Annotated in this window: 54 protein-coding genes and 1 tRNA gene (2 of these 55 only partly in view); 33 read left to right on the top strand and 22 right to left on the bottom strand. The window is 65.2% G+C overall.

The window, feature by feature from the left end; all coding sequences use genetic code 11:
• Positions 1–139: the 5' portion of a small multi-drug export protein gene (locus CV102_RS21565; RefSeq protein WP_148860091.1), read on the bottom strand. 362 nt of this gene lie to the left of the window's left edge; only the first 139 of its 501 coding nucleotides appear in the window; the start codon lies at positions 137–139; its stop codon lies beyond the left edge, outside the window.
• 139 nt (positions 140–278) lie between these two features.
• On the opposite strand from CV102_RS21565, the gene CV102_RS21560 reads away from it, so the two are divergent.
• Positions 279–1,058, top strand: a complete 780-nt coding sequence (locus CV102_RS21560) for an HAD-IIA family hydrolase (RefSeq protein ID WP_148860090.1) — start codon at positions 279–281, stop codon at positions 1,056–1,058.
• Between the two features lie 144 nt (positions 1,059–1,202).
• A complete protein-coding gene (locus CV102_RS21555) occupies positions 1,203–2,117 on the top strand; it encodes a DMT family transporter (RefSeq protein WP_148860089.1) in 915 nt (304 codons plus the stop codon).
• A gap of 61 nt (positions 2,118–2,178) precedes the next feature.
• On the opposite strand, the gene CV102_RS21550 is transcribed toward CV102_RS21555, so the two are convergent.
• Positions 2,179–2,511, bottom strand: a complete 333-nt coding sequence (locus CV102_RS21550) for a DUF7344 domain-containing protein (protein WP_148860088.1) — start codon at positions 2,509–2,511, stop codon at positions 2,179–2,181.
• A 75-nt stretch (positions 2,512–2,586) separates the two neighbouring features.
• Positions 2,587–3,033: an acyl-CoA thioesterase gene (locus CV102_RS21545; protein ID WP_148860087.1), complete on the bottom strand. Its 447-nt coding sequence runs from the start codon at positions 3,031–3,033 to the stop codon at positions 2,587–2,589.
• A gap of 117 nt (positions 3,034–3,150) precedes the next feature.
• On the opposite strand from CV102_RS21545, the gene CV102_RS21540 reads away from it, so the two are divergent.
• From CV102_RS21540 to purM, 3 genes are read left to right on the top strand one after another with little or no spacing between them, the layout of a single operon-like run.
• A complete protein-coding gene (locus CV102_RS21540) occupies positions 3,151–4,923 on the top strand; it encodes a TraB/GumN family protein (protein WP_148860086.1) in 1,773 nt (590 codons plus the stop codon).
• Entirely contained in the window at positions 4,920–5,549 is a 630-nt protein-coding gene (locus CV102_RS21535; protein ID WP_148860085.1) for a metalloprotease, read from the top strand. Before CV102_RS21540 ends, CV102_RS21535 begins: the two co-directional genes overlap by 4 nt.
• Positions 5,550–5,603: 54 nt before the next feature.
• Positions 5,604–6,587, top strand: a complete 984-nt coding sequence (purM, locus tag CV102_RS21530) for a phosphoribosylformylglycinamidine cyclo-ligase (RefSeq protein WP_148860084.1) — start codon at positions 5,604–5,606, stop codon at positions 6,585–6,587.
• Positions 6,588–6,615: 28 nt separating this feature from the next.
• Here the strand turns inward: purM and CV102_RS21525 are convergent, their stop codons facing one another.
• Positions 6,616–7,152 (bottom strand): macro domain-containing protein, encoded by a 537-nt coding sequence (locus CV102_RS21525; RefSeq protein WP_148860083.1) that lies wholly within the window; start codon positions 7,150–7,152, stop codon positions 6,616–6,618.
• Between the two features lie 171 nt (positions 7,153–7,323).
• Here CV102_RS21525 and CV102_RS26220 point away from each other — a divergent pair, with 171 nt between their 5' ends.
• Entirely contained in the window at positions 7,324–7,491 is a 168-nt protein-coding gene (locus CV102_RS26220) for a hypothetical protein (protein ID WP_187433069.1), read from the top strand.
• 107 nt (positions 7,492–7,598) lie between these two features.
• On the opposite strand, the gene dpsA is transcribed toward CV102_RS26220, so the two are convergent.
• Positions 7,599–8,144, bottom strand: coding sequence for a DNA starvation/stationary phase protection protein DpsA (gene dpsA / locus CV102_RS21520; protein ID WP_148860082.1), 546 nt, complete (start codon positions 8,142–8,144; stop codon positions 7,599–7,601).
• A gap of 245 nt (positions 8,145–8,389) precedes the next feature.
• Here dpsA and CV102_RS21515 point away from each other — a divergent pair, with 245 nt between their 5' ends.
• The 9 genes from CV102_RS21515 to CV102_RS21475 all read left to right on the top strand — a co-directional run bounded on the left by CV102_RS21515 (position 8,390) and on the right by CV102_RS21475 (position 18,231).
• Positions 8,390–9,511 (top strand): YhjD/YihY/BrkB family envelope integrity protein, encoded by a 1,122-nt coding sequence (locus CV102_RS21515; protein WP_148860081.1) that lies wholly within the window; start codon positions 8,390–8,392, stop codon positions 9,509–9,511.
• A gap of 50 nt (positions 9,512–9,561) precedes the next feature.
• Positions 9,562–9,972, top strand: a complete 411-nt coding sequence (locus CV102_RS21510) for a hypothetical protein (protein WP_148860080.1) — start codon at positions 9,562–9,564, stop codon at positions 9,970–9,972.
• 145 nt (positions 9,973–10,117) lie between these two features.
• On the top strand, positions 10,118–10,594 hold the full coding sequence (locus CV102_RS21505; protein ID WP_148860079.1) for a YbaK/EbsC family protein: 477 nt from the start codon (positions 10,118–10,120) through the stop codon (positions 10,592–10,594).
• 208 nt (positions 10,595–10,802) lie between these two features.
• Entirely contained in the window at positions 10,803–11,519 is a 717-nt protein-coding gene (locus CV102_RS21500; protein WP_148860078.1) for a hypothetical protein, read from the top strand.
• 202 nt (positions 11,520–11,721) lie between these two features.
• Positions 11,722–13,110 carry a metal ABC transporter solute-binding protein, Zn/Mn family gene (locus tag CV102_RS21495; protein ID WP_148860077.1) on the top strand — a complete coding sequence of 463 codons (1,389 nt, stop codon included), beginning with the start codon at positions 11,722–11,724 and terminating at the stop codon, positions 13,108–13,110.
• 80 nt (positions 13,111–13,190) lie between these two features.
• Positions 13,191–13,931, top strand: coding sequence for a metal ABC transporter ATP-binding protein (locus CV102_RS21490; protein ID WP_148860076.1), 741 nt, complete (start codon positions 13,191–13,193; stop codon positions 13,929–13,931).
• A complete protein-coding gene (locus CV102_RS21485; RefSeq protein WP_148860075.1) occupies positions 13,931–14,947 on the top strand; it encodes a metal ABC transporter permease in 1,017 nt (338 codons plus the stop codon). The genes CV102_RS21490 and CV102_RS21485 overlap by 1 nt, the downstream gene beginning before the upstream one ends.
• 78 nt (positions 14,948–15,025) lie before the next feature.
• Entirely contained in the window at positions 15,026–17,122 is a 2,097-nt protein-coding gene (locus CV102_RS21480) for an acetate--CoA ligase family protein (RefSeq protein ID WP_148860074.1), read from the top strand.
• Positions 17,119–18,231, top strand: a complete 1,113-nt coding sequence (locus CV102_RS21475) for a phosphotransacetylase family protein (RefSeq protein ID WP_148860073.1) — start codon at positions 17,119–17,121, stop codon at positions 18,229–18,231. Before CV102_RS21480 ends, CV102_RS21475 begins: the two co-directional genes overlap by 4 nt.
• A gap of 520 nt (positions 18,232–18,751) precedes the next feature.
• Here CV102_RS21475 and CV102_RS27085 read toward each other — a convergent pair.
• Positions 18,752–18,874 carry a hypothetical protein gene (locus CV102_RS27085; protein WP_267903139.1) on the bottom strand — a complete coding sequence of 41 codons (123 nt, stop codon included), beginning with the start codon at positions 18,872–18,874 and terminating at the stop codon, positions 18,752–18,754.
• Between the two features lie 261 nt (positions 18,875–19,135).
• On the opposite strand from CV102_RS27085, the gene CV102_RS21470 reads away from it, so the two are divergent.
• Positions 19,136–19,432, top strand: coding sequence for a PRC-barrel domain-containing protein (locus CV102_RS21470; protein ID WP_148860072.1), 297 nt, complete (start codon positions 19,136–19,138; stop codon positions 19,430–19,432).
• Here CV102_RS21470 and CV102_RS21465 read toward each other — a convergent pair whose 3' ends face one another.
• Positions 19,433–20,884 (bottom strand): DHH family phosphoesterase, encoded by a 1,452-nt coding sequence (locus tag CV102_RS21465; protein WP_148860071.1) that lies wholly within the window; start codon positions 20,882–20,884, stop codon positions 19,433–19,435.
• Between the two features lie 159 nt (positions 20,885–21,043).
• Here CV102_RS21465 and CV102_RS21460 point away from each other — a divergent pair.
• From CV102_RS21460 to CV102_RS21445, 4 genes are all read left to right on the top strand, one after another.
• A tRNA-Lys gene (locus CV102_RS21460) sits at positions 21,044–21,117 on the top strand.
• A gap of 599 nt (positions 21,118–21,716) precedes the next feature.
• Complete coding sequence (locus CV102_RS21455; RefSeq protein WP_148860070.1) at positions 21,717–22,385, top strand: helix-turn-helix domain-containing protein; 669 nt, start codon at positions 21,717–21,719, stop codon at positions 22,383–22,385.
• A gap of 117 nt (positions 22,386–22,502) precedes the next feature.
• Entirely contained in the window at positions 22,503–23,270 is a 768-nt protein-coding gene (locus CV102_RS21450; RefSeq protein ID WP_148860069.1) for an enoyl-CoA hydratase/isomerase family protein, read from the top strand.
• Positions 23,271–23,382: 112 nt separating this feature from the next.
• Positions 23,383–24,213 (top strand): PRC-barrel domain containing protein, encoded by an 831-nt coding sequence (locus tag CV102_RS21445; protein ID WP_148860068.1) that lies wholly within the window; start codon positions 23,383–23,385, stop codon positions 24,211–24,213.
• A gap of 197 nt (positions 24,214–24,410) precedes the next feature.
• On the opposite strand, the gene CV102_RS21440 is transcribed toward CV102_RS21445, so the two are convergent.
• From CV102_RS21440 to pyrB, 4 genes are all read right to left on the bottom strand, one after another.
• Positions 24,411–24,842 (bottom strand): universal stress protein, encoded by a 432-nt coding sequence (locus CV102_RS21440; protein ID WP_148860067.1) that lies wholly within the window; start codon positions 24,840–24,842, stop codon positions 24,411–24,413.
• Positions 24,843–25,009: 167 nt separating this feature from the next.
• Positions 25,010–25,849, bottom strand: coding sequence for a hypothetical protein (locus CV102_RS21435; RefSeq protein WP_148860066.1), 840 nt, complete (start codon positions 25,847–25,849; stop codon positions 25,010–25,012).
• 256 nt (positions 25,850–26,105) lie between these two features.
• Complete coding sequence (pyrI, locus tag CV102_RS21430) at positions 26,106–26,573, bottom strand: aspartate carbamoyltransferase regulatory subunit (protein WP_148860065.1); 468 nt, start codon at positions 26,571–26,573, stop codon at positions 26,106–26,108.
• Positions 26,566–27,501, bottom strand: a complete 936-nt coding sequence (gene pyrB, locus CV102_RS21425) for an aspartate carbamoyltransferase (protein WP_148860064.1) — start codon at positions 27,499–27,501, stop codon at positions 26,566–26,568. Before pyrB ends, pyrI begins: the two co-directional genes overlap by 8 nt.
• 153 nt (positions 27,502–27,654) lie before the next feature.
• Here pyrB and CV102_RS21420 point away from each other — a divergent pair, with 153 nt between their 5' ends.
• Positions 27,655–28,281: an RAD55 family ATPase gene (locus tag CV102_RS21420; protein ID WP_148860063.1), complete on the top strand. Its 627-nt coding sequence runs from the start codon at positions 27,655–27,657 to the stop codon at positions 28,279–28,281.
• A 407-nt stretch (positions 28,282–28,688) separates the two neighbouring features.
• Here CV102_RS21420 and CV102_RS21415 read toward each other — a convergent pair whose 3' ends face one another.
• A complete protein-coding gene (locus CV102_RS21415) occupies positions 28,689–29,651 on the bottom strand; it encodes an FKBP-type peptidyl-prolyl cis-trans isomerase (protein WP_148860062.1) in 963 nt (320 codons plus the stop codon).
• 88 nt (positions 29,652–29,739) lie between these two features.
• Between CV102_RS21415 and cyaB the strand changes: the two genes are divergently transcribed.
• The 8 genes from cyaB (at position 29,740) to CV102_RS21375 (ending at position 37,965) form a co-directional block, all read left to right on the top strand.
• A complete protein-coding gene (gene cyaB / locus CV102_RS21410; RefSeq protein WP_148860061.1) occupies positions 29,740–30,294 on the top strand; it encodes a class IV adenylate cyclase in 555 nt (184 codons plus the stop codon).
• 141 nt (positions 30,295–30,435) lie between these two features.
• Positions 30,436–31,695: a methionine adenosyltransferase gene (locus tag CV102_RS21405; RefSeq protein ID WP_148860060.1), complete on the top strand. Its 1,260-nt coding sequence runs from the start codon at positions 30,436–30,438 to the stop codon at positions 31,693–31,695.
• A 150-nt stretch (positions 31,696–31,845) separates the two neighbouring features.
• On the top strand, positions 31,846–33,150 hold the full coding sequence (locus CV102_RS21400; protein WP_148860059.1) for an MFS transporter: 1,305 nt from the start codon (positions 31,846–31,848) through the stop codon (positions 33,148–33,150).
• 84 nt (positions 33,151–33,234) lie between these two features.
• Positions 33,235–34,125: a dihydrodipicolinate synthase family protein gene (locus CV102_RS21395; protein WP_148860058.1), complete on the top strand. Its 891-nt coding sequence runs from the start codon at positions 33,235–33,237 to the stop codon at positions 34,123–34,125.
• A 67-nt stretch (positions 34,126–34,192) separates the two neighbouring features.
• Complete coding sequence (locus CV102_RS21390) at positions 34,193–35,371, top strand: tRNA sulfurtransferase (protein WP_148860057.1); 1,179 nt, start codon at positions 34,193–34,195, stop codon at positions 35,369–35,371.
• Positions 35,372–35,527: 156 nt separating this feature from the next.
• Positions 35,528–36,769, top strand: a complete 1,242-nt coding sequence (locus CV102_RS21385; protein WP_233710770.1) for an LVIVD repeat-containing protein — start codon at positions 35,528–35,530, stop codon at positions 36,767–36,769.
• A gap of 174 nt (positions 36,770–36,943) precedes the next feature.
• Positions 36,944–37,381, top strand: a complete 438-nt coding sequence (locus CV102_RS21380; RefSeq protein ID WP_148860055.1) for a universal stress protein — start codon at positions 36,944–36,946, stop codon at positions 37,379–37,381.
• Between the two features lie 56 nt (positions 37,382–37,437).
• Entirely contained in the window at positions 37,438–37,965 is a 528-nt protein-coding gene (locus CV102_RS21375) for a DUF5804 family protein (protein WP_148860054.1), read from the top strand.
• A 61-nt stretch (positions 37,966–38,026) separates the two neighbouring features.
• Here the strand turns inward: CV102_RS21375 and CV102_RS21370 are convergent, their stop codons facing one another.
• From CV102_RS21370 to CV102_RS21360, 3 genes are all read right to left on the bottom strand, one after another.
• Positions 38,027–38,767: a hypothetical protein gene (locus CV102_RS21370; RefSeq protein ID WP_187433067.1), complete on the bottom strand. Its 741-nt coding sequence runs from the start codon at positions 38,765–38,767 to the stop codon at positions 38,027–38,029.
• Between the two features lie 77 nt (positions 38,768–38,844).
• A complete protein-coding gene (locus CV102_RS21365) occupies positions 38,845–39,825 on the bottom strand; it encodes a PLP-dependent cysteine synthase family protein (RefSeq protein WP_148860053.1) in 981 nt (326 codons plus the stop codon).
• Between the two features lie 98 nt (positions 39,826–39,923).
• Positions 39,924–40,982, bottom strand: a complete 1,059-nt coding sequence (locus CV102_RS21360) for a Leu/Phe/Val dehydrogenase (RefSeq protein WP_148860052.1) — start codon at positions 40,980–40,982, stop codon at positions 39,924–39,926.
• A 121-nt stretch (positions 40,983–41,103) separates the two neighbouring features.
• Between CV102_RS21360 and CV102_RS21355 the strand changes: the two genes are divergently transcribed.
• Both CV102_RS21355 and CV102_RS21350 read left to right on the top strand, forming a co-directional pair.
• The gene (locus CV102_RS21355) at positions 41,104–41,433 is read left to right on the top strand and encodes a VOC family protein (RefSeq protein WP_148860051.1); all 330 of its coding nucleotides are present in this window, start codon (positions 41,104–41,106) and stop codon (positions 41,431–41,433) included.
• Positions 41,434–41,502: 69 nt separating this feature from the next.
• Complete coding sequence (locus tag CV102_RS21350; RefSeq protein ID WP_148860050.1) at positions 41,503–41,886, top strand: thioredoxin domain-containing protein; 384 nt, start codon at positions 41,503–41,505, stop codon at positions 41,884–41,886.
• A 6-nt stretch (positions 41,887–41,892) separates the two neighbouring features.
• Here the strand turns inward: CV102_RS21350 and CV102_RS21345 are convergent, their stop codons facing one another.
• The 5 genes from CV102_RS21345 to thyA all read right to left on the bottom strand — a co-directional run bounded on the left by CV102_RS21345 (position 41,893) and on the right by thyA (position 49,692).
• Complete coding sequence (locus CV102_RS21345; RefSeq protein ID WP_148860049.1) at positions 41,893–44,094, bottom strand: thioredoxin domain-containing protein; 2,202 nt, start codon at positions 44,092–44,094, stop codon at positions 41,893–41,895.
• 119 nt (positions 44,095–44,213) lie between these two features.
• The gene (gene acnA / locus CV102_RS21340) at positions 44,214–47,078 is read right to left on the bottom strand and encodes an aconitate hydratase AcnA (protein WP_148860048.1); all 2,865 of its coding nucleotides are present in this window, start codon (positions 47,076–47,078) and stop codon (positions 44,214–44,216) included.
• A 203-nt stretch (positions 47,079–47,281) separates the two neighbouring features.
• Entirely contained in the window at positions 47,282–48,130 is an 849-nt protein-coding gene (locus CV102_RS21335; RefSeq protein ID WP_148860047.1) for a fructosamine kinase family protein, read from the bottom strand.
• A gap of 7 nt (positions 48,131–48,137) precedes the next feature.
• The gene (locus CV102_RS21330; protein WP_148860046.1) at positions 48,138–48,674 is read right to left on the bottom strand and encodes a dihydrofolate reductase; all 537 of its coding nucleotides are present in this window, start codon (positions 48,672–48,674) and stop codon (positions 48,138–48,140) included.
• A 1-nt stretch (position 48,675) separates the two neighbouring features.
• Complete coding sequence (gene thyA / locus CV102_RS21325) at positions 48,676–49,692, bottom strand: thymidylate synthase (RefSeq protein WP_148860045.1); 1,017 nt, start codon at positions 49,690–49,692, stop codon at positions 48,676–48,678.
• A 110-nt stretch (positions 49,693–49,802) separates the two neighbouring features.
• Between thyA and CV102_RS21320 the strand changes: the two genes are divergently transcribed.
• Positions 49,803–51,368, top strand: coding sequence for a ribonuclease H-like domain-containing protein (locus tag CV102_RS21320; protein ID WP_148860044.1), 1,566 nt, complete (start codon positions 49,803–49,805; stop codon positions 51,366–51,368).
• A 2-nt stretch (positions 51,369–51,370) separates the two neighbouring features.
• Complete coding sequence (locus CV102_RS21315) at positions 51,371–54,076, top strand: DEAD/DEAH box helicase (RefSeq protein ID WP_148860043.1); 2,706 nt, start codon at positions 51,371–51,373, stop codon at positions 54,074–54,076.
• A 24-nt stretch (positions 54,077–54,100) separates the two neighbouring features.
• Here the strand turns inward: CV102_RS21315 and CV102_RS21310 are convergent, their stop codons facing one another.
• On the bottom strand, positions 54,101–56,149 hold the full coding sequence (locus CV102_RS21310; RefSeq protein ID WP_148860042.1) for a prolyl oligopeptidase family serine peptidase: 2,049 nt from the start codon (positions 56,147–56,149) through the stop codon (positions 54,101–54,103).
• 77 nt (positions 56,150–56,226) lie between these two features.
• Positions 56,227–56,592, bottom strand: the 3' portion of a protein-coding gene (locus tag CV102_RS21305) for a hypothetical protein (RefSeq protein ID WP_148860041.1). It continues 450 nt past the right edge of the window; the window shows 366 of its 816 coding nt (coding positions 451–816); its start codon lies beyond the right edge, outside the window; the stop codon is at positions 56,227–56,229.

The raw sequence follows: 56,592 nt of genomic DNA, 5'->3' as shown, positions 1-56,592 counted from the left end.
GACCGATCGCGACCGGCACGACGACGAGAATCTCGATCACCGGGATCGCCGCGAAGAGAAAGACGAGGGCGTACTGGAGGAGACCGGTCGCTTCCTCGAGGGCGGCCCCGACGTCGACGAGTAGTGGAACGAGCGTCATCTATCTCGGTCGTCTCCCGTCGATCGTACGAGACATTTCGGCCAAATACCTGCCGCTTTCCGTTCTCGGTCGTGCGGTTCGACCGCTCGCGGTCCCGGGATCCGAACACTCAACCGGGCTCCGAACGTACTCCCGCGGGATGACGGAGTACGAGGCGGCGATTCTCGACGTCGATGGGACGATCGTCCGGGGCGAGGAACTCCTGCCCGACGTGACCGACGGACTGGCGGCGCTCGAGGCGGCCGGCTGTTCGCGACTGCTCTTCTCGAACAATCCGACACGGGGCAGCAGCTACTACCGGAGCAAACTCGAGCCACACGGGATCGAGATCGATCCGGCGGCCGTCCTCACGTCGGCGACGGTGTCGGCGGAGTACCTCGCGTCGACCCATCCCAACGAGCGTGTCTACCTCGTCGGCGACGACCGCCTCGAGTCGATCCTCGAGGAGGCGATGGTCGACCTGACGGACGACCCCGACGCCGCCGACGTGGTGCTCGGTTCGTTCGACAGCGACTTTTCGTACGGCACGCTGTGGGAATCCCTGCAGGCGCTCGAGGACGGCGCCTCGTTCTACGGCACCGACCCCGACGTGACGATTCCGGTCGACGACGGGCTGATCCCGGGGTCGGGAGCGATCCTCGCCGCGATGGAGGCCGTCGCCGGTCGCGAACCCGACGCGATCCTCGGCAAGCCCTCGAGCGTCGCGGCGACGGCGGCGATGGACTACCTCGGCTCCGACCCGGAACGGACGCTCGTCGTCGGCGACCGCCTCGACACCGATATCGAACTCGGGAACCGGGCGGGGATGACGACTGCCGTCGTCCTCACCGGGGTTACGGACCAGGCAGATATCGAGTCGGCGGCTGTCCAACCGGATCACGTCCTCGAGTCGCTCGCCGACGTCGAGACGCTGCTGTAGTCGACTCTGGCCGATCTCCTGTAGTCGATTCAGGCGTTCCCAGCCGAGCGTGTTCAGACGTTCCCAGCCGAACGTATTCAGACGTTCCCAGCCGAACGTGCCGGAATCGCTAACTCCTTACAACGATCGTGCATATCGCGCCGTGTGACCCGCCTTCTCGATGCGTCGCTCTTCCTGCTGCTCGCCGTGCTGTGGGGGCTCTCGTTTCCGGCGATCAGCGTCGGGCTCGACTATCTTCCGCCGATCCTGTTCGCCGCGTTTCGGTACGACACCGCCGCAATCTTGCTCCTCGGCTACGCCGTCGTCCGAACCGACGACTGGTGGCCGCGCGGCTGGAACAACGTCGCGGCCATCGCGGGTGGTGGGCTGTTCCTCGTCGCCGGGAACGGTCTGCTGTTCGTCGGCCAGCAGACCGTTCCGAGCGGCGTCGCCTCGATCATCCAGGGACTGGTACCGATCTTTACCGCGCTGTGGGCGCTCGCGCTGCTCGGCGAGCGCCTCTCCGGGGTCGGCGCCGCCGGGGTGGCCGTCGGCTTTCTCGGAATCGGGTTCGTCGTCCAGCCGGATCCGAACAATCTCCTGGCGGGCGACACGCTTGCTCGGCTGATCATCGTCGGACAGGTCGCAAGCGTCGCCCTCGGTGGGGTCCTCGTCCAGCGGGCCGGACCGGATCTCGAGCGAGTCTCGCTGACCGGCTGGTCGATGCTCGTCGGTGCCCTCGTCCTGCACGCCGTCAGCCTCTGGCTCGGGGAGATTCCCGGAACGGAGGCGACTGCTCCGGCGGCGATCGGCGCGATCGTCTACCTCGGCGTGTTCTCGACCGCGATCGCGTTCGTGATCTACTTCACCATTCTCGAGGAGAACGGCGCGTTCGAGGCGGCGCTCGTCGCGTACCTGGTTCCGGTCGTCGCGACGCTCGTTGGCGTCCTCGTGCTCGGAGAGTCGATCAGCGGACTGGCGATCGTCGGCTTCGGGCTGGTCGCGCTCGGATTCGCGCTCCTGAAACGTCGCGCAATCGCGACCATGATCGGATCGTCGATCGTAAGCAGTCGATCGTGAGCAGCCCGAAACTCGAACGTCGCTTCGAACGCGGGTGCACTCGAGGGGACCTGCGGGATCGCTACTGGTCCGGTTTCTCGATCAACCGGGCGACCGTGACGAGGGCGTCGAACTCCTGTGGCGAGCCCTGGATCTGGATGAGTCCCTGGTCCGGATCGTACTGGATGAACTCAGCTTCGGACGAACGCGGCAGGTGAACGTGTTTCAACTCGACCATGATCTCTTCGAACGTCTCCAGAGAGTCGTGACGGCTGGCCGGATCGTCCTCCCACTCCTCGATCGCCTCGACGAGTTCTCTGACCGAGACCGGACCGTCCCGGTCGTAGAGATAGTAGAGGGCGTACCGGCGTCGCTCGTCTCGAAGCAGTTCGAAGACTGTGTCCAGCGCGACCATGTCGGGTACTAGTCCAGTACCAATTTAGCTGTTCTTGCCAGTTTGCGACGGGGACTCGTTCCGTCCCGTTCGTGGTCAGGAGTCCCCGTTTTCACCCTCGAGAGCCACCTGCCGAAGGCGATCGCCCTCCTCGCTGTCTACAGTCAGGTCCGGGACCGTCGTCGGCCGGTTCTCGTCGTCGATCGCGACGTAGACGAAGTAGGACTCGGTCGTCTGCTCGCGCTCCCGGGTCCGCAGGTCCTCGCGCTCGGTGATCAGCCGGACCTTGATGCTCGAGCGACCCGCGTCGTAGACGTACGCGGTGATGAACGCCGTGTCGCCGACCGGGATCGGTCGCTCGAAGTCCATCCGATTGACCTGGGCGGTGACACAGGTCTCTCCGGAAAACCGCATCGCGGACATCGCACCGATCTCGTCCATCCACTTCATCACGTTTCCTCCGTGGGCAACCTCGAGCATGTTCGCGTGGTTCGGTTGCACCATCTCCCGATTCTCGACCAGCGTCTCCATCAGATCGGTCATCGACGAGGGGTTGCTGACGCCCGTAATTAGGTTTGCCGGGTGGGCAGATCGGTGTGGGTGTGCGTACCGTTCTCTTCTTCGATACTGGTAAAAGTCGTCGCCGAGTTGACTCCCGTAATGAGTGATGCAGGCGACGCCGACGTCCCGGAGCCGCCCGATCCCGGTTCGGAAGGACGGGGCTCCGTCGACGTACTGGGGACGGCACACGTCTCACAGGCGAGCGTCGACGACGTACACGAAACCGTCGACGAAGCGGATCCGGACATCGTTGCCGTCGAACTCGACGAAAGCCGGTACCGCCAGATGCAGGGCGGTGCTCCCGACGACATCGAAGCGAAGGACCTCCTCTCAGGAAACACCGTCTTTCAGTTTCTGGCCTACTGGATGCTCTCGTACGTCCAGTCCAGGCTCGGCAACCGGTTCGACATCGAACCGGGCGCAGATATGCGGGCCGCGATCGATGCCGCCGAACGAAACGGCAGCGGGGTCGCCCTGGTCGACCGGGACATCCAGATAACGATCCAGCGATTCTGGCGTCGACTCTCGTTCACCGAGAAGCTGAAGATGGTCGGCGGCCTCGCGCTCGGTGTCACCGATCCGCGGACGATCGGGCTGACGTTCGGAGCAACGCTCGGAGTGGCGATCGGACTCATCTTTGCAGCCTTCCTGGCGCCGCTGCTCGGCCTCGGCGAACTGCTGGCACTCGGCGTCACCGACCCCGCGACGTTGCAGTACGTCGGCGGCGTCGGCGTCGGCATCGTCGGCGGGTTGCTCCTCGGACTGCTCTTTTTGCCTTCGATCGAGTCGGCGAACCGGTACACCGGCGGCGTCGCCAGCGGCTTCTCGATCCGGCTGCTTGCGGGCGCCGTCATCGGCGTCACCGCCTGTCTCGCGCTAGTCGCGACGAACACGTTCGTCGGCCCCTTCTCGGCGGCCACCTTCGAGAGCGCGGGCGGCTACGTCCTCCGGGGGACCGTCGGCGCCCTCGCGGGACTCGGCGTCGGCGTCGCCGCCGGGGCCGTCCTCGGGCTCGTTCTCGAGGCGCTCGGCGGCGACGTCGAGGAGATCGACGAGATCGACATCGAGGAGATGACCGACGGCGACGTCGTCGCGGCGATGATGGAGGAGTTTCGCCGATTCAGTCCACGGGGTGCCAACGCCCTGATCGACGAGCGCGACGCCTACATCGCACACAAGCTCCACGGGCTTCGAGAGCAGGGCTACTACGTGGTCGCCGTCGTCGGAGCCGGACACAAAGCCGGCATCGAACGCTACCTCCGGAATCCCAGCGAGCTCCCCCCGATGGAGTCACTGACCGGGACGGCGTCGGGGCGGCGCTTCTCGCCGCTGAAGATCGTCGGCTATCTGGCGACGGTCGGCTTCCTCGGGTTCTTTTTCCTGCTGATCATGGCCGGTGTTCAGAACACCTTCCTGCTCCAGCTGTTCCTCGCATGGTTCCTGTTCAACGGGATCTTCGCGTTCACGCTGGCTCGGCTGGCCGGCGCGCGCTGGACCAGCGCGGGCGTCGGCGGTTCGGTCGCCTGGCTCACCAGCATCAACCCGCTGCTGGCACCCGGCTGGTTCGCCGGCTACGTCGAACTCAAACACCGGCCGGTCAACGTCCGGGACATCCAGACGCTGAACAACATCATCGGCGACGCCGACCGCCCGATGAGCGAGGCACTCGAGGACATGTTCGACGTCCCGCTGTTCCGGCTGATCATGATCGTCGCGCTGACCAACGTCGGGAGCATGATCGCGACCGTGCTGTTCCCGCTCGTCGTCTTGCCCTGGCTGGCACCCGAGATCGGCGGCGTCGACGCGCTGATGAACGAACTGATCCGCGGCGCCGAGAACAGTCTCGAGCTGATTCGGGGGCTGATAACGTGAGCTACCGAACCGACCGAACCTCGGAACTCTCCTTCAGCGACAAGGAGCTGTTCGACCTCGCGGTGGCGTGGGTTACCCTGAGCGTGGCCTTCGCGCTGTTGTTGGCGCCGATTCACGTCGTGGACGTCGGCGTCGGCTGGTTCGTCACGATGATCGGGCTGAGCTTCGTCACCGTCGGTGTCGCCTTCCTGTTGCACGAACTCGCCCACAAGGTCGTCGCGATCGAGCACGGCCAGACCGCGGAGTTCCGGGCGGACTACCAGATGCTGTTCCTGGCGATCATGAGCGCGCTGATCGGGTTTCTCTTCGCGGCTCCCGGCGCCGTCTACCACCGCGGCCGGATCACCAAGCGCGAGAACGGCCTGATCGCGATCGCGGGACCGGTGACCAACCACCTGCTCGCGCTGCTGTTCTTCCCGCTGATGCTCTTCCCGGGCATCCTGGGACTCGTCGGCCATCTCGGGGTTCTCATCAACCTCTTCCTGGCCGCGTTCAACATGATTCCCTTCGGCCCGCTCGACGGGAAGTCCGTCCTCGAGTGGAACAAACTCGTCTTCGCCGCCGTCTTCGGGCTGAGTCTGGTGTTGCTGGTGGGCTTTTACCTCGTGTTCGGGTTCCCGTTCTGAGGCCTCGTGGTCCGGACCGGTGATCTTTTGCTCACCCCGGGAAGTCGTTCAGACATGACTGATCCAGCTGACGGCGAGCGACTCACCTACGCCGACACCGGCGTCGACATCGAGGCCAGCGAGGACGCGACGGCGGCGTTGCTCGAGGCCTTCGGAAGCGATCTGACCACCGAGTACGCCGGCCTCCTCGACATCGGCGACCGCTACCTCGCGCTCGCGACCGACGGCGTCGGCACCAAACTGCTGGTCGCCGAGGCCATCGAGGACTTCTCGACGATCGGGATCGACTGCATCGCGATGAACGTCAACGACCTCGTCGCGGCGGGGGTCGAACCCGTCGCCTTCGTCGACTACCTCGCGGTCGACGAGCCCGACGACGACCTCACGAACGAGATCGGCGAGGGGCTGGCCGTCGGCCTCGAGGAAGCCGACCTCACGCTGCTCGGCGGCGAGACGGCGGTCATGCCCGAGGTCGTCTCCGGCTTCGACCTCGCGGGCACCTGCGCCGGCCTCGCGGGGAAAGACGAGATCCTCGAGGGCGAGGCCGCCGTCGGTGACGCGCTCGTCGGGTTCCCCTCGAACGGGATCCACTCGAACGGGCTGACGCTCGCCCGCGAGGCGGCGACCCGAGAACACGACTACACGGACCCGTTCCCGCACGACGACGATCGGTCGATCGGTGAGGAACTGCTGCGGCCGACCCGGATCTACACGGACCTGCTCGAACCGATGCGCACACACGATGTCCGTGCGGCGGCACACGTCACCGGCGGCGGGTGGACGAACCTGACGCGGATGGGTGAACGCCGGTACGTCGTCGACGATCCGCTGCCGGCCCAGCCGGTCTTCGAGTTCGTCCAGGAGGAGGGGAACGTCACCGACGAGGAGATGCACCGGACGTTCAACATGGGAACCGGCTTCGTCGTCGCGCTCCCCGAGGAGCAGGCCGAGTCGCTCGTCGCCGAGACGGACGGCCAGCTCATCGGCCGCGTCGAGGATGGCGACGCCGTCGAGATTCGCGGCCTCTCGCTGTCCTGATCACGGACGCGTTCTGTCGCAGTCGCTCTTACTGGTCCGCCCCGGTCTCCCCCTGCTCCGATTCGGTCGCCTTTCCGGTCACCGAGCGGATCGTGTCGTACTCGTCGTCGCTGTAGGCGATGAACCGGACCTCCTCGAGGTGGTCGGACTCGTACTCCTCGATCTCCTCACCGATGATCGCGGCGCCGTCCTCGAGGTCGAAGCCGGCGACGCCGCAGCCGAGCGCCGGCATCACGACCGACCGACACTGCAGGTCGTCGGCTTTCTCGAGGGCGTTTCGCGTCGCATCGCGGATGCTTTCCTCGGTTGCCTGGCCGTCTCCGTAGTGGGGCATCGCGGCGGCGTGGATGACGTGGTCGGCGTTCAGGTCGTAGGCGTCGGTCACGGCGGCCGTTCCGAGGTCGATCGGCCCCTTCTCGGTGGCCTCTTCGTTGATCTCTTCACCCGCTCGTTCTCGAAGCGCGCCAGCGACGCCGGAGCCCATCTCGAGGCTCGTACCGGCGGCGTTGACGAGTGCGTCGGCGGACTGTTCGGCGATATCTCCCTGGACAACGTCGAACTCCATGCGCGCGGCTACGACGGTGACGAGTTTGAAACTATACCCAGCAAACGAACGAGGGGGTGTGACAGGCCGAATCACGGCACTCTCGCGAACTCTGAACCGTCCGGAACGAGGTTCCCACCGTCTTAGGCCAACCAAAACCTTTTTAGATTTAGGCGGACCTAATCCAACTCGATGGACGTACCCGCCCGACGGCAGGACGCCGACCTCGAGGATTCGGTCGAGGAACCGGACGCGATCGTAAGCAGCCACGAGCCCCGCCCAGGAAAATTCGTTTTTACTGAACGGAACAACACCGACGGCTGGATCGCGACGGACTTCGCCGTCGACCTCGAGCCGTAGCACCCGGTCTCTCCCCTTCGAAACGGATCGACTGAGAGGTGTCTTTCTGCCAGTCGGCGTTAGGAAAAATACCGAATCGTCGACGCGGGTCCGTCGCTGTCCGACTCTTACTTCGTCGCCTCTTCGAGCACGAGGGTGTCGTCCTCGAGGTAGTGCTCGAAGTGGTGGGCGTCTTCCTCGGTGGTGACGAGGATCTCGCGCAGGATCTCGGCGGTTGCGTAGTCGCCGAGGTTATCGGCGAGTTCGATGCTGTCGCGCAGCGACGAGATGATCTCGCCGTACATCTCGAGGTCGTTTTGCATCATCGTCCGGATGTCGTAGACGTCCTCGCCCTCGAACTCGACGGTCGCGCGCTCCTGCTGGTTCGCGGGTCCGGAGACGGGAACGCCACCGAGTGCCTGGGCGCGCTCGGCGATGATGTCTGCAGCTTCCTCGACGTTCTCGTAGGCCTCCTCGAAGAACTCGTGGAGCGGCAGGAACTCCGCACCCTCGACGACCCAGTGGTGTTTCTTGAGCTGGTGGTACAGCACGTACGCGTTCGATAGCTCGGTGTTCAGTGCGTCGACGATCTGCTCGGCCTTGTCCTGTTCGAGGCGCAGTTCGTTCTCCTCGACGGCGTCGGCCGATTGGCGAACGGTCTTCTGGGTGCTCATCGTATACTTGGATACAGGCGCCTGACTCTTAAAGGTTTTCCCTGACAAAACAATCTTTGCGAAATAGAAAAAACATCTTCTGGATCAGGGGCTGAATATTCGGTGTTCTGGGACGCAGTCCGGAGTGGCCACCGTTCGCCACGCCCCTCTGGGTCCGCTCGAGTCGACGAAGCGCTTCGCGCTCCGTCGACCGGACCGCCGGTGCAACCCGTTGACCTATGGGCCTCGGCGTTGCGTTCTTTTCTATGAGTGCCGACGTCAACGGAACCGTCCCGTTCGCAAAATCGGTCGTGGCTGGCGTTCAGGAAAAAAACGTCCCGTTTATGGCCGCGAGCATCGCGTATCACGCGTTCATCTCTCTGATTCCGCTTCTCGTCCTCGTCTTCTTTCTCGTCTCGCTCACTGGTGACGAACAGTTCGCCGCCAACGTCGCCGGGATGACGGAGGGCTTCCTGCCCGAGAGCGGACAGCTCCTGCTCGAGGAGGCCATCGGAGACTCGCCGGCGACCGCCGGAGCCTCGATCATCGGCTTCGTGACGCTCGTCTGGGGATCGCTGAAGATCTTCCGCGGGATCGACACCGCCTTCTCGGAGATCTACGACTCGGCCGAGGAGAGCACCCTGCTCGTCCAGTTGCGGGACGCGTTCATCGTTATCGCCGCGATCGGAGTCGCGCTCGTTGCTGCGGTGGGTGCGACCGTCGCGTTCGCACTGCTCCCCGACGTCCCGTTCCTCGGGCTGGTGAATCCGATCTTGCTCGTCGGCGCGCTCTCGATCGCGTTCCTCCCCATGTACTACTACTTCCCGAACGTGGGCGTCTCCGTTCGAGAGATCCTCCCGGGGGTCGTCGTCGCCGCGGTCGGCTGGGCGGCGCTCCAGTCGCTCTTTCAGGTGTACGTTTCGTTCGCAGCCGACTCGGAGTCCGCGGGGGCGATCGGCGCGATCCTGCTGTTGCTCACCTGGCTGTACTTCGGCGGGCTCATCCTGCTCGTCGGCGCCGTCGTCAACGCGACTCGCTCGGGCCGACTCTCTCCCGGCGAGGAAGATCTCGGCGAGATCAGGGTTCGTGAACGTAGACTCGCCCGCACCCAGCAAACGAACGAGGGACTGCGCGAGCAGACGGAGCGACTCCGTCGGGAGCGGAACATGCTTCGACAGGACCTCGAGGCACAGCGCAAACGACGCTACCGTCTCGAGGACCGGGTCGACGAACTCGAAGCGACGACGCGGACGCTCGAGGCGGAGAACGAACGCCTGCAAGACGAACTCGAGGTCCGTGACGAACCCGAGTGGAAGCAGGCGGTCCACGAGATCGCCTCGCGGGTCGATACGCTCCGGATCGGGACGATCGAGGACCGACGTCGATGACGTCGGTGGAAGTCGGGAAAGCTTAGTGGATACCCGTTCCAGTTCGCGTCGTGTCCCATCCAGTTCGGGCGGCACGCCGCCGTATTCAGCACGAGTGGCGGCCGCTCGTCGCGGGTGTCAACGACTGTGCCGACAAGGTCGCCGAGCCCTGGGATACGTCCCGAACGACGAATCCCGACCGCGTCGTCGTTCCACTGCGAGCGGCACTCGGATCGAACGGCCTGCTCGAGCAGTTGCCGCATCTCCTCGCCGACGCGGTCGACGCCGCCGGATCTGAACTCCCGGCACGGCCCGTCCCCGCGCCCCCGTACGTCATCGTGACGAGTCGCGGACCCGTTCTTCGGGCCACGATCGACCCCGGACGGCTCGTGATCCGACTCGACACGTTCGAGGTCGTCCGCGATCCGGTCCCCGCCTACCGTCGGCTCGACGGGGTCGCCGTCGACATCGCCCTCGAGTGATCGATGGGTCCGGCGCTCGGCCTCCCGACGGTGTTCCGGTGCGTTTCTGAGGGATTTCGACCGGTGCGGTTGTCGAATCTCGCACTCCGAACGCAACCGAACAACGCCCGACGGCTTTTTGTCCTCCGGATCTGAGAACTCGGATATGCATCCGCGTGCAGCGACGTTCGCCGAACGGGCCCGCGAGGAGTACGACTTCGATCCGGACGTCGAGGAGTTCTCCGACGGGACGAAAACTGCGGCGGACGCCGCCGACGCCGTCGGCTGCGACGTCGCCCAGATCGCCAGCTCACTGGTCTTCGAGGTCGACGGCTCGCTCGTCGTCTCGGTCACCAGCGGTGCGAACCGAGTCAGCGAACCCGCCCTGGGTGCCGTCTTCGACGTGCCGGCCGCCGAGGTGACCATGGCTTCACCCGAACGGATCAAGGAGGCGCTCGGCTGGTCGATCGGCGGCGTGCCGCCGTTCTGTCACGAGGAGTCGGTTCCCGTCGTCGTCGACGAGACGCTGCTCGAGTTCGACACCGTCTGGGCGGCCGCGGGAACGCCGGAAGCGGTCTTTCCGATCGATCCCGAGACGTTGCGACGGTACGCCGACGCGGAGCCGGCGTCCGTCGCAGAGTGAGAATCTGTTTCCGAACGGCCACCGGCGTGGAGGCCCCTTCTTACGAGCCGAGGGTACCCTCGAGTATCGGATCACCTCGTCGAAACGACCCGTCGCGCCATCGAGCCGTTTCGGGCCAGCAATCGGTCCGTCTCAGTCGACGCGCGGTGGTTAATAAAATCGTCAACTTCATTACTAACCACTCGCACTTTACGGATGGTATCTAACAATGACGGCTAATTCCACCCGTTCGACCCGCCGAAAGCTGCTCGCAGCGTCCGGTTCCCTCGCGGCACTCGGTATCGCCGGTTGTCTCGGCGAGGACGGTGACGACGAGGCTGGCGGTGACGACGGTCACGACGATGACCACGACGATGACCACGCTCATGATGACGACCACGACGACGATGACCACGGTCACGACGACGAGCACATGGACGTCGAAACGTTCGAACTGCTCGACCGTGACGCGGACGAACTGCTAGCGTACGTCCACGACGATCACTGGGACCACGGTCCGCTGTACGTTCCGCTCGAAGATTCCCTCTCGGTCGAGGTTCACGCGGAGGATGCCGACGGCGAAGAGATCGTCTTCGGCGAGGACGAAGAGTACCAGCTCGAGGCGACCGTCGTCGAGGGCGCCGAGGAGAACGTCGAGATCGAATCGCACGGCGACCACCTCGATCTGACCGGCGAATCGGCGGGTATCACCGAGATCATCGTCCAGATCTGGCACGACGATCACTCGGACTGGGACTCGCCCGAACTCGAGACCGAAGTCGTCGAAGAGTACGACGAGGAAGAGAACCACGCTGACGACGATCACGACCACGGTCACGATGACGACCATCACGACGATGATCACCACGATGACGACCATCACGATGATGACCATCACGACGATGATCACCACGACGACGACGATCATCACGACGACGACCACTGAAAACGCGGTCGTCTCCGTCAAGCTGCCGTGATCCCTTCTCGCTTCGCTTTCTGCCGTGGCGGTATCGTTTCTCGCCCGTGCTGATACCGACGATTCGTTTTCGCCCTCCGAGTTGCTATCACGCCGCCGGTGAGTGCCACGAGTTATTAACTCGACCATTTTAGATAATAACTCTTTTATCCGCACGCTCGTACTCTCCTGTATGACTCATTCACGCCGTGCAGTTCTGCGGTCCGGTGCAGGGGCGCTCGCGCTGGGTGCCCTCGCCGGCTGTCTGAGCGAACCCGACGGTGACAGCGGTGGGGGAGAGGACGGTTACGCTTCGTTCTTCGCACTCGCCGACTGGTCAACCCACGTCGTCGGCGACGAGATGGAGATCGAGAACCCGATCGAAACCGGAGAGATGGGCCACGGGTGGGAGCCGCCGGTCGATCTCCAGCGCGAGATTGCGGAGTCACAAGTGTTCATTTATCTCGACAGCCCCGAGTTCGCCTGGGCACAGGACGTCGCCGCCGACCTCGAGGCCGAGGACGTTGCGCTGATCGACGCTCTCGAGGGACTCGAGAGCCAACTCCTGCCGGTGGACCGCGGCGGCGACGACGACCGCGAACCCGAGGACGAGTACGACGACGACCCCGCGGAGGTCCAGGTTGCGGAGTTCGAAATTTACGACCGCCGGACGGGCGAAGAGGTCGGCTACTGGCACGGCAGTCACTGGCACGGCGGCGTTCCCGACGTCGTCCTCGACCAGCACGTCGCGATCGAGGGCGTCTTCGAGGACGAACAGGGCCGCGTGCTGCCGCTCGGCGAGGACGAACCGTTCCGGCTCGAGGCCCGGATCGCCGACGGTGCGGATCCGGACGTCCTCGAGATCGAACCGCAGGGCGACCACGTCGAGTTACACGGGGCCGAAACCGGACGGACGATGATCATTTTCGAACTCGTCGTCGACGACGAGACCGTCTGGGATACGAGCGAGGACAACGCCTCCGTCGCAGTCGTCGAGGAGTCCGAGGAGGACGAATCGGCGGAGTTTGCGGATCCCCACGTCTGGGTCGATCCGGTCCTCGCCCAGGAGATGGTCGAGACGATCGCAACCGGACTCGGCGAACTCGATCCGGACAACGCAGAGCTGTACGAAGAGAACGCGGCCGAGTACACCGAACGGATGGCCGAGGTCGACCAGCAGTTCGAGGAACTCGCCGAGAACGCGACTCGAGAGGTCGCCGTCATAGCGGGCCACGACTCGTTCCAGTACATCGAGGAGCGCTACGGCTTCGAGCTTCACACGCCGGTCGGCGTCTCCCCCGACGCGGTCGAATCGAGCGAGGACATTTCCGAACTGATCGGCGTCGTCGAGGAACACGACATCGACACGATCCTCTACGATCCGTTCGAGACGCAGAACCCGGACGACGACGTTCCGCAGATGGTCGACGTGCTCCTCGACGAAACCGACGCGACCGACTCCGCACCGATCACGGCGGCTGAGGGGACGACCCAGGAGTGGAACGAACAGGGCTACGGCTGGATCGAACAGATGGAGGAAATCAACGTACCATCGTTCTCGCAGGCACTCGGTGCCGAATGAGCGTGGAAGATTCGGACGCATCCGGCCGCCGAAATGGAAGACATAAGAATATCCGCGTTCGAGACGTGGGTGAAGCTACTGTGACCCCGATCGTCGACATCCAGAATGTGACGTTCGCGTACGGCGAGACCGTCGCCGTTCGAGACGTCTCGCTGACGATCGAGGAAGGCGACTTTCTCGGACTGGTCGGCCCGAACGGATCCGGAAAGACGACCCTGCTGCACCTGATGCTCGGCTTGCACGAACCCGATAGCGGAACGATCGAGCTGTTCGGCCAGCCGGTCGAGGAGTTCGACCAGGGAAGCCGCATCGGCTACGTCTCTCAGAAGGCCACGAGCCGCGGCGGAACGATGCCGGTCACCGTCCGCGAGGCCGTCACGATGGGACGGTTCGCCCACGCCGGCCACTCGCGGCTAACGGACACCGACGCCGAAATCGTCGACGACGCCATGGAGACCGTCGGCATTACCAATCTCGCCGATCGACGGGTCAACCAGCTCTCGGGCGGACAGCGACAGCGGGCGTACATCGCCCGAGCCCTCGCGTCCGAGGCGGATCTGTTGGCGCTCGACGAGCCGACCGTCGGCGTCGACGCCGAGTCCCGCGACGCGTTTTATCGATTGCTGGATTCGCTGAACGACGCCGGAATCACGATCGTCCTGATCGAACACGACATCGGCGTCGTCACCGATCGCGCGGATCGGATCACCTGCATCAACCAGGAAGTGTACCACCACGGAGATACGGAATCGTTCGTCGAAAGCGACGCCCTAGAGCAGGCGTACGGATCGACCGGCCAGGTCGTCCACCACCACCACTGATGCACCACGGCACCAGACGCAGCCTCGAGCGAGTCGGGATCGCACTCACGGGACTGTTGGCGGTCGTGATGATCGGCTTTCTCGCACTCGAGTGGCTCCAGGAGTACCCCTACGCGGGGATGCTCTACGACCAGTTCATGGTCGTTGGGATGTGGCTCGACCACCTCCTCGGAACGAGCGTCTTCAGCTACTCGTTTATGCTGCGCTCGATCGCGACGGGCGTGCTCATCGGGATCGCCGCACCGCTGGTCGGCACCTATCTCGTCCACCGAGAGATGGCGCTGATCGGCGAAACGCTGGCCCACACCGCCTTCGCGGGCGTCGCCATCGGCCTGCTGTTCAGCGCGACGACCGAGTGGGACGGCTCGCTGCTGATCGCCGCCCTCGTCGTCGGCGTGATCGGCGCCTTGCTCGTCCAGTTTTTGGCCGAGCGAACCAACACGTACGGCGACGTCCCGATCGCGATCATGCTCACCGGCAGCTTCGCCGTCGGGACGCTCATCATCAGCTACGGCCGCGGCGGGTTCTCGGGCGTCAGCATCGAGGACTACCTGTTCGGTAGCGCCGCCGTAATCCCTGCTGAAGGCGCGCGGATGGTCGCAGTTCTCACCGTCGTCGTCGTCGGCGTCGTCGCGCTGACGTACAAGCAGTTGCTGTTCATCACGTTCGACGAGCAGGCCGCTCGCGTCGCTCGGCTCAACGTGACCTGGTACAATACGCTGTTGATCGTGATGACGGCCGTCGTCGTCGTCGGCGCGATGCAGATCCTCGGCGTGATCCTCGTCGCCGCGATGTTGGTGATCCCTGTCGCGGCCGCCTCGGAGGTCGCACACGGCTTTCGGGAGACGCTCTCGCTCTCGATCCTGTTCGGCCAGGCGTCGATCCTCGGTGGCTTCGCGTTCGCGATCTCGCAGGGGCTGCCGCCCGGCGGCTCGATCGTCGTCGTGGCGATCGGGATCTACCTGCTGGCGCTTCTCTTCTCCAGCCGATCCGGAACCGCGATTTCGATGCACTAGCTCGCGGCGTGTAGGTCCATTCCCGGGCTGCGGGAGCACGCTATACGTTTAACCCTCTCCTCTGCTAACTTTCGGTCGATGGGACGGTTATCTGACCTCTTTGCACCCGAGACCGTCGCCGTGGTCGGCGCCACCGATCGCGAGGGAGCCGTCGGTCGGGCAATCCTCGAGAACCTGCAAGGCGATTTCGCAGGCGAGGTGATTCCGATCAACCCTAACCGCGACGAGGTCCTCGGACTCGAGTGTTATCAGGACGTGAAGAGCGCGCCGCCGATCGATCTCGCATTGATCGTCGTCCCGCCCAGCGTCGTGATCGACGCGATCGAGGACGTCGCCAGGGCGGGAACCGACGACGTCGTCGTCATCACCGCCGGCTTCTCCGAGACGGGCGGCGAGGGAGCCGAGCGCGAGCGACGGCTCCGCGAGATCGCCGCGGAGTACGATCTCAACGTCGTCGGCCCGAACAGCCTGGGCGTGATGTCGACCCCGGTCGAGATGAACGCCACGTTCGGGCCCGAAAACGCCCTCGAGGGATCGATCTCCTTCATGAGTCAGTCGGGCGCGTTCATCACGGCCGTCCTCGACTGGGCCAACGAGCAGGGGATCGGCTTCCAGGACGTCGTCTCGCTCGGAAACAAGACCGTCCTTGACGAAACGGATTTCGTCCGCGAGTGGGGCGACGATCCGGAGACGGACGTCATCATCGGCTACCTCGAGGACATCGACGACGGTCAGGGGTTCTTGCAAGCGGCCCGCGACGTGACCGACGACACGCCGATCGTCCTCGTCAAGTCCGGGCGTACCGACGCCGGTGCGCAGGCTGCGTCCTCGCACACTGGTGCGATCGCCGGCAGCGAACGGGCCTACGAGGCGGGTCTCGAGCAAGCGGGCGTGATCCGCGCCACGTCGGTCCAGCAGTTGTTCGACTACGCGCGGGCCCTCTCGGGACTGCCCGAACCCGACACCGACGGCGTCGCCGTCGTAACCAATGCCGGCGGTCCCGGCGTGTTGACCACCGACGCAGTCGGCGACTCGACGCTCGAGATGGCGAACTTCACCGACGAGACGATCGACGAACTCGCGGCGGCGATGCCCGACGAGGCAAACGTCTACAACCCGATCGACGCCATCGGCGACGCCGACGTCGAGCGCTTCCGCGAGGCGCTCGACATCGCACTCGACGACCCGAACGTTGGCAGCGCGGTCGTCGTCAGCGCCCCAACGGCGGTGCTCAAATACGACAAACTCGCCGAGGTGGTGATCGAGAAACGCGAGGAGTACGAGAAACCCGTCGTCACCTGCCTGATGGGCGGCGACCGCGCGCGGGCCGCCGAGGAGGTCCTGCGGGAGTTCGGCATCCCGAACTACTTCGACCCCTCCCGTGCCGTCGCGGGGCTGGGCGCGCTGGCCCAATACCGCGACGTGCGCGAACGGACGATCGACGAGCCGACCGAGTTCGACGTCGACCGCGAGCGCGCCCGCGAAATTTTATCGCGCGCCCGTAACCGCGACGACAACCGCCTCGGCGTCGAGTCGATGGACTTACTCGAGGCTTACGGGATCCCGACGCCGACCGGCGAGATCGTCGACGATCCCGATCGGGCCCGCGACGTCGCCGAATCGATCGAGGGCGACGTCGTGATGAAGATCGTCAGCCCCGACATCAGCCACAAGAGCGACATCGGCGGCGTCAAAGTCGGCGTTTCCGACGAGGACGTGTACGACGCCTACGAGGACGTCGTCGCGCGAGCGCGCAACTACCAGCCCGACGCGACGATCCTCGGCGTCCAGGTCCAGGAGATGCTCGACATAGACGAGTCGACGGAGACGATCGTCGGCATGAACCGCGACCCACAGTTCGGCCCGCTGCTCCTGTTCGGCCTCGGCGGCATCTTCGTCGAGATCCTCGAGGACACCTCGGTTCGGGTCGCACCCCTCGGCGAGGGAGAGGCCCGCGAGATGGTCGACGAGATCAAGGCGGCGCCGCTGCTGCGCGGTGCCCGCGGTCGCGAACCGGCTGACGTGGAGGCCGTCGTCGAGACGATCCAGCGGCTCTCACAGCTGGTGACGGACTTCCCGTCGATCCTCGAACTCGACGTGAACCCGCTCGTCGCCGGCCCGGACGGCGTACAGGCAATCGACCTCAGACTCACCGTCGACACGGAGGAACTATGACTGACACCGACACCGACACGGAGATCGAATCGACCGACAAGACCGCGACCGACGCCGACACCCTCCTCGTCAGTTCGCTCGAGGAGAGCACCGGCAAGACGGCGATCACGCTGGCGCTCGCGCGCCTCGCCCGGGAGGGCGGCGACAGCGTCGGCTACATGAAACCGAAGGGGACCCGCCTCCAGAGCAACGTCGGGAAGACCTTAGACGAGGATCCGATGCTCGCTCGCGAACTGCTCGACCTCGAGGCCGAGATGCACGACCTCGAGCCGGTCGTCTACTCACCGACGTTCATCGAGCAGGCGATTCGCGGCCGCGAGGATTCGGACGAGCTCAGTGCGCGCGTCCGGGAGGCGTTCGAGGAACTCGCGGCCGATCACGACCGGATGTTCCTCGAGGGCGGAGGCCGGTACGACGTGGGCGGCATCGTCGACCTCACCGACGCCGACCTCGCGACCCTGCTCGACGCGCGCGTGCTGCTGGTCGCCCCCTACGAGGTTCCCGGCGACGTCGACGACGTGCTCGCGGCCGCCGAAACATTCGGCGACCGGCTGGCCGGCGTCATCTTCAACGACGTCCCCGACGCGGCGTACGATCAACTCGAGACGGACGTCGTCCCATTCCTCGAGGGTCGAGACATCCCGGTCCACGGCGTGCTCCCGAGCGAGCGGACGCTCTCGGGCGTGACGGTCGCCGATCTGGCGGACGAACTGGGCGCGTCGATGCTCGTCGAGGAGGGCGCCGACGCCTACGTCGAACGATTCACCGTCGGCGCGATGGGTGCCGACAGCGCGCTGCGACACTTCCGTCGCACGAAAGACGCCGCGGTCATCACCGGCGGCGACCGGGCCGAGATCCACACCGCCGCGCTCGAGGCGCCGGGCGTCCGCTGTCTCATCCTTACGGGCGGCCACCGGCCGTCCGGCGCAATCGTGGGACAGGCCACCGAGAAGGACGTCCCGATCCTCTCGGTACAGACGGACACGCTGACGACGGTCGAGCGCGCGGAAGACGTCGTCCGAAGTGGGCGCACTCGGGACGCGGAGGCGGTCGACCGAATGGAGGCGTTGCTCGCCGATCACGCGGCTGTCGATGCGATACTGAAGTAAGGACGTCGACAGCCGTTCGTCGATGTCGACCTGTCTTCCCTGGAAAACGCGGTCTCGAGAGGATGGGCAGCCCTCGTCGATTTTCGTGGCACGCAGTCGGACCGAAAACGTGCTCGAGAGGAGTGATCCGGGCACACCACTCCTCCCGAAACCTGCCGGATGTCAGAGGCACCCCGGCAGTTCACCTATCGATGGCCACTACTATACTCTCATTCCCCGAACGAACACTCATCTGCTGCCTAATTATATTTAAATCTTTTTGTGATTTATATAGACGATGATAATCGGTCCGATCTGCCGAGTCCCCTCACCGATCGATCCTTTCGTCCAGTTTGGTTGCCGGGGCACTCGCACTCGAGGAGTTCGATAAACTTGCGGCTCGTCTTCCCGCCACTGCCAGTGCGAGTCAACTTTTCGCGCCGATAGCGCCGAACGTATCGCTCGATTCACGGTTTCTGGAGGGGTGTGAGGTCGTACTTACATCCGCGAGCGACCCCCTCGGTTCGACACGGCACGGTACTCACGCGAAGCGGATCGAGCCGAACGTGCGCTCGAGAAACTGCTCGCGACCGTCGACGCTCACCGTGCGGTCGTCCCAGACGTTCGACACCGTGTCATCGACGCGTACCGTGACGCGATCCACGACGGATCTCGGTCGCCGTCGTCCCGCCGAGTGCCGCCGTCGAGACATTGCTCGCAGATCGCCGGCAGTCGACCGTCGTTGCGCTCGAGTGGATGAGAGAGCGACTCGAGGCGATCTGGGCGCGCTCGGTAGCCGTCTTTCGATAGAGAGCCGGTGTGAGCAGTTACACGCCAGAGAACCAATCATATATGAAGATAGTCTCGAATTCGTGTAGATCGCGTCTGACCAAGAATTAAGAGTCACCCACACATGACTGCTGGTATGGACGACACACACCAGGAAATTACTTCTCTCGTCGGTCGCGAGGTGTACTCGAACAACGGCGTTTTCGTTGGCGAAGTCGAAGACCTCCAGTTGAACGTCGACAGCGAGACGATTCAGGGACTCGCGCTCGGCAACCTGAACTCCGAACTGTTCAGCGAAGAGGCCAAGATCGGACAGGGCGTCATCGTGCCCTACCGCTGGGTCCGATCCGTCGGCGACGTAATCCTCGTCAACGACGTCATCGAGCGCGTTCGCGAACCGGACGAAGAAGAGGAAGACGAGATCGTCGCCTGATCAGTTCCCGTTCGATCCTTCGCTGCCGTCGACGCCCATCGCGTCGAACAGCGTTCGCTTGACCGCCTCTTCGGTGAGCTCGAGCAGCGTGTCGCGGGTATCCTCCGAGATCTCGATTCCGGTGAAGATCCCCAGCGGAATCTCCGCACTGGCCTGCGTCGAGTGGCCCGCAGTCTCGCCGATCTCGCCGTAGGCGTCGGCTAACACCTTCCCGATGTTGATACGGATGTCCTTCGAGCGGCCCGCGAGGAAGATCGTCTCGTCGGCGATTCCGAAGACGGCGGTCGTCGTCACGCCCTCGAGATCGAGGAGGTGACTCGCGGCCTGGGTGAGCGCCTCTCGGTCCCGGACGAAGCCGGCGTTCGAGACGAGGTGACTCCCCTGGACGTCCCGATTGGTGATCGCCTCCGCGAGGACGTCTAGCGTCTCGGGCGACATCGACGGCGACTCGACCTGCTCCAAGGTGTCGTGGTTCGCGAAGGGGTAGAGATAGGCTGCGGCAGTGAGGTCGGCGGGAGTCGTGTCGCGTTTGAAATCGAGGGTCTCCGCGCGGATCCCGTAGAGGAGTGCCGTGGCGACCTCCTCGGAAACGTTCATGTCGAACTCCTGGATGTACTTCGTCATGATCGTCGACGTCGAGGACATGTTCGGTCGGATGTCGACGAAGTCAGGATCGTGGATCTCCTCGGCCTCGTGGTGGTCGATGATGATGTCGACCGTGAGATTCATTTCGGCGGACGTCGCGTGATCGACGAGCGCGACGGTGTCGTACACCGAGTGGTCCTCGATCTCGTCCCACTGGACGAGGTCGATACCCAGGAGGTTGACGAACGCGCGGTTCTCCTGGTGGCCGACGTCGCCCAGGTAGATGATGTCCGACTCGATGTCGAGGTGGTCGGCGATCGCCTGCAGCGCGGCCGCGCTGGCGATCGAGTCCGGATCGGGACTGTCCTGGGTCAGGATGCCCAGCCGCGAGTCCGTCTCCTCGACCAGCTGGGAGAGTTTCCCGGCGTTGTACTCGAGTTCGCCGGACTCGAGGGCGCGAAGTGCTGACTCCGCGATGACGGAGGACGGATTGATGACGATATCCGTGCCGAGTCCGGAGAGTTCGTCACCGGAGACCGGATCGCTCGCACGCGCGACGAGGAACTGGCTCTCGTCGTTCCTGGAACGGATGTGCTCGACCGCCTTCTTGTTCGCCTCGACGTCGGAGGCGAGGATCAAGACGACGTCGCGCTCGGCGACGAGGTCGGCGGCCTCGGGTTCGCGGATGTCGGCGGTTCGAGCGTCTAAGTCCTGATCGCGCAGGGATTCGACGCGGCTCTCATCGCGGTCGATAATGACGACGTCCTTCCCCTGCTCGACGAGTTCCTCGGCGACGGCGTACCCCACGCTCCCGCAGCCGAGAATCGCGTAATCCGAGATGGACGAGATCGTAACCCCCGTACTCATGTGACAGTGTGGTCGAACCGACCGTACTTAACGGTCCCGAACATTGGCACATTAGGTCAATGAACGTAGGAGACACGGCTGCGGGCGGTTTGACGACCATTCACACGACGCCTGCTAAGGGAAACGTATATTTGTCCACACCCGAAAGTCGCAGGTACAGGGCCGGTAGCTCAGTCCGGCAGAGCGTCTGACTCTTAATCAGACGGTCGCGTGTTCAAATCGCGCCCGGCCCGCTTTTGCGACGAACATTTTCGTGTGGAGCAAAGCGGCTATAACGATTCGAAGTAGACGAGTCACAGCCAACGAGGAATCTTCGATCCCTCGAGCAGTCGCACAGAGCGTCGACGACCGCGCCGTAAGCGAAGCGAACGAGCAGGAACATCCCGGCTATAGTACCAACTGAAACGATTCACCCACTGATCGCACTGTCCGCGGTTCTCGCTTGCGCCGCTTCCCCCGAACCGCGCTCCCGTCGTGCGATCGGGTGTGCACTGACGTTCAGTGGCTACTATCGTTCACAATCTCACTCAGTCCGCTTTTCGACGACGAGCAGGGCGAGAACTACGATCGGAAACAGACGGGTCATAGTACGTGAGGTCTCTTCGAGCCCTCGAGCGACGAACCGACCGAGACTGGACGCGATCGAAAACCCGGTCTACTGTCCCGTAAGGCACTCTCTACCACGAATTTGATCGATCATAACCAAATCACTTCAGTTCTTCATAGGTGAAGAGAATGAAATATCTGTAGAAATTGAGAGTCACTATCGCGGTTGCAAATCACTTTGGAAGTGGGGTTATTGCGTTTCCTACTGTACCCGTAAGTGAGAACTATGACATCGATCGCGGACCTTGAAATCCCGGGCGACGGAACCGGACTGGCGGAGTTGTTCGAAGCAGTTCCATCGCTTACGTGCGAGATGGAGCGTGTTATCGCCTCGAGCGGCCACGGTCTCTGGCTTTCCGGCCCATCCCGGGCCGAGATCGAGGAGGCGCTGTCGGATGCCTCCGCAGTCGAAGAATACTCGCTGATCAGCAGCGACGAGGATCGCTGGCTGTTCGACATCGAGTTCGATCCGGAGACGGTCGACGTCTTCGAACTCGTCCTCGAGGAGGGTGGAACCGTCCTGAGCGCGTCGGCCTCGGACGGCTCCTGGCTGCTGAGCGTTCGCGTTCTCGATCGTGAGGACGTCAGTTCGCTCTACGACGAGCTCATGGATCGCGACATCACGCCGACGATCGTCCGCCTGTTCGACGTCGCGGACGAGTCCCACTCTCAGTGTGGACTCACCCAGCGCCAGTACGAGACGCTGGTCGCGGCGATCGACCACGGCTACTTCGAGATCCCGCGCGAGGTCTCGATGCAGGAACTCTCCGAGGAACTCGGCATCTCCCACCAGGCGCTCTCGGAGCGCCTCCGCCGGGCCTACCGCGCGCTGGTCACCTCCGAACTCAACGTGGCCGAGGAGGAGACGACTGCTCCACCGGTCCCATCCGACTAACGTCCGCCCTCAGTCCGCTATCGGTCAGCTCACTGTTTTCGCAGTCGTCGATACAAGGAGCGATTCGGCAGTCGCGAACCAAGTACCATTATTAGCCGTGAACGATGTGCTCAAGCTATGCACATCGACAGCGAGGACGACGTCCTCGAGATCAGGTTCGATCGTCCAGGTGTACTCAACGCGATCACTCGAGAGATCGCCACGGAACTGGCCGAGACGGTCGAGAACGCCGACCCAGAGGAATACCACGCCATCACGATCACCGGCGAGGGAGACGCCTTCAGCGCCGGCGGTGACATCGAAGCGATGACCGAAGAGCCCGCCGCCCCGCGAAAGTCCTACGACGAAGTCACCGAGACGTTCGGCCGTGTCGTCGAGGCGATGCTCGAGTGTCCCGTCCCGATCGTCGCGAGAGTAAACGGCGACGCCGTCGGTGCGGGGCTGGCGATCGTCGCCCTCTCAGACATCGCCTACGCGGCCGAGGACGCGACGTTCTCCTGTGCGTTCGTCAGAGTCGGACTCATCCCGGACACCGGCGGGACGTTCATGCTGCCCCACATCATCGGCCTGCGAGCGGCGAAGAAACTCGCGTTCACCGGGGAGTTCTTCGACGCCGACCGGGCGGCCGACCTGGATCTGGTCAACGAGACCGTTCCCGCCGACGAACTGGACGACCGGGTGGGTGATACCGTCGATCGACTCGGTCGTCGACCCACCGACGTCATCGGGATGACGAAACAGGCACTCCACGAGAACATGGGCCGTCACTGGAACGAAGCGCTGGACTACGAGAACATGCTCCAGGTCCAGGCGCGTTCCTCCGACTCTCACGAGGAGGGCGTCGCCGCGTTCCTCGAGGGTCGGGACCCCGAGTTCAACGAGTAGTGGCCGAACGCGGTTCGATGCCGTTCGACGAAAGCCACTTCGTCTGTTATTCGAATCGCAAGCCACCGCAAGCAACACCATTGTACGGCTCTTTGCCGTATTTCAAATCGTAATGACCCCAGAGTTTACCGACGACGACATCGGCAAGTCCGTTGTTAACGCAGAGGGAGAAGAGGTCGGGATCGTTGCGGAAGTCGAACACGGCACCGCACACGTCGAACCCGACCCCGGGATTACGGATACGATCAAGGCGAAACTCGGATGGGGAGACACAGACGGTGACGCGTACCCCCTCCAGGAGCAGGCAGTCGCCGAAGTAACCAGCGACGAGGTCCACCTTCAGCACGACCTCGAGTCCAGCGGTACGACAGGTACCGGTGCCAGTGCGGGTGCCGGTGCTGGAGCGGCCGGTACCGAAACCACTCGAGATGCTGGTACAGAAGACGACGATCTGATCGGTGACGACGATGACGACCTCATCGGTGACGACGACGATGGTCTTACCGACGACGATGACGATCTGATCGGTGACGACGACGATACCCGCGTTGGCGATGATGACGACGATCTGATCGGCGACGACGATGACGACCTTATTGGTGACGACGATGACGGCCTCACCGACGACGATGACGATCTGATCGGTGACGACGACGACGGCCTCACCGACGACGACGACGATCTCATCGGCGACGACGATGACGATCTGATCGGTGACGACGACGATACCCGCGTTGGCGATGATGACGACGATCTGATCGGCGACGACGATGACGATCTGATTGGCGATGACGACGACGATCTCATCAGAGACGACGACAACCGTGTCGGTGACGACGATGACGACCTGATCGGTGACGACGACGACGGCCTCACCGATGACGACGACGATCTCCTCGGCGACGACGATGACGACGACCTCCTGGACGACGACACTCGGTAACGCCGTCCTCCAGGGGCTCGACGTCAGTCGACTACGGTTCAAATTCTGGGTTTTTTGGCGGCCAGACACCGTTCAACTGCGGGTCCGGACGACAGCCGGATCTCTCTGGAGAGACACTCACTCGGTAAAAACAGCCCTCGTCCTCCCGGTACCGCGTTCGCTGTCCGTTCTCGCCGTCTGGCGCCACCACCGCACACTTACTCCGATTTGTGACGAACCGTCAACACCGGCACGTCCGATAGCCGGACGACCTTCTCCGTCACGCTCCCGAGCAGATACCGGTCGAGGCCCGTCCGTCCGCGCGTCCCCATCACGATCAGATCGATGTCGTTCTTTTCGACGTACGAGAGAATCCCGGTGTGGGGACGTCCGTGCACGACGTCGCCGACGACTCGATCGTGTCCTCGTTCGCGGACCGCTTCGACGAGGGTTTCGACGGTCGTCGTTCCCGTCTGCTCGAACTGCTCGACGACCGGTCCGGTCTCGACCTCGCCGGCGAAGACCGTCGTATCGACGACGTTGAGCAGATGCAACTCCGCGTCGTACTGCTCGGCGAGATCGAGTGCGTTCTCGAGCGCCTGCTCTGCGGGTGCGCCGCCGTCGGTCGGGAGCAGGATGCGGTCGTACACGGCCGGCGATTCGGAGCGAAGAACCAAAAGTGTATGTTCGACGGTACCAATGGACGAGAGCTCTCGAGAGATACCATCGTCGTCTCGTCGAAAACGACTCGATTCAACCGGTGTCGTCGGACGATCGGCCGAATCGCCGCGACGACGTCACCCGGCGGCTGATCGAATCAGGCGTCGCCGTCGGGTTCGCCGTGTGTGACGCCCTCGCGGTCGTCCGCCCGTCGGCGTCGCAGTGCGGCCCGCGCGTTCGACGCCTCGTAGCCGAAGAAGACGTCCTTCCCGTAGGCCTCCGCGACCTCCGTCGCGTGAATCAGGTTGTCGATGTCGACGTTGACGGCGTACAGTTCGATGCTGAACGGTGTTTCGAGGGCGCTCTCGAACCCTTTCGCGATCGTCTCGAGCCAGTAGGTCGTCTCGTAGGCCGTGTCGTACAGGGGAACGACGAACTCGTCGACGTACTCCTCGAGCGCCTCGAGGTCGATACCGGCCCGCTCGTAGAGGTGGCCGGGATAGGGATCCGGATAGAGCGTCATGTAGACGCGACCGGGGACGTGATCGACGGCTTCCTCGACGAACTCGGTGATAACGTTCGCGCGCCACTCGAAGCGATCCTCGTAGTCGCTCTCCTCGAAGTTCTGCTCGCAGATTCCGCAGCGACAGTACTCGGCCCGCGGGAAACCGATGTCGTCCAGCCGAACGTCTTCGTTCGCCTCGGTGCAGTCGTCGATGATCTCGAACAGCCCCTCGCGGTAGTCCTCCCGGGAGGGACAGACGTACGCCCAGTCGAAGTACTTCCGATCCCGGGTCGCCGGACGGCCGAGGTCGTCGACCGGGACGAGCGATGGATCGGCGTCGGCGGCGGCGTTGTCGCCGAAACAGGACACCATGTTCACCGCGTCCTCGATCGGTTCGGCAGACCGACCGGTGACGTCTTTGACCTCGTAGAAGCCGCGGTCGAACTCCGGCCAGCGTACCTCTTCCGCGTTACGCGTGACGACGCCGTACATACGAAAACTGTACGGCGCCGCACTCGTAAGCCGTTCGGAACTGGGCGTTACTGCGATTCCGGTTCGTACTCGTACTCGACGTCCGAAGGGCCGCTGAAGACGACCTTCCAGAGGGCGACGATGACGAACATGGCGATCAGGATTTTGACAGCGCGTGACATATCCACTCGGATAGTCGAGGGGGACCCATTTATCAATTCTGAAATTCTTCACAACGGGAAATGCTTCGGGGACGGAACGTCTGACCGACGCCCACTCAGGTGTCGATCAGCGACGCGATCTCTTCGCGGACGATCGTCCCGCAGTACGAACAGCGCACGGCGTCGTCGAACACTTCGAACGTCGAACTGACCGGTTCGTCGCCCGTCGAGATACAGCCTGCGTTGGGACAGGAGAGCACGCCCTCGACGACGTCGGGACGCTCGACGCGGTGTTTCTCGATGACGTCGTAATCCCGGACGATATTGATCGTCGCGTCGGGTGCGATCAGCGAGAGCACGTCGACCTCGTCCTGACTCAGTTCTCGGCCCTCGACTTTCACGATGTCCTTCCGTGCGAATCGATCCGACGGGACGTTCATCCCGACGGAGATCTCCTCGCCCTTGCTGCCGTCGATCCCGAGGATCGCGAGGACGTTCAACGCCTGGCCGCCGGGAACGTGATCGATGACCGTTCCGCTCCGGATCTTGCTGACGCGCAGTTTGTGGTCGCCGTCGTCACTCATCGTCTTCACCTCCCTCGTCGCCCAGGAGCAAGTCGAGGAGTGCCATCCGGACCGGAACACCGTTGTGTGCCTGTTCGAAGTAGGCTGCGTGTTCCGTCTCGTCGACCTCGGGAGCGATCTCGTCGACTCTCGGCAGCGGATGCATGACGGTTAGATCGTCGCTCGCCGCCTCGAGCGTGTCGACGCCGATCTGGTACTCGCCGGCGATCTTCTGGTACTCCGTCTCGTCGGGGAATCGTTCGCGCTGGATTCGGGTGACGTAGAGCACGTCCAGCGACGGCAGGATCTCCTCGAGCGATTCGTGCTCGCGGACCTGGGCCCGTTCCTGTTCCTGGTGGAGATCGTAGACGACCTCCCGGGGGAGCCGGAGGCTCTCCGGGCTAATGAAGTGCTGGTGCGCGTCGAAGTTCGAGAGCGCGTACGCCAGCGAGTGGACGGTCCGGCCGTACTTCAGGTCGCCCATGATACCGATCGTCAGATCCTCGAGTCCGGCGTTCTCCCGGATCGTGTAGAGGTCGAGGAGCGTCTGTGTCGGGTGCTGTCCCGCCCCGTCACCGGCGTTCAAGAGTGGGACGTCGACGAACTCGCTCGCCATCGTCGCCGCGCCCTGTTTCGGGTGGCGCAGGACGAGCGCATCGGCGTACCCCTCGATGACCCGCACCGTGTCGGCGAGCGTCTCCCCCTTCTTTACGCTCGAGGACTCGACGGATCCCATGTCGACGACGTCGCCGCCGAGTCGCTTCATCGCGGTCTCGAAGCTCATCTTCGTCCGCGTGCTCGGCTCGAAAAAGAGCAGGCCGAGCAACGCCCCCGCGTGACGGTCCGCGACGGCCGTGGGATCGTCGCGGATCTCGGCCGCCCGGTCGAGGACGGTCTCGATGTCCGACCGCGAGAGTTGTTTGCTCGTGATGACGTGATCGTGGCGCATCTGTTGGAACTGGCATCTGCAGCCCTCTTGAATCTCCCCATTCGTCGAAGCCTATTCCGGACGCGATCGGCCGACGACGAAAACATGTCTACGAGTCTAAATTTACGGAAAGCAAAGAATTATACAGAGTCTGTTACAAATGGTCACAATCGTATGGTGGGTCGGCTGAAGACGGGGGTTGACGTGCTCGATCGGAAGCTCGACGGGGGTGTGCCACCGGGCTGCATCGTCGCGTTCACGGCCGATCCGGCGAGCCAGTCCGAGCTTCTGCTGTACGAACTGACCGCTGCGCGCGGAACGCTCTATCTGACGACCGAGCGGTCCACCGAAGCGATTCGTCACGCACTCGAACATTCACCGTCGACGGTCGGCAGCCCGACGGTCCGACACGTGACGGGCGACGCGCCACTCGAGGAAGCCACGCGGTTCGTCGGGGCGCTCCCGGACGGGGCGAACCTCATCGTCGACACGGCCGACGTCCTCGAGCGGGCCGACGCCGACGAGTACGTCAGCTTCCTCAACGATCTCAAGACGAGAATGCTCGAGACTGACGGTATCGCGGTATTGCACTGCCTGAAGGGAGAGAGCGTTCCGGCGAACAGGATGCGAACCCATCACGCCGCGGACGCGGTCTTCGATCTCCGAACCGGAATCACCGGAAACGAACTCGAGAACCACCTCTCTATTCCGAAGTTCCGCAGCGGAAAGCAGCCGACCGAGGCGATCAAACTCGAACTGACCGAAGAAGTTGCGATCGACACGAGCCGCGACATCGCCTAGTCGATTTTATTACCAACCGTGAGTACAGTACCGCTACAACCGTCCTGAAAGCCCCCTCCGTCTCGACTCCCGGGTCTCGCTGTCGTTCGAAAGGCGCTCCGCGCCTTTCGTGAGTGAGCGAATCGAAGCTAAGCGGGAGCGAAGCTCCCCCGAGGTCAGCGGGACAACGTCCCGCCAGAATTCGCGATCTCCGCGAAACCTTCGGTTTCGCTTGACGACGAGAGAGCGAAGCTCTCTCGAACCACGCTCCTCGCTCCCGCTGGTCGCTCCGGTGCTTGCTTCGCCCGGGTTCGTCGAGACGGGAAGCCCCTTTCGTTCCACCCGGTAGTGGCTGCTCGGACGGGCAAAACACGTAGACCGCTCTCACCGGCGGCTCTCGGAGGATAAAAAGCGAAAACGCGGCGTCGTTACTCTTCGGCGCCTTCGAGCTCTTCGACGATCTCGTCCGCGTCGATGTCGGCGTCCTCGAGGGCTTCCTCGATGTCGCCTTCGCCGCCTGCACCGCCCATGCCGCCCATCATACCGGGCATGCCCATGTCGCCCATGCCGTCGATGATCTCCTGGACGATGACTCGGTCGACGCCCAGCTTGTCGATGACGTCCTGACCGATCTGCTGTTTGCCCATCATCCACTGCTGGTTCATCGTCATCTGTGGCGTGGCCTCGAGGTAGAGCGTCTCCTTCTCGACGACTTCCGTCTCGAATTCGGGCTCGGCGTCTTCCTCGTCCTCGTCGGGTTCGACGGGGACCTCTTCCTCGACTTCGTCGGTCTCGATCCAGAGGTCGGGCTCCATCCCGAGGTACATCTCGAACAGACCGGCGGCCTGCTGTTCGACGTCGTCGACTTCCTCGACGATCTCGTACTCGTACTCGACGTCCTCACCCGCGAGCGGGTGGTTGAAGTCGACGCGGGCGCGACCGCCGACGATCGTGCTGATGTAGCCCTGTTTCCCGTCGATCTGGACGTTCGCACCGGGGTAGCGGTCGTCCTCGTCGATCTTCTCGGCGCTGACGGTCTGGACGTCGTCCGGATCGTACTCGCCGAAGGCGTTCTCGGCGGAAATCGTCACGGTGCCGGAGTCGCCGACCTCGCTGCCGATGATCTCTTCTTCGACTTCGTCGAAGATGTGACCCTCGCCGAGCACGAGCGTCCGCGGCTCGAACTCCTCTGCCTGGTCGTCGACACCCTCTTCTTCGGCTACCTCGGGGTCGGTCGTGTCGACCAGCTGTTCGTCTTCGACGGTGTACGCCGTGTAGGCGAGCGTTACGAAATCGCCGGCCTGAAGCCCCTCGGCTTCGGCGTCATCGTCTGTGTTCTCGTCGACGTCATCGGCCTGGTCATCGAGTTCGGCCTCCTGTTCCTCGGTCATACGTTGTACGTCCCCCTGTCTACATTTAAGGACGACGTTTTTCCCCGAGAACGACCGATACTTACGAGCGGTCGCCCTTCCGGAACCTATGTACGAGGTCGAGATCAAGGTACCCGCCGATCTCGAGCGCGTCCGCAACCGGCTGGACGAACTCGGGGCAACGTCCACGGACGCCGTCGTCCAGGCCGACACCTACTACGACGCGCCACACCGGTCGTTTCCGGAGACCGACGAAGCGCTCCGTATCCGGTCCGAGCGCCCCGAAAGGGGGGACGAAGTGACGCGTCTCACCTACAAGGGACCGCTCGTCGACGACGAGTCGAAGACGCGCGAGGAGATCGAGACCGCCGTCGGGGACGGTGAAACGGTCGACGCTATCCTGACGAAACTCGGCTTCGACGCCGCCGCGACGGTTCGCAAGGATCGCGAGCGGTTCGCGTTCGAGGGGTACACGATCACGCTCGATTCGGTCGACGGCGTCGGCGAGTACGTCGAGGTCGAGACCGAGGTCGAGGACGAATCCGGCCTCGAGTCGGCGCGAGAGGGTGCGTACGAGGTACTCGAGCGGATCGGACTCGAGCCGAGCGATCAACTTCGAACGTCGTATCTCGGGCTCCTGCTCGAGTCCCGGTCGGACGACTGAGTCTCGACGTCGCGTCCGTTTACCGCGTCCCGTCGACCTGGATCGGATCGCGAACCAGCCGGCGAGTGAGATTACCACGGGGTATTTTCTGTCCAGATTTGTTTCCGGAAGTTATAGAACCTCGAACCATCTATCCCCGATATGAGCGAACGGAATATCCGGGTCGAGCCGATCGACCGGCAGGCAGTCGAAGATCAGGAGGTCGAAATCGTCGAGCGAAAGGGAATCGGTCATCCGGATTCGATCTGCGACGGCGTCGCCGAGAGCGTTGCCGGCGCGCTGGCACGCGAGTATATCGACCGCGTCGGTGAGGTACTGCACTTCAACACCGACGAGACTCAGCTGGTCGCCGGCGAGGCCGCCCCCGCGTTCGGCGGCGGCGAGGTCGTCGATCCGATCTACCTGCTGATCGTCGGCCGCGCGACCAAGCGGTACGAGGGGCAAACGATCCCGACGGAGACGATCGCGCTGCGGGCCGCCCGCGAATACCTGGAGGAGACGATTCCCCAGCTCGAGTACGGCGAGGACATCATCGTCGACGTCAAACTCGGGGAAGGCAGTGGCGACCTTCAGGACGTCTTCGGCGAGGACGAGGAATCTGACGCGGACGACTCGGATCCGGCGAGCGGCGAGGAGTCGTCCAGCCCGGTGGGCATCCCGATGGCCAACGACACGAGTTTCGGCGTCGGCCACGCGCCGCTGACCGAGACCGAACAGATCGTCCTCGAGGCCGAGCGGCGACTGAACGGCGAGTACGCCGCGACCAACCCGGAACTCGGCCCCGACGTGAAGATCATGGGCAAGCGCGAGGGGGACACGATCGACGTCACCGTCGCCGCGGCGATGATCGACGAGTACATCGCCGACCTCGACGAGTACATCGACGCCGTCGAGTCCGTCCGCGAGTTCGTCACGGAGGTCGCGAACGAACACACCGACCGCGACGTCAACGTCTACGTCAACACCGCCGACGACTACGAGGAGGGCTCGATCTACCTCACCGTCACCGGCACCTCCGCCGAGCAGGGTGACGACGGCTCCGTCGGCCGTGGTAACCGCGCGAACGGTCTCATCACGCCCAACCGGTCGATGTCGATGGAAGCAACGAGCGGAAAGAACCCGGTCAACCACATCGGGAAGATCTACAACCTGCTCTCGACGTCGATCGCCGACTCGGTCGTCGCCGACGTCGACGGCATTCGCGACCTTCGCGTCCGCCTGCTCTCTCAGATCGGTCGCCCGATCGACGAGCCACACGTCGCCGACGTCCACGTCGTCACCCACGAGGGGGTCTCGCTCGAGGACGTCGAGGCCGACGTCGAGGCCATCGTCGACGAGGAACTCGGCAACGTCACCGAGATCACGCGACAGGTCATCGACGGCGAACTCACGACGTTCTGATCGCGGTCGATCGCTCTCGAGTCCTGCTCGTTTTCGGGTCGGAGCGTCGCTGATCGGTCGGCAGTCGGACGAAAGTACCGGCACGATCCCCTGACTTCGGAATAATCAAGAGCCGATCCCGCATACCGTATTACGAATCGAAATACTGGAATGTCCTCGTCCGAATCTGACCCGAGCGAACCGCTCGACGTGTCCTCCCGTTCAGTCGTCGTCGCCGTCGTCGCGAGTACCTTCTTCGTCGGTTTCGGCGGCGGCGTCATCTTTCCGATCCTGCCGAACCTCGGGGAGGTGCTCGGCATCTCGGCGTTCATGGTCGGCGTCATCCTCGCGGCCAACCGGTGGACCCGGCTGGTTGCGAACGCGCCCGCCGGCGTCCTCGTCGACCGGATCGGGACCCGGAAACCGTTCATCGCCGGGCTGGCGATCGAGGGCGTCGCGACCTTTGGCTACGTGGTCGCGCTCCTCGCGTCGCATCCATCGATGTGGTTCCTGCCGGACGCTCCCGAAGCCTGGTTCGTCCTCGCCCGGGTTCTGTGGGGAATCGGCAGCGCGCTCGTGTTCGCGACCGCGTACACGATCACGGCCGACGTCAGCGACTCAGGTTCGCGCGGCACGAGCATGGGCATCGTCCGGGCGGGGATTACGTTCGGCTTCCCCGCGGGACTCGTGCTCGGGGGACTCGTCAGCGAGACGTACGGCAACGCCGAGGCGTTCGTCCTCGCCGCCGCGTTCGCCGGACTCGCGAGTATCATCGCCTACTTCGTCGTTCCCGAAACTCACGTCGAGGGGTCGGATTCCTCGGTCAAACCGTGGGATCTCGAGCTAACGCTGCCCGCGCTCACCGTCGGGCTGGTCAACTTCGGGCTCTACTTCGCGTACATCGGCGTGCTGTTCTCGACGCTGGTGCTCTACTTGCAGGCCGAGGCGCTCACGATCTCGACGACGATGTTCGGCTACGGAATCGAGTACGGCGAACAGGGAACTTCGGGCGTGTTGATGGCGGTCTCCGTCCTCGCAGGAGCGATCTTCACGATCTCCGGCGGCGTGCTGAGCGACTCCGTCGGCGCTCGTATGCCCGTTCTGGTCCTCTTTCTGGTGACGGCCTGTGTCGGCTTCGGGGTCCTCACGCTGGCGCCCTCGTTCTGGTACGTCGTGCTCGCGTGTGCGCTGATCGGGGCGGGACAGGGCGGCATCGGCGGCCCACTGACCGCGTTGCTCGCCGATCTCACGGTCGAAGAACGGATGGGACGGGCGATGGGGACGAACAACGTCCTCGGCGACGTCGGTGGCGGACTCGGTCCGCTGGTCGCGCTGCCGTTCGCCGAGGTGGTCGGGTTCCAGGCGATGTACGCGCTCAGCGCGATCATCCCGCTGCTGGCCGGTGTGATCCTGGTCGCCGGCGTCTACTCCCACACCGGGAGTCTGAGTCCGACCGTCGAGGAGTCGGCGATCTAGACGACCGCAGCCCGTCTCTCCGCGAAACCGCGACGGCCTCGCCGCGATGACAACGGCTTTGCCCCGAGAGACGGTGCCTCCACTATGGACCTCCGGAACGCGCTCCGTGGTATCACGTGTCCGACCGTGACGCCGTTCGACGACGGATCGATCGACGAGTCCGCACTCGTCGACCTGCTCGAGCACCTCCAGGAGGGCGGAATCGACGGGATTTTCGCCTGCGGGACGTCCGGCGAGTTCCCGAGTCTTGCTCCCGAAGAACGCCGGCGCGTGATCGAACTGACCGTCGAGCACGCCGAGGGCCCGGTCGTCGCCTGTGCGGGTGCGACGAGCGTCGACGAAACCGTCGCTCACGTCGAGAACGCCGCCGCGGTCGGGGCCGACGCCGCCGCGTTGGTGCCGCCGTACTTCACTCCGGCGAACGCACCGGCGGGGAACCGTCAGTTCTTCGAGGCCGTCCTCGAGGCCACGTCGATTCCGCTGTTGCTGTACAACATTCCGCAGTATACGGGCCAGCGCATCGAACCCGAGACGGTCGCTGCCGTCGCCGAGCACGACCGGTTCGTCGGGATCAAGGACTCGAGCGGGGACCTCTCGTACTTTCAATCGATCCTCAGGCAGACTCCCGACGAGTTCCTGTGTCTGATGGGCTACGACTCGCTGGTGGTTCCGTCGCTCCGGATGGGCGGCGACGGCGGGATCAACGCGTTGTCGAACGTCGTTCCCGGAACGTTCCAGGAGATGGTCGAGGAAGCGGAAGCCGACCGCGGCCGGGAGATTCAGGCCGACGCTATCGCGCCGCTGTTCGAGCTGTGTGCGTCCCACGGCTTCGCCCAGGCGACGAAGGCGGGGCTCGTCCACCGCGGCGTGCTCTCCGCCGACGACGTTCGCCCGCCGCTGGTCCCGGTCGACGACGCGGGGGCCGACGAGATCGGTGCCGCAGTCGAGGCGACCCTCGAGGTCGCCGGGCGCTGAGTTTCGCCCGGACCGCGCGATCCCTGGCTCGTAACCCCCTTATACCCAGAGTTATCTATACCGATGCATGCACCCTCCAGGAGCCGACACCGTCCTCCTCCGTCACGGGGACGTCAACACCAAGAGCAACACCGTCAAGCGGTACATGGAGGGACTCCTCGCCGAGAATCTCGAGGCCCTCCTCGCGGACCGGTCGATCCCCGGTGAGGTCGAACGCCGGTGGAACCGGCCGCTGATCCACACGACCGAGGACGCGGTCGAGGACGCGACGACCGCGGCAGCCGACGCCTTCGGCGTCGTCTCCGCGAGCCCGTGTCTCACCGTCAGCACCGAGATGGACGCGATCCTCGAGGCCCTCGTGGAGACGGCTCGGGCCTGCTACGACGGCGGCGCCTTCGCCATCGATGCCCGACGGGCCGACAAGCGCCTTCCTTACAATAGCGAGGACATCGCACGCGAGGGTGGGACGGCCATCTGGGAGGCCGTCGAGGACGAGTTCGAACCCGAAGTCGACCTCGACGACCCCGATATCACGTTCGGGATCGAGGTCAGAGAGGAGGGCTCGTTCATCTACCTCGAGAAGCGCTCGGGACCGGGCGGTCTGCCCCTCGGCGCACAGGAGCCCGTGATCGCGCTGATCAGCGGCGGGATCGACTCGCCGGTCGCCGCCTACGAGATGATGAAACGCGGGAGCCCGGTCGTGCCGGTGTACGTCGATCTCGGACCGTTCGGCGGCATCGACCACGAGGCGCGCGCGATGGAGACCGTCCGCATCCTCTCGCAGTACGCCCCGAACTTCGACATGCAGGTCTACAAGATTCCCGGCGGCGAGACGCTCTCCGTACTCGTCGAAACGATGGAGGAGGGCCGAATGCTCTCGATGCGTCGCTTTTTTTACCGGGCCGCCGAAGTGCTCGCCGACCGCGTCGACGCTCACGGCATCGTGACGGGCGAGGCCGTCGGCCAGAAATCGAGCCAGACCGTCCAGAATCTCGGCATCACCAGCCGCGTCACTCGTCTGCCGATCCACCGGCCGCTGCTCACCCGAGATAAACACGAAATCGTCGCCAGAGCCCGCGAAATCGGCACGTTCACCGACTCGACGGTCGACGCCGGCTGCAACCGCGTCGCGCCCGACCGCGCCGAGACAAACGCCAGACTCGAGCCGCTGCTCGAGGTCGAACCCGACGACCTGCTCGAGCGGGCCGAGGAGGCCGCGAGAAACGCCGAACTGGTCGAGCCGTAGCGGGCCGCCGGCGGCGTTCGCTCGAACCGGATACCGCCGATCCGTGTTTTGTCACCGTCGCGTCTCGAGGATCCATCTTGAACAGTTCCTCCCTTCTTCAAATAATGCAAACAGTCACAAGTACCAATATGTAATCGACCGAGTGAAATCATGGTTATGGTGAACAAGAGAGGGGCGGTTCGACGGCGAACGGTACTGAAAACGATCGGTGCGGTCGGTGCGATCGGAAGCGCAAGCGGCGTCGCCTCGGCGAGCGGGAGCGGCGGTCGCAGCCCGGGACTGGAGCTCGTCGGCCACTCGACGCTCGGCGCGCGCGACGGGGCGAACACCCACGCCGCGGTGAACGAGGATCTCGATCTCGCGGCGGTGGGATCGTTCGTCTCGGTCGATCCCGAAGTCCGGATCGTCGACATTTCGGATCCGACCGACCCCGAGATGACCGCGGTAATCGAAACGGGGTTTGGCAACGACATCCGCAACACGGATATCCACCCCGACGAGCCGCTGATTTTCACCGCCAACGAAGGTTCTGGAGAGGGCAATTGGGCAATCGTCGACGCGGACGACAAGCACAATCCCGAACTCATCGGTAATTACACCGTCGACGGTGCGGACAGCGGCACGCACAACGTGCAGGCCTACACCCACGGCGACGACGACTACCTCATCACGTGTGGTCACGGCCGCGGGTTCGTCGTCTTCGACATCAACGACCCCGAAGAGCCCGAGGAGGTCTATCACTTCCACGAGGAGCCCCACACCGTTCACGCCGCCCACGTTCAGGGCGACTACGCCTACCTCGCCCACTGGGGCGCGGGCCTGTGGATCATCGAGCTGGGCGACCTGAGCGATCCCGAGGTCGTCGGTTCGTTCGACTACCGCGAGGAGGAGGCCGACGTTCCGCTCCGCGCGTGCCATCACACGGTTCCACACCCCACGGAAGACCTCTGTCTCGTCGGCGAGGAGGTCGGCGGCCGCGATCCGGGGTACAAACACATCGTCGAGTTCGATCTCGAAACTGGCGAGACCGAACTCCTGTCCTCGTTCCAGTTCCCACAACACGCCCCGCAGCCGACCGGTACCCAGTCCTTCTGGTGGACGGGCCACTTCTCGGACTGGGGCGTCGGCGACCAGGAGGACGTCGTCTTCAGCGGCGACTACAAGGCCGGCGTCCAGGCGTTCGACCTCTCGGATCCCGAAGATCCCGTCCGCATTTCCCAGTACATGCCGACCGAGGGTGTCGGCGAGGTCCGCCGCGAGGACCCCGACCGGTTGGACCTGCTGGATAACGTCCCGTTCGCCTGGGGCGCGGAAAGTCAGCTCGCAGGAGACAGCGGACGCGTCTACGTGGCCGACGCCACTACCGGGTTCTACGTCCTGGAACTCGAGGGATACTGACGGCGCCGCGCCGTCGGAACCGCGGTTTCGGCACACGAGTCGCTCACGGCTGAGGCCGACGATCCGTTCGGACGTGCCGAGGACCCGCGAAACACGACCGATACCGACCGCGGGTCCCTGCGCCGTGCACATGCAGGAGGGATCGTTTTGCCGCTCGAGGAACACAAACAGAACGTGTACGAGCGGATTCTCTGTCCGACGGACGGAAGTGACAACGCCGACCTAGCTGCGAAGCGGGGAATCCGGATGGCCGAGCAGCACGACGCCGAGTTACACGTGCTCTACGTCGTCGAGAAGTCCCGGGAGGACCCGGAACAGAAGGGACTCGAGGAAAAGATCACCGAGGGACGACAGGAGGGCCGGAGCGTCGTCGAACGAATCGAACGCGACGCGGCCGACGCCGGGATCGGGGTCGAGTCGACCGTGACGACCGGCGTCCCGCGAACGATGATCGAAACCTACACCGACGACCACGATATCGATGCGATCGTTATGGGATCGACCGGAGCGGACGGCGTTTCGGAGAAGCTCATCGGCACCGTCTCGAAGTACGTCGTCAACGAAGCCCCCGCTGACGTGCTGATCGTCAGACGGGACTCCGAAATCGAGTGACGGCTCTCGTCCGGGAGACGAAACGCCCATTATCCGGATCCGCCAACTCTCAGGCAGTGACCCGCGTCTGTCTCGTCGGCGACTCCGAGGTGAACCTCCAGTACGAGCTCCTGTCCCGAGAGACCTCCCGCGAGGCGCTCGCGACCTACGACCTCGAGCGACCGTTCGAGAACACGCTGGCGGTCCGGACCGTCAGCATCGGCGCGGCGGTTTCGCTGTTGAACGATCTCGACTGGTACCTGACGCGGTTCGTCGACGAGGCGCTCGTCCAGGAGCCCTCCGTGAGCGAGACGGAGTGGCTCTCGCGACCGCTCGCCCGCGAACTGCGCAACGGCACCGTCGAGCCCGCGGAGACCGACGAGTTCTGCAAGATCTACGGGCTCGAGCGACCCGGCGAGGACGAACAGGGGAACGGGCCGGGCGACGAAACCGAAACCGACGGGATGGGTCCGATCACCGTGACACCGCGACTCGTGGAACCGCTGTACGTCCGCCGAACGGACGGCGAGTTGCCGGAGTACGACCTCCGTGACGTCGACGAGACGCTCGTCGTGCGGCTTACGGAATCGGAGTACTCGCCGTAAGTCGACGCCACAAGTCGGCGGAACTGCCAAGATGCCGGGGTCCGGCGGTCGTGACGCGGCGTCACTCGTCGTCTGAATCGCCGGCCGTCTCCTCCTCGCCGCTATCGTCCGTCTCTTCACTGTCGTCCGCCTCCTCGTTATCAGACGGGGAGTCCGACTCGGAGCCCTCGTCACCGTCGCTGTCGCTGTCTCTGGCGAGTTCGTGCTCGGTTCCCTCTCGGTCGACGACAGTCACAGAGACGTCGTCCACTGGTTCCCCATCGTCCGACGCGCGGACGAGCGCTCCGACCGTCGTCTCCTGTTGGGCACAGCCCATCTCGTCGCTCGCCTCGTCGCTGACGACCGCCTCGAGGTCGAGCGTCCCGTCCTCGACGGTGACGGACTCGACAATCAGCTCGTAACATAGGTTCGGTGCGCCGGCCTCGACTGCGGCCAGCGGGCACTCCTGGAACGGCGTTTCGTCGACGAATTCGGAGACCGCGTCCTCGGAGTCGCCGCCGATACGCCGCTCCTCGAGCCACTCTTCGGCGTGCTCGCGCTCGAAAAACAGGGCTGCGTTCGGCTCGGCCGCGGACTCATCGTACCGGAACGCCTGTACTTCGGTCTCTTCTGTCTCGTCGCCGTCCGTCGCCCCGTCGTCGGATCCGCCGTCGTCGGATCCGGTGTCGTCCGTCGCGTTATCGCCGTCGTCAGTATCGGCCGAACTCGACGACCCACCGAGGTCGTCAGCGACACATCCGGCGGTGAGTGCGAGCAATCCTGCCGTGCCACACAACAGACCGCGCCTGGAACTGTCTGTCATCGTTTCTGTACAGACAGGGCCTAATATAATTACAGTTAGGGTAGGTGAAAGAGCGCTTTTGTTGCCGAAGCAACCAGTTACCCGAACAGTCCGGTCGAGAGGTAGCGCTCGCCGCTGTCCCAGAAGACGGTGACGACCAGCGGACAGTCCTCGGGGCTCTGGCCGCCGTCGGTTTCGGGGGTCGCCTGTCGCTGGCTATCGAAGACGTCCGGGACCTCCGGACAGTCGGTCTCGGGTTCGGCGATCTCCTCGCCGATCCGCTGGGCGACGAGACTCGTCGCGCCGCTGGACTGGCCGACGAGGATGCCCTCCTCGCGGGCGAGTCGGCGACACTCGTCTTCGGCGTCCTCGAGTCGAACCGTCTCGACGCGATCGATCAGGTCGAGATCGAGATTGTCGCTGACGAAACCCGGCCCCATCCCCTGGAACTCGTCGTTCCCGGGCTCGCCCGTCGAGAGGACGGCGTTACGCGCCGGTTCGACGGCAATGATCTCCATCTCGGGGAACTCCTCGCGAAGCCGCCGACCGGTGCCCGACAGCGTGCCACCGGTTCCGACGCCGGCGACGAAGGCGTCGATCTCGCGGTCGCCGACCTGTTCGACGATCTCCTCGCCGGTCGTCCGGTAGTGTGCTTCGGGGTTGGCGGGGTTCTCGAACTGGCCGAGCTGGACCGCTCCCTGGGCCTCGAGTTCGTCTGCACGAGCGCGGGCGTCTTTCATCTCGCCCTCGACGAGTTCGAGTTCGGCGCCGTAGGCGGCCATGACTCGGCGGCGTTCCTCGGACTTCGAGGCTGGCATGACGATCGTGAGGTCGTAGCCGCGAGCGGCGGCGACGAGCGAGAGACCGATGCCGGTGTTGCCGCTGGTCGGTTCGACGAGCCAGTCGCCGGGTTCGATCCGCCCGTCGCGTTCGGCAGTCCGGATCATCTCGAGTGCCGGCCGATCCTTGGCCGAGCCTCCGGGATTGAACGATTCGACTTTGGTGGCGACGGTCACCCCCTCTGGCGAGTCGACCTGGACGAGTGGCGAGCCGATCGTGTCCAGGATACTTCCCTTCATTGCAACCGCGTAGGAAGTCGAGACGTAAACCCATATTGGACACAGGCAGGACGTGCCGCTGTCGTGGAGCGACCGATCGGGAGTGAAAACGGTGCGATCTACGGCCGGGGAGTCGTCGGCGACTCGCCGTCCGCACCTGCGATTCGCTCCTCGGCGTACGCCTCGGCCGCGTCGAGAACCGTCGTCTCCTCGGCCGCCGCCCGTTCGATCATGCCGAGAAGCCGCCTCTCGATCTCCTCGGCTTCCGCGTAGGCTTCCTCGTACGTGCCGCCGAAGTGGTCCTTGGCGACCGTCACCAGGCCGCCGGCGTTGATCACGTAGTCCGGCGCGTACAGGATCCCGCGTTCGCGAAGCGCGTCGGCGTGGCGGCGCTCGGCTAGCACGTTGTTCGCGGCGCCCGCGACGATATCGCACTCGAGCGTGGGGATCGTCTCGTCGTTGAGGATCCCGCCGATCGCACACGGCGCGAAGACGTCACAGGACTGTTCGTAGACGGACTCCGGCTCGATCGTCTCGGCGCCGTGTTCGGCCGCGAACGCTTCGACGGCTTCCTGGTCCACGTCCGAAACCGTCACCGCGGCGCCGGCCTCGAGCAGTTCCTCGGCGAGCGACCGTCCGACCTTGCCGAGTCCCTGGACGACGACCTCGAGACCCTCGACGTCGCTTCGGCCGTAGACGTGTTCGGCGCAGGCTCGGATCCCGCAGAAAACCCCGTGTGCCGTCACTCCCGATGGATTCTGCAGCCCGTCGCTCGTCCCGACGACGTGGTCGGTCTCTCGAGCGACGACGTCCATCTCCGCGGCGCTCGAGTTGATATCGACCGACGTGATGTAGCGCCCGCCCATGCAGTCGACGGCGCGGCCGTAGGCCTCGAACAGCGCCTCCGATTTGATCTCGTCGGGATCGCCGAGGATGACGGCTTTCCCGCCACCCAGCGGGAGGTCAGCGGCGGCCGCCTTGTACGTCATCGCCTTCGAGAGGCGCAGGACGTCCTCGAGTGCGGCGTCTTCGGTCTCGTAGTCGAGGAGCCGCGTCCCGCCGAGAGAGGGTCCCAGGGTCGTGTCGTGGACCGCGATGATCGCTTGCAGCCCCGTCTCCCGATCCGTAAAGTACGACACCTGTTCGTGACCGGCCTCGCCGATCGAGTCAAATACCATGTATAATAGTCTTTCCCTTCCCGTAAAAATACTACCGGCTCGCAACGCTTATGTATGCTACCGATTCCCCCGGCTCGTCGACCGGCGGTGACTTTTTGCTCGCCTCGCGTGACGAGTCTGTATGGATGGCATCGTCTTCTTTCGGACGGAACGCCACGACGACATCGTCTCGTTTTATCGGGACCTCGGCGCGACGGTCTGGCTCGAGCAACCTGACTGTACTATCCTGCAAGCCGGCGGCTTCCGGTTCGGCTTTTGCGACCGCGACTCTGCGGATACCGAGGGGATCGTCACGTTCGTCTTCGACGACCGCGCCGGCGTAGACGAGTTGTACGAGCGACTGGGCGACCGGGCGGACGACGAGCCACGGTTCAACGAGACGTACGACATCTACCAGTTCTTCGCGTCGGATCCGGAGGGTCGAACCGTCGAGTTCCAGACCTTCGAGTAACGGGCAGCGGGTCCGGAAAACCGTGCCAGAAGCATCGCTGTTAAGCCCTCGACGACGCAACGTGTGCGCATGAGTCTCGAAACCATGCGACCGAACCCGACCTGGGACGCCGCCTCCTACGAGGACACCGTCGACACCCTCGCCACCCACGACGACCTGACCTACAAGGTCTGGGGCGGCGACTGGTGCAAGGACTGTCGCGCCCTGCTGCCCGACTTCGGCGCGGCGCTCGAGGCCGCCGACGTACCAGCAGAGCGAATCGACGAGATCGCCCTCGACCAGGACAAGCAGGGGCCAGGCGTCGACGAGTACGAGATCGAGTATATTCCGACGATCGTCGTCGAAGACGAATCTGGCGACGAGATCACCCGCTTCGTCGAGGAAGAGGACGTTCCGCCAGCCGTCTGGCTCGCGCAGGAACTCGAGTCCGAACTCGAGACGGAAACAGCCTGAATCCGGTTAGAACGGCACGTCGTCTTCGGTTTCCACGCCTTCTTCAGTACCAGACTCCTCGAGCCACGCGATCGCCTCGTCGACGTCGTGCGTCGGCGGCGAGCAGGTCCGGTTTCGGCAGACGTACAACGTCGGCTCTCCGTCGCGGGCCTCTCGGCCGGCCCAGACGGCCGGCGCACCCTCGAGTCCCAGCCGGTCGAGCCACTCCTCGAGGCCCTCCTCGGTCGGCGGCCGGAGCGCGAACAGCCGGTCCGGCAGGTACCGCGAGGCGAACGCTTCTCGCCACTCGGCGGGCAGTTCGTCCGCGGCGACGGTCACCTCGAGTGCACCCGACTCGAGGCGGTCCGCGCCGAGACAGAGGGTCGCGTGCTGGAGCGCGTTCGACTCGAGGCGGCCGGCGTGAGTCCGGAGGACGGACGCCGCGATTTCCTCGAACTCCTCGTCGACGGCTTCTGCTCGTGGGCTTCGCGCCTCGCTGTCCGTGAAGCCGTCCAGCGCGAGGAGGGTCTCCACCGCGACTCCCGCAGCAGAAGGCGTCGACTGGTCAGTCAGCTCCTGGGGTCGCGTGACGAGGGATTCGCCGCTCTCGGGCGTGAAGTAGATCGTCTCGCGCTCGTCGTCCCAGAACTCGGCTTCGATAACGCGGGCGAGTTCGAGGGCAAAGGCGAGGTGGTCGACGTCGCCCGTCGCCTCGTAGCAACCGAGGGCACCGCGCGCGAGGAAGGCGTAATCCTCGAGGTAGCCCTGGACGGCCACGTCGTCGTCCTTGTAGCGTCGCGACAGCCGTCGCTCGTCCGCGTCCCAGAGCCGATCCCGAACGAACTCGAGGGCGTCGACCGCCATTTCGGCGTACTCGTCCTCGCCCAGCACGAGCCCCGCTTCGGCACAGGTCGCGATCATCATCCCGTTCCAGCTCGCGAGCACCTTCTCGTCGCGGTTTGGCCGCGGTCGCTCCTCGCGGGCCTCGAACAGCCGCTCGCGGGCGGACTCGAGCCGCTCTTCGATCTCGTGCTCCTCCAGGTCGAACCGATCGGCGAGTTCGGGGATCGACGCGTCGATATTGGGCTGGTTTTGGCCCTCGAAGTTGCCCGACTCGGTGATGTCGAAGCGATCGCAGAAGAGGTTAGCGTCGGTCTCGTCCTCGAGCACGTCCCGAACCTCGTCGGTCGTCCAGACGAAAAAGGCGCCCTCCTCGCGCTCGCCGGTCTCGGGATCCTCGCTCTGGGCGTCGAGCGTGCTGAAGAAGCCGCCCTCGTCGTGGGTGAGCTCCCGGGAGACGAACTCGAGGGTCTCCCGCACGGAGTCAGCGTAGCGCTCGTCGCCCGTCAGCTGGTAGCCGGCGAGCAGCACCCGCGGGATCTCCGCGTTGTCGTACAGCATCTTCTCGAAGTGGGGCACCGTCCAGTCCTGGTCGACGCAGTACCGGTGGAAGCCGCCGCCGACGTGGTCGTAGAGCCCGCCCTCGATCATCGCGGTAAGCGAGCCCTCGAGCACCTCGAGATACTCCTCTCGACCAGTGCGGTCGTACGCCCGGGCGAGCACCCGCAGCCGCGACGGCTGGGGGAACTTCGGTCCGCCGGAGCCGAAGCCGCCGTTCTGACGGTCCGCGCTCCGGAGCGCCGCGTCCGCAGCCCGCTCGAGGACGTCGCTCGAGGGCGGTTCCGCGGCGCCGACCGCGTCGTCTGTCTCCTCGAGCTGATCTTTCGCCGCAGCGGTCCACTGGTCGGCCCGGTTCTCGATCTCTTCGCGGTCGGTCTCCCAGGAGTTGCGCAGGTTCTCGAGGACGTCGAGAAAGCCCGGCTGGCCCCGCTTCGCTTCCTTCGGGAAGTAGGTCCCGACGTAGAACGGCTTCCCCTCGGGCGTGAGCCACGCCGAGAGCGGCCAGCCGCCGCCGCCGCTGACCAGCTGGCAGACCGTCATGTAGATGCTGTCGACGTCCGGGCGCTCCTCGCGGTCGACCTTGATCGGGACGAAGTGCTCGTTGAGTTTCTCGGCGACCTCCTCGTCGGCGAAGCTCTCCTCTTCCATGACGTGACACCAGTGACACGCCGAGTAGCCGATCGAGAGAAAGATCGGCACGTCGCGTTCCTTCGCCGTCTCGAGGGCCTCCTCGTCCCACGGCTGCCAGTTGACGGGGTTGTCCGCGTGCTGGCGTAGATACGGACTCTCCTCCTCGTCGAGACGGTTTCGCTGGGTTGGCTGGTCCATACCCTCGGCTACGGTCGGCAATAATAAAAGTCCGGTGTGTGTTGCTAGAACCGGACGGTCCAAACTGGCAATAGATCGACGTCGGCTGCGGCGACGCCGGACGCCAACTCTTCGGGCCGTTAGGCCGTCTCTTCCTGCAGCAGGCGTCGGAGCACGAGGTGGAGGACGCCGCCGTTCTCGACGTACTCGACGGCCATCGGCGTGTCGACCTGTGCGGTCACGTCGAACTCGACGGTCTCGCCGTCAGCCTTCTCCGCGCTGACGGTGAGTTCGGCCCTGGGCTCGAGGCCGTCCTCCAGCCCTTCGATCTGGAAGTACTCGTCGCCATCGAGGCCGAGTTCCTCCCAGCCCTGGCCCTCGGCGAACTGAAGCGGCAGGACGCCCATGCCGAGGAGGTTGTCCCGGTAGATGCGCTCGTAGCTCTTGCCGATGGTCGCGCGGATCCCGAGCAGGTCGGTCCCCTTGGCGGCCCAGTCGCGGCTCGAGCCGGTGCCGAGCTCCTCGCCGGCCATGACGATCAGCGGCGTGTCGTCGTCGCGGTAGCGCTCGCTCGCGTCGAAGACGGTGGTCTCTTCGCCACTCGGGTGATGGATCGTGTAGCCGCCTTCCTTCCCGTCGAGCAGTTCGTTCTCGATGCGGACGTTCGCGAACGTGCCGCGCATCATGACCTCGTGGTTCCCGCGGCGGGAGCCGTAGGTATTGAACTCGTGTGGTTCGACGCCGCGTTCTTTGAGCCACTGGCCGGCAGGCAGATCCTCGCCGAAGAGGCCGGCGGGGCTGATGTGGTCGGTCGTGACCGTGTCACCGAGCGTCAGCAGCGCGCGAGCGTCCTCGACGTTGTCGACCCCCGGTTTCTCGAGCGGGAACTCCTGGAAGAACGGCGGCTCGCGGATGTATGTCGACTCGTCGTCCCAGTCGTAGACGTCGCCGGTCGGTGCGTCGAGGGCCCCCCAGCGCTCGTCGCCCTCGTAGACGCTGGCGTACTTCTCCTCGAACATCTCGGGGGAGATGCTGTCGTGGATGGTCTGGCGGATCTCCTCCGGATCCGGCCAGACGTCCTCGAGGTAGACCTCCTCGCCGTCGTCGTTCGTCCCGAGGGGCTCGTTCTCGAGGTCGACGTCCATCCGGCCCGCGAGGCCGTAGGCGACGACCAGCGGCGGGCTGGCGAGGTAGTTGGCCTGGATCTTCGGGTGGATGCGGGCCTCGAAGTTGCGGTTGCCCGAGAGGACGCTCGTCGTCCAGAGGTCGTGTTCGTCGATGGCGTTCTCGATCGGCTCCGGGAGCGGCCCGGAGTTGCCGATACAGGTCGTACAGCCGTAGCCGACGACGTGGTAGCCCAGTTCCTCGAGGTCGTCGAGCAGGTCGGCACGCTCTAAGTACTCCGTGACGACGCGGCTGCCGGGTGCGAGGCTCGTCTTGACGTACTCGGGAACTTCGAGGCCCTGCTCGGCCGCGTTGCGGGCGAGCAGCCCGGCGCCGACCATCACGGACGGGTTCGAGGTGTTCGTACAGCTCGTGATGGCGCTGACGAGGACGTCGCCGTGGCCGATCTCGATCTCGGTGCCGTCTTCGAGTTCGACGGGAACTTTCTCGTCGAGCGGGAGACCGGGACCGGATGCGGTCGAGTTCGCCGCTGACGCGCCGCTACCATCTCCAATGGCGGGCTCGCCACCCGCACCGATGACGCCCTGCTCGCGGAGCAGGTCCGGGAAGTGCTCGTCCAGATCGCCCATCGGAATGCGGTCGTGGGGCTTCTTGTGGCCCGCGAGGCTGGGTTCGACCTCGTCGAGATCGAACTCGACGGTTTCGGTGTACTCCGGGTCCTGCTCGCCGAAGAGGCCCTGGGCCTCGAGGTACTCGCGGACGAGTTCGATGTGGTCGGGATCGCGGCCCGTGAGCTCGAGGTACTCGAGGGTCTTCTCGTCGACGGGGAACATGCTGATGGTCGAGCCCTGTTCGGGGGCCATGTTGGAGATGGTCGCCCGATCCGCGACGGAGAGCTGCGAGACGCCGGGGCCGTAAAACTCCACGAACTTGTCGACGACGCCGACCTTGCGGAGCTTCTCGGTGATGTGGAGCACCAGGTCCGTCGCGGTCGCGCCCTCGGGGAGCTCGCCCGAGAGACGGACGCCGACGACCTCCGGTAGCGACATGTTGATCGGCTGCCCGAGCAGCGCGGCTTCGGCCTCGATCCCGCCGACACCCCAGCCGACGACGCCGATGCCGCCGATCATGGGGGTGTGGCTGTCCGTGCCGACGAGCGTGTCGGGGACGAGCCACTGTTCAACGTCGGACTCGTCCGACGAGCCTCCGCTCGCTTCGTCTTCTCGCGAGCTCTGCTCGCTCGAACGGTCCGAGGGACTTCGTCCCTCGCTACTCGCGGAGACGCCGTCAACTTCACGTACGTCGACGACGCGGCCGAGGTGTTCGAGGTTGACCTGGTGGACGATCCCCGTTCCCGGCGGAACGACGTTGAACTCGTCGAACGCCTGCTGGGCCCACTTGATCGCACGATATCGCTCCTCGTTGCGCTCGTACTCGATCTCGACGTTCTGTTCGTAGGCGTCGTCGGTGCCGAAGTGGTCGACCTGCACGCTGTGGTCGATCACGAGGTCACAGGGGACTTCGGGTTCGACGACCGTCGGGTCGACGCCCTTGCGGTCGGCGGCCGAGCGCAGCGCCGCGAGATCCACCACTGCGGGAACGCCGGTCAGGTCCTGCAGGACGACCCGCGAGACCGTAAACGGCACCTCGGCGTCCGGAACGTCCGGTTCCCACGAGGCCGCGGCACGGATCGAATCGGCGTCGATCTGGTCGCCGTCGGCGTTCCGGAGCACGGACTCGAGCAGAATCCGGATGCTCACGGGCAGTTTCTCGAGGTCACAGAGCCCCTCCTCCTCGAGAACCGTCAGGTCGGCCATCTTGTACGTCTCGTCGTCGTGTTCGAACTCCCGGATGGCCTCCGAGAACTCATCAGTTGCCATACGAAAACTCTGAAGCCCCGGTATTTGAATCCCTCGAGAATATTCCCTAGAGAACATATACTCCCTATATTTGGCGGTCCGCGGTGGCGTTTCAATAGCTCGAGGCGTCGGCTGAACGCGACCGGCGCCGTCGCTGGACGTTCGAAAACGGACTCGCGAATGTTCCCCCTGCCGCGGCCGCACGAACCGCAGGTCCCGCCGCGTCAGTACCCGAGTTCCTCGAGCGTCGCCTCGAGGGCCGCACCGTACCGTCCGCCGAAGAGGTGGACGTGGACGAGCAGCGGATACAGCCGGTAGACGTACCGACGGCGGTCGAAGAAGCCCGCGTCGATCCCGCGCCGGTCGCGGTAGCGGTCGAAAAACGGCTCCCCGAACGTTCCGGTCCAGTCGACGTACGCCAGTTCGATCTCGGGGTGGGCGTAGTACGTCGCCGGGTCGAGAAACGCGGTCACCTCGCCGTCCCGCGAGAGGACGTTCGTAGTCCAGACGTCGCCGTGGATCAGCGCGGGGGCCGCGGGTTCGTCGAGCAGCGACTCGAGATCGGACGCGAGCGCCTCGAGCCGCTCGGCGACTGACGACGACAGCGATCCGCTCTCGAGCGCCAACTCGGCGACGTGCTCGAGGCGCTGCTCGCGGTAGAACTCGATCCAGGAATCGGTCCACGGGTTCGGCTGCCGGACGGGGCCGGTGAGGGTGTCGCGCTCGAACCCGAACGCGTCCGCACCGTTCTCGTGCAGCCGAGCGAGGTGGTCTGCCGCGTCCCGCGCGACGGCCGGTCCGTGGTCGGTCGTTCCGTCGACGTACTCGAGGACCAGCAGGTCTGAATCGGCGTGAAGTACATCCGGAACCGGCAGTGCGCTCTCGGCCGCGAGAGTTCGGAGCATGAACGCCTCGACCTCGAGCGGGGTCTCGCCGACCTTCGCGACGACCGCGGGGCCGTCGGCGCGGTCGACGCAGTAGACGGAACCGATCTGACCACCCTCGAGTTCGGTGACGCCGGTGACGTCGGTCTCGAGGGCCCGAGCGACCGCGTCGGCGATCGATTCCGACATCGGACGGTCACTCCTCGCGGACGTACTCGACGAACGCGAAGCCGTCGCGCTCGTCTCGTTCGACCTCGGCCCACGCCTCGCGGTCCCAGTCCGGGAACTGCGTGTCTCCCTCGGGGTCGTCGTGGACCTCGGTGACGATCAGGCGGTCGACCGCCGGCATGAACTGCTCGTAGACGGTTGCGCCGCCGGCGACGAACGCGGTGTCGGTCCCGTCGTGGCGCTCGTCGGCCGCCTCGAGCGCCTCCTCGAGGCTCCCCGCAACCACGGCGTTCTCGGGCGCCTCGAGCGTTCGACTCGTCAGGACGATCGTCGTCCGGCCCGGGAGCGGTTCGCCGAGTGCCTCGAGGATCCCCTCGTAGGTCACCCGGCCCATGATGACCGGGTGGTCCATCGTCGTCTCCTTGAAGTGCTGCAGGTCCTCGGGGAGGTGCCAGGGCATCCCACCGTCGTTCCCGATGACGCCGTTTTCGGCGACGGCGACGATGGCGGCGAGTTCGAGGTCGGTCTCGAGCGCCTCGGTCGGCTCCGCCCGGTCGTCGGTCATGTTACTCGGCGACCCCGAATTTGATGCCGTCGTGGGAGTCGTAGTTTCGAAGCTCGAGATCCTCGGCGGAGAGGTCGTCGATCGAGGCGTCGGCGACCTCGAGCGTCGGCCGCTCGAGCGGCTCGCGGGACAGCTGCTCGAGCAGGCCGGGAACGTGATCGAGGCGTTCGTCGCCGTCGTCCTCGGCGGGGGCTTCGGACTCGAGCCACTCGCGGACCGCGAGGTAGTCCTCGCGCTCGTCAGCGTCGGCGAGGCGGCTCTGGAGCTCCTCGAGGTTGTCGGCGTACCACTCGCCGCGCTCCCCGCGGCCGCAGTAGACGTGGGAGTCGACGACCGTATGCGCGAAGGTCCCCGGTTCGAAGCCGGTCTGCTGGGCGATCACCTTCGTCAGGAGCGCGTACGCGGCGATGTTGAACGGGATCCCGAGCGCGACGTCGCCCGAGCGCTGGGTGAGGTGACAGTTCAGTTGGTCGCCCTGGACGTTGAAGACGAACGAGTAGTGACACGGTGGCAGCGTCGAGACGGCCGCGTTGGCGGGGTGCCAGGCGTTGACGACGAGCCGCCGGGAGTTCGGCGAATCGGAGAGCGTGTCGATCACGTACTGGAGCTGGTCGAACGTTCGGCGGCCGTCCTCCTCCTGGTTGACCCACCGGTGGGCGGCGTCGGGCCAGCTCTCGCCCTCGAGCTGCCCGTCCTCGTCGGGGATCGGATATCGGCGCCAGAACCGACCGTAGGCGGTGTCGAGCCGCCCCTCGTCGTCGGCCCAGGCGTCCCAGATCTTCGTCTCCTCGCGGAGGGTTCGGATGTGCTCCTCACCTGAGAGGTACCAGCAGACCTCGTGCAGCATCGAGTTCCACCGGTAGCCGTCCATCCCTTTCGTCGTGAGCAGCGGGTACCCCTCCTGGAGGTCGACCTCGTAGTGCTCGCTGAACGACGAAATCGTGTCGACGCCGGTCCGGTTGGGCTTGTACGCCCCGCCCGAGAGCACCGAGTCGACGAGATCGAGATACTGTTGCATTATCGCTCCGTTCGAAGCGGCCATACATAGTGGATTCGGACTACCCGAATCGTTTCACTTTCACCCCGGTGACCAAACCCTCTTTGTCGCTGCGTGTCTCTCGACGAGCAATGACCGGTCGCGACGGCGCCCGTCTGCTCGCCCTCCCGCCTTCCGCCGTCCTCGAGCGTCCCCTCGAGACGCTTCGGGACGTCGAGGCGACTCTCGAGCCCGACGTGGTCTGGGTGCTCGGTCCCTCGCGCGAGCCGCAGGCGTTCGCGCGGGTGCGGCGGGTTTTCGACGCGCCGGCGTTTCATCCGCCGCTCGAGACGAGCGGGGATTCCGTTTCTCGACAGCCGATCGCCGACGGCCTCGAGATCGCGACCGTCAAGGGAGCGAGCGCACTTCGTGCGTCCTCTGAGGCGGTCTCGAGTACGCTGTGCGACTCCGACATCGCCGCGCTCGTCTGCGACGACGTCACGACGACGACCCGACCGACGGCCCTCGAGACGACGCTCGAGCACGCGTCCGAACTCGCAGCCGCGCTGCCGGTCGGCCGGACGACGACCCTGCTGACGGGCAGCGTCCCGGCCGGCTACGACGAGTTGTGGCACCTCGAGCGCGAGACGGGCGCGATCCACGCCGTCGACCACGACCCGGAACTCGAGTGCGAACCGGCCGGCGACGACTGCGTCTCGGTCCGAGTACGGGGTGGCGGTCCCACCGAAGGCTACGGCGGATCGGCGTCGTTCGCCGTCCTCGAGTGCGATCCCGACGGCGTCGCGGCGATCGACACCTACGAGGCAACCGACTTCGGACTCGAGGCGGTCTCCGGAATCGGTCCGAAGACGGCCGACCGACTCGCTGAGCAGGGCGTGACGACTCGAGAAGCGCTGCTCGAGACGCCGATCGAGACGCTCACCGCTCTCCCCAACGTCGGTCAGACCCGCGCTCGCAAGATGCACCACCACGCGACCGTCCTCGAGACGGGCGAGCCGCGACGGCTCACCGACGAGTCGCTGCCGGGCGAGAACTGGTCGAAGCCACCGCTGTGTCTCGACATAGAGACCGATGGCCTCTCGCCGACGATCCTCTGGCAGATCGGCGTCTACGACCCCGCGACGGACGTCTACCGCGCGTTCGTCGAGCGCGACGATCCGGCCGATCCGGCGTCGGTGCTCGAGGCGTTCTGCGACTGGCTGCTGGGCGTCCATCCCAACCGGGCGCTGCTCACCTGGAACGGCTGGCGGTTCGACTACCGCCACCTCGGGGCCTTCATCGCGCGCCACCTCCCCTATTACGCCGACGAGTGGGAGTCGATCCCCAAGTTCGACCTCTACCTCTGGGCGGTCGGCGACGAGAACGCGCTCCTCCCCGGCCGGACGAACGAACTCGGGGTCGTCGCCGACGCGCTCGGGTACGAGGACGCGGACACCGCCCTCGACGGTGCACAGACGGCGGCGGCCTACCAGCGGTTCATGCGAACCGGCGACCCGCTCGAGTGGGACCGCCACGAGGCCTACTGCGAGGACGACTGCCGGGCGCTGTGGCACGTCTACGAGCGGTTCCGGGACGCACCGCGAGTGTGCCAGGACGCGAACGGGAGCGAAACCCCACCAGCGGGCTCAAGCGCCGACTCGAACCGGTCCTCGAGCGCGACGGCCGACAGCGAACAGACCGGACTGGGTGATTTCTGAGCATGCGCATCGACGAAACCGAGGACGAGCGAACCGACGGCGACGACATCCCGATCACCGGCGACGAACTGGTCGAGACGTACCCCCGCTACCGGGAGGAGGGCGACGGGTACGTGCTCGAGCTTCCCGGCCGGGCCGCCGCGACGGTCCCGAACGAGGACGTGCTCCGACCCGAACTCTCGGGGCCGCTCGAGAACGCCCTCTACGCCCACCAGGCGGACGCCCTGGCGGCGCTCGAGCGCAACGAGAACGTCTGCGTCGCGACGAGCACCTCCTCGGGGAAGACCCGGGTCTACGCGCTGCAGATCGCCCGAAACTACCTCGAGGCGCGCGCTCGAGACGCGGACGCGACGGCGTACGTGTGCTACCCGACGAAGGCGCTCTCGCGCGACCAGGAGCGAGAGCTGAACGACTTCTTCGACCGGCTCGGACTCGATATCTCGGTGCGCGTCTACGACGGCGACACCGAACCCGGCGAGACGCGCCGGCAGATCCGCGAGGAGGCCGACGTCATCATCTCGAACTTCGCCGGGGTGAACACGTACCTGCACGACCACGACCGCTGGGCCCGATTCTTCGCGGCGTGCGACCTGATCGTGATCGACGAGTCCCACACCTACACCGGCGTCCACGGCATGCACGTCGCCTGGATCGTCCGCCGGCTGAAGCGCGTGCTCGACTACTACGATTCCGACCCGCAGTTCGTCCTCACGAGCGCGACGATCGGCAACCCCGGCGAGCACTCGAGCGCCCTGATCGACGAGCCGGTATCCGTCGTCGACGAGGACGGCTCCCCGACGGGACCGCGGGATCTGGTGCTCTGGAATCCGCCGCCTCAGGCCCGAGATGGAGGCGGGAACGCCGCGGACGTGTCCGCCGAAGCGGACGATATCGAGGCCGACGAACCAGAGGCCGACGAATCCGAAGACGCCATTCTCGAACGCGTCCCGGCCACCGTCGAGGCGCCGAAACTCCTCTCGCACCTGACCTACCACGACGCACAGACGCTGCTGTTTACGCCCTCGAGGAAGCTCGCCGAACTCTCGGTCAAGCGCGCGTCGAAACACCGTCACGATCGGCGTCGGTACTACACGAATCCCGACCGCGGCAGCGCTATCGAACCCTACCACGCCGGTCACTCGCGGCGCAATCGCCACGGGACGGAGCACCAGCTCAAGACGGGCGTCCTCGACGGCGTCGCCTCGACGAACGCCCTCGAACTGGGGATCAACGTCGGCGAGATGGACGCGACGGTTCAGCTCGGCTATCCCGGCCAGCGCCAGTCGTTCTGGCAGCAGATCGGCCGCGCGGGACGGGGGACGAAGCGGGCGCTGTCGGTGCTCGTCGCCGACCACCGAACGCTCGACCAGTACGTCGTGCAGAATCCGGACTACCTGCTCGAGAACGACGTCGAGGACGCGGTCGTCGACGTCGACAACGAGGCCGTCTTCGCCCGACACCTCCGGTGTGCGGCGGACGAACTCGCACTCGGCGAGCGCGACGTCGGCGCGTTCGCCGAGCGCGAGCGACTCGAGCGCGCCGTCGAGATGTGGCGCCGCGCGGGGCAGCTTACGGGATACCTCGAGACGGGCGTCTCCTACGTCGGCCCGCCGCGGCCGCAGGGATCGATCTCGCTGTACGCGACATCGGGCGAGGAGTACGAGGTAGAACTCGCCGACGGCGTCGACGGGGGCCACGACCCGGAGATGGAGCCCCTCGCCGAGGAGCGAGTCCTGCGGGACTTTCACGAGGGCGCGGTCAGGCTTCACCAGGGCCAGCAGTACGAGGTGTGCGAGGTCGACCACGGCTCGCCGCGACCCACGGTGAGGCTCCGGCCGACCGACGTCGACTACTACACGCGGACCCGGACCGACGTGACGATTCTCGATGCCGTCTCTGAGGAGTCCCGCGACGTCGGCGAGTTCACGCTCCACTTCGGACAGGGTCGGGTGCTGGTCTACCACGGCACCTACGACAAGGTCGCCGTCCACGGCGGCGAGAAGAAGGAGCAGGGGATTCCGACCGAGAACCCGCCGCTGTCGATCGAGACCCAGCTCTGCTGGCTCGAGGTGCCCGATCGGGTCGAGACGGCACTCGTCGAGAAGTATCGCAACTTTAGCGTGCCGGAGATGGACGGCGACCTCGCGGAGACGGCCCACCTCGGTTACGCGGGCGGCCTCCACGCCGCCGAGCACGCAACGATCGGCGTCGCTCCGCTCGAGTTGATGGTCGACAAGCGCGACCTCGGCGGGCTCGCGACGCTCTCGATCGATTCGCACCTCGAGCAGGAGGCGACCGCAGACGCCGACGTCGCAGCGGGCGGTGGCGCTCCCCAGAACGTCGCCGCAGCCGAGGCGACCGTCAGGGAGATCGCAAGCGACCTCGAGCGCGACCCGTCCAGCGGCTGGTTCATCTACGACGGGATCGACGGCGGCCTCGGCTTCGCGCGGGCGATCTACGAGAACTTCGAGGCCGTCGCGGCGCGGGCGCGCGACCTGATCACCGACTGTGACTGCGGCCGCGTCGACGGCTGTCCCGCCTGCGTGATGGACGACCAGTGCGGCAACGACAACCAGCCGCTACACCGCGACGCAGCCGTCGACGTGCTGGATCAGCTGCTCGGGAACGAGGATCCGGGGGCGCTCGAGGCGCATCTGCCCGAAAACGAGCACGGCGGCGACCGGCGGCCGCCGCTGTTCTACTCCTGATTCGCGACGACGGCTCGAGGGCGGCTACGGCTCGACGTACTCGACCTCGAGCCGGTCGAAGACGAACGACCAGACGTCCAGTTGCTCCTCGACGACCATCCAGGTGGGCTTGCCGGTCCCGTGGCCGGTGTCGCGGTTGGTCTTGCAGAGGAACGGGCCGCCGTCCGCGACGGCTTGCATGCGGGCGGCCATCTTCCATGCGTGAACCGGGTGGACGCGAGTGTCGCCCTCGGCGGTCTTGAAGAAGACGGCGGGGTACTCGGGGCCGCCCTCTTCCGACGGCTCGAGGTTGTGGTACGGCGAGTACTCCTTGATCCACTCGTATGCTTCCGGATCGTCCGGCGACCCGTACTCGCTCGTCCAGGACGCGCCGAGCAGGAAGGTGTGGAAGCGGAGCATGTCGAGCAGAGGAACGTGACAGCAGACCGCCGTCATCAGGTCCGGCCGCTGGGTTAGCACGGCGCCGACGGTGAGCCCACCGTTGGAGCCACCCTGGATCGCCAGCCGGTCGCTCGAGGTGTAACCCTCGTCGATCAGGTACTCCGCGGCGGCGATCATGTCGTCGAACGTGTTCTGCTTGTGCTCGTGGCGGGCCGCCTCGTGCCACTCCTTCCCGAACTCGCCGCCGCCGCGGAGGTTCGCCTGGGCGTAGACGCCGCCCGAGCGGAGGAACTCGCCGCCGAACTTCTGGAAGCCCGGCGTCAGGCTATTCTCGAAGCCGCCATAGCCGTACAGCAGCGTCGGGTTGTCGCCGTTGCGCTCGAGGTCGTCACGGTGGACGACGAACATCGGAACCTCGGTGCCGTCGGCCGACTCGTACCGGACCTGCTCGACGCTCACGTCGAACTCGAGGGCGACGTTGGGTCGGTCCAGGTCCTCGCGCTCGTCCGTGTCGAGGTCGTAGCGGAACACCGCGGGCGGGTGGTCGAACGACTGGTAGCTGAAGAAGGCCTCGGGCGCGTCGCGGTTGCCGCTCAGCCCGGTCACCGTCCCAGTCCCGGGCAGATCGATCGATCGCAGGTGATCGCCCTCGAGGTCGAACGCCTCGAGTTCGGAGACGGCCGCGCGCTCGTACTGGATCAGCAGGCGATCGTCCGCGACCGTCGCGCCCGTGACGATTCCGTCGCGTTCGGGGACGACCTCGGGCAGCTCGGCGGGGTCGACCTCGCCGACGTCGCCCGAGAGGTCGAGTTCGAGGAACCGGTAGTACGGCGCGTCCAGGTCGGTCCGAACGTACGCCGCGTCGCCGTGAATCAGGGGCGTGTAGAAGTGGTCCGAATCGGTGATGACGGGCGTCAGCTCCGTCTCCCCGACCTCGGCGTACAGCAGGTCGCTTCGCTCCCAGCCGGTTACGAGCGCGACGAGCAGGTGCGTCCCGTCCCGGTCCGTCGAGAGTAGCGGCCACGTGGAGGGTTCGTCGACCTCGTGGACGAGTTCGTCCGCGTCGGGCTCGTCACCGTGCTCGTGGTAGCGGATCTCCTTCTCGAGTTGGGCCTCGCCGGCCAGCCCGGTACGCCCGTAGTAGAACCCGTCGGGCGTCCACGCGAACATGCCCGGATTCACGCGGCCGAGATCGGACAGTTCCTCGACGACGGTTCCGTCGGGAACCTCGATAACGGTCACGTCGTACAGCTCGTTGCCGCCCTCGTCGACGCCGTACGCGAGGCGCTCGCCGTTCGGCGAGACGGTCCACCACCCTATCGCCTTCGTGGCGTCCTTGCTGAACTCGTTGGGGTCGACGAGGACCTCCCGTTCGTCCTCGAGGCTCTCCCGGAGGTACAGGACCGGCTGGTCGTCCTCGGCCGCCTCGACCTCCTGGAAGTAGCCCGTCGGAGCCGCCGTGATCGTCCCGTAGTCGGTCGTCCGCGCGAGCGACTCGAACTGGGGTCGCAACCGCTCGCGGACGTCGACCGACTCGAGGTGCGAATCGGCGTACTCGTTCTGCTGATCGACCCAGTCGTCGACGGCCTCGCCCTCTTTCTCGAGCCAGAGATACGGATCGTCGACGAAATCGCCGTGTCGCTCGTAACTCGTGTTCTCGCGTTTCGTCTGCGGCGGGCCGCCCGGGTTCATGCCAATCGTATTCGATGCTGACACCTTGAACTGACCGGTCGCGGAACCGCCGTCGTCTGCGAGAGCGGTTCGATCGATTACCCTGACTCGGCACCGTCACAGACCGTCCCGTCCCCCTCTACCGCCACCGGGTCGCCCTCGAGACGGTACGTGAACCCGTAGGCAGCGCTTCCGCCGGAGCCGTGGACGACCGCGACCTGTCCCCGACGCTCGGTGCCGTCGCAGTCGACCGGACCGGCACCGTCGGGGAACGCGAACGGTGCGTACGTCGTCTCGAAGGACCGGGTCTCTCCCGGTGGAACGACGAGATCGGTTCTGGACGGAGACAGCGGCCGGTTCTCGCCGGCGCCGACGACGCCGGGTCCTGCCTCGAGCGTCGACCGGTCGAACGAATCGCTCTGCGGGTCGGCCGTCGGGTTCGGCACGTCGCCGTAGATACCGAC

Origin of the sequence: Natronococcus pandeyae, from assembly GCF_008122205.1 — an archaeon.
Taxonomy (GTDB): Archaea; Halobacteriota; Halobacteria; order Halobacteriales; family Natrialbaceae; genus Natronococcus; species Natronococcus pandeyae.
Note: the sequence above shows the minus strand (reverse complement) of the source record. Positions and strands in the feature narration are given on the sequence as shown.

What these genes read in the sequence shown, in the direction of transcription:
- CV102_RS21560 (WP_148860090.1), top strand. Translation starts at nt 279, where the DNA reads ATGACGGAGTACGAGGCGGCGATTCTCGACGTCGATGGGACGATCGTC.
- CV102_RS21550 (WP_148860088.1), bottom strand. Translation starts at nt 2,511, where the DNA reads ATGGTCGCGCTGGACACAGTCTTCGAACTGCTTCGAGACGAGCGACGC.
- CV102_RS21545 (WP_148860087.1), bottom strand. Translation starts at nt 3,033, where the DNA reads ATGACCGATCTGATGGAGACGCTGGTCGAGAATCGGGAGATGGTGCAA.
- CV102_RS21540 (WP_148860086.1), top strand. Translation starts at nt 3,151, where the DNA reads ATGAGTGATGCAGGCGACGCCGACGTCCCGGAGCCGCCCGATCCCGGT.
- purM (WP_148860084.1), top strand. Translation starts at nt 5,604, where the DNA reads ATGACTGATCCAGCTGACGGCGAGCGACTCACCTACGCCGACACCGGC.
- CV102_RS21525 (WP_148860083.1), bottom strand. Translation starts at nt 7,152, where the DNA reads ATGGAGTTCGACGTTGTCCAGGGAGATATCGCCGAACAGTCCGCCGAC.
- CV102_RS26220 (WP_187433069.1), top strand. Translation starts at nt 7,324, where the DNA reads ATGGACGTACCCGCCCGACGGCAGGACGCCGACCTCGAGGATTCGGTC.
- dpsA (WP_148860082.1), bottom strand. Translation starts at nt 8,144, where the DNA reads ATGAGCACCCAGAAGACCGTTCGCCAATCGGCCGACGCCGTCGAGGAG.
- CV102_RS21515 (WP_148860081.1), top strand. Translation starts at nt 8,390, where the DNA reads ATGAGTGCCGACGTCAACGGAACCGTCCCGTTCGCAAAATCGGTCGTG.
- CV102_RS21505 (WP_148860079.1), top strand. Translation starts at nt 10,118, where the DNA reads ATGCATCCGCGTGCAGCGACGTTCGCCGAACGGGCCCGCGAGGAGTAC.
- CV102_RS21500 (WP_148860078.1), top strand. Translation starts at nt 10,803, where the DNA reads ATGACGGCTAATTCCACCCGTTCGACCCGCCGAAAGCTGCTCGCAGCG.
- CV102_RS21495 (WP_148860077.1), top strand. Translation starts at nt 11,722, where the DNA reads ATGACTCATTCACGCCGTGCAGTTCTGCGGTCCGGTGCAGGGGCGCTC.
- CV102_RS21485 (WP_148860075.1), top strand. Translation starts at nt 13,931, where the DNA reads ATGCACCACGGCACCAGACGCAGCCTCGAGCGAGTCGGGATCGCACTC.
- CV102_RS21480 (WP_148860074.1), top strand. Translation starts at nt 15,026, where the DNA reads ATGGGACGGTTATCTGACCTCTTTGCACCCGAGACCGTCGCCGTGGTC.
- CV102_RS21475 (WP_148860073.1), top strand. Translation starts at nt 17,119, where the DNA reads ATGACTGACACCGACACCGACACGGAGATCGAATCGACCGACAAGACC.
- CV102_RS21470 (WP_148860072.1), top strand. Translation starts at nt 19,136, where the DNA reads ATGGACGACACACACCAGGAAATTACTTCTCTCGTCGGTCGCGAGGTG.
- CV102_RS21465 (WP_148860071.1), bottom strand. Translation starts at nt 20,884, where the DNA reads ATGAGTACGGGGGTTACGATCTCGTCCATCTCGGATTACGCGATTCTC.
- CV102_RS21455 (WP_148860070.1), top strand. Translation starts at nt 21,717, where the DNA reads ATGACATCGATCGCGGACCTTGAAATCCCGGGCGACGGAACCGGACTG.
- CV102_RS21450 (WP_148860069.1), top strand. Translation starts at nt 22,503, where the DNA reads ATGCACATCGACAGCGAGGACGACGTCCTCGAGATCAGGTTCGATCGT.
- CV102_RS21445 (WP_148860068.1), top strand. Translation starts at nt 23,383, where the DNA reads ATGACCCCAGAGTTTACCGACGACGACATCGGCAAGTCCGTTGTTAAC.
- CV102_RS21435 (WP_148860066.1), bottom strand. Translation starts at nt 25,849, where the DNA reads ATGTACGGCGTCGTCACGCGTAACGCGGAAGAGGTACGCTGGCCGGAG.
- pyrI (WP_148860065.1), bottom strand. Translation starts at nt 26,573, where the DNA reads ATGAGTGACGACGGCGACCACAAACTGCGCGTCAGCAAGATCCGGAGC.
- pyrB (WP_148860064.1), bottom strand. Translation starts at nt 27,501, where the DNA reads ATGCGCCACGATCACGTCATCACGAGCAAACAACTCTCGCGGTCGGAC.
- CV102_RS21420 (WP_148860063.1), top strand. Translation starts at nt 27,655, where the DNA reads ATGGTGGGTCGGCTGAAGACGGGGGTTGACGTGCTCGATCGGAAGCTC.
- CV102_RS21415 (WP_148860062.1), bottom strand. Translation starts at nt 29,651, where the DNA reads ATGACCGAGGAACAGGAGGCCGAACTCGATGACCAGGCCGATGACGTC.
- cyaB (WP_148860061.1), top strand. Translation starts at nt 29,740, where the DNA reads ATGTACGAGGTCGAGATCAAGGTACCCGCCGATCTCGAGCGCGTCCGC.
- CV102_RS21405 (WP_148860060.1), top strand. Translation starts at nt 30,436, where the DNA reads ATGAGCGAACGGAATATCCGGGTCGAGCCGATCGACCGGCAGGCAGTC.
- CV102_RS21400 (WP_148860059.1), top strand. Translation starts at nt 31,846, where the DNA reads ATGTCCTCGTCCGAATCTGACCCGAGCGAACCGCTCGACGTGTCCTCC.
- CV102_RS21395 (WP_148860058.1), top strand. Translation starts at nt 33,235, where the DNA reads ATGGACCTCCGGAACGCGCTCCGTGGTATCACGTGTCCGACCGTGACG.
- CV102_RS21390 (WP_148860057.1), top strand. Translation starts at nt 34,193, where the DNA reads ATGCACCCTCCAGGAGCCGACACCGTCCTCCTCCGTCACGGGGACGTC.
- CV102_RS21385 (WP_233710770.1), top strand. Translation starts at nt 35,528, where the DNA reads ATGGTGAACAAGAGAGGGGCGGTTCGACGGCGAACGGTACTGAAAACG.
- CV102_RS21370 (WP_187433067.1), bottom strand. Translation starts at nt 38,767, where the DNA reads ATGACAGACAGTTCCAGGCGCGGTCTGTTGTGTGGCACGGCAGGATTG.
- CV102_RS21365 (WP_148860053.1), bottom strand. Translation starts at nt 39,825, where the DNA reads ATGAAGGGAAGTATCCTGGACACGATCGGCTCGCCACTCGTCCAGGTC.
- CV102_RS21360 (WP_148860052.1), bottom strand. Translation starts at nt 40,982, where the DNA reads ATGGTATTTGACTCGATCGGCGAGGCCGGTCACGAACAGGTGTCGTAC.
- CV102_RS21355 (WP_148860051.1), top strand. Translation starts at nt 41,104, where the DNA reads ATGGATGGCATCGTCTTCTTTCGGACGGAACGCCACGACGACATCGTC.
- CV102_RS21350 (WP_148860050.1), top strand. Translation starts at nt 41,503, where the DNA reads ATGAGTCTCGAAACCATGCGACCGAACCCGACCTGGGACGCCGCCTCC.
- CV102_RS21345 (WP_148860049.1), bottom strand. Translation starts at nt 44,094, where the DNA reads ATGGACCAGCCAACCCAGCGAAACCGTCTCGACGAGGAGGAGAGTCCG.
- acnA (WP_148860048.1), bottom strand. Translation starts at nt 47,078, where the DNA reads ATGGCAACTGATGAGTTCTCGGAGGCCATCCGGGAGTTCGAACACGAC.
- CV102_RS21335 (WP_148860047.1), bottom strand. Translation starts at nt 48,130, where the DNA reads ATGTCGGAATCGATCGCCGACGCGGTCGCTCGGGCCCTCGAGACCGAC.
- CV102_RS21330 (WP_148860046.1), bottom strand. Translation starts at nt 48,674, where the DNA reads ATGACCGACGACCGGGCGGAGCCGACCGAGGCGCTCGAGACCGACCTC.
- thyA (WP_148860045.1), bottom strand. Translation starts at nt 49,692, where the DNA reads ATGCAACAGTATCTCGATCTCGTCGACTCGGTGCTCTCGGGCGGGGCG.
- CV102_RS21320 (WP_148860044.1), top strand. Translation starts at nt 49,803, where the DNA reads ATGACCGGTCGCGACGGCGCCCGTCTGCTCGCCCTCCCGCCTTCCGCC.
- CV102_RS21315 (WP_148860043.1), top strand. Translation starts at nt 51,371, where the DNA reads ATGCGCATCGACGAAACCGAGGACGAGCGAACCGACGGCGACGACATC.
- CV102_RS21310 (WP_148860042.1), bottom strand. Translation starts at nt 56,149, where the DNA reads ATGAACCCGGGCGGCCCGCCGCAGACGAAACGCGAGAACACGAGTTAC.